Origin of the sequence: Amycolatopsis tolypomycina, assembly GCF_900105945.1 — a bacterium.
GTDB lineage: Bacteria > Actinomycetota > Actinomycetes > Mycobacteriales > Pseudonocardiaceae > Amycolatopsis > Amycolatopsis tolypomycina.
Map to the genome: position 1 here is coordinate 1701045 of NZ_FNSO01000004.1, position 54774 is coordinate 1755818.

At 72.2% G+C, this 54774-nt stretch carries 58 protein-coding genes and 1 pseudogene (2 of these 59 running past the window's edge); 24 read left to right on the forward strand and 35 right to left on the reverse strand.

All coding sequences use genetic code 11. The features are described from left to right. Nucleotides 1-32: the beginning of a hypothetical protein gene (locus tag BLW76_RS48545; protein WP_167384648.1), read on the reverse strand. The gene continues 601 nt to the left of window position 1, outside the view; 32 of the gene's 633 nt are visible here — the first part of the coding sequence; it begins with the start codon at nt 30-32; the stop codon falls past the left edge of the window. A gap of 66 nt (nt 33-98) precedes the next feature. Between BLW76_RS48545 and BLW76_RS48550 the strand changes: the two genes are divergently transcribed. Further along, the gene (locus BLW76_RS48550; RefSeq protein ID WP_167384649.1) at nt 99-794 is read left to right on the forward strand and encodes a GNAT family N-acetyltransferase; all 696 of its coding nucleotides are present in this window, start codon (nt 99-101) and stop codon (nt 792-794) included. On the opposite strand, the gene BLW76_RS18640 is transcribed toward BLW76_RS48550, so the two are convergent. Then, a complete protein-coding gene (locus BLW76_RS18640) occupies nt 791-1216 on the reverse strand; it encodes a hypothetical protein (RefSeq protein ID WP_091309038.1) in 426 nt (141 codons plus the stop codon). The two genes, BLW76_RS48550 and BLW76_RS18640, sit on opposite strands and share 4 nt — an antisense overlap. Before the next feature lie 138 nt (nt 1217-1354). On the opposite strand from BLW76_RS18640, the gene BLW76_RS18645 reads away from it, so the two are divergent. Then, complete coding sequence (locus BLW76_RS18645) at nt 1355-1711, forward strand: hypothetical protein (protein ID WP_091309041.1); 357 nt, start codon at nt 1355-1357, stop codon at nt 1709-1711. 74 nt (nt 1712-1785) lie between these two features. On the opposite strand, the gene BLW76_RS18650 is transcribed toward BLW76_RS18645, so the two are convergent. From BLW76_RS18650 to BLW76_RS18670, 5 genes are all read right to left on the reverse strand, one after another. After that, entirely contained in the window at nt 1786-3063 is a 1278-nt protein-coding gene (locus BLW76_RS18650) for a sensor histidine kinase (protein ID WP_091309042.1), read from the reverse strand. Nucleotides 3064-3202: 139 nt separating this feature from the next. Continuing rightward, nucleotides 3203-4633 carry a carboxylesterase/lipase family protein gene (locus BLW76_RS18655; protein ID WP_091309045.1) on the reverse strand — a complete coding sequence of 477 codons (1431 nt, stop codon included), beginning with the start codon at nt 4631-4633 and terminating at the stop codon, nt 3203-3205. 146 nt (nt 4634-4779) lie between these two features. Further along, nucleotides 4780-6963 carry a xanthine dehydrogenase family protein molybdopterin-binding subunit gene (locus BLW76_RS18660; RefSeq protein ID WP_091309048.1) on the reverse strand — a complete coding sequence of 728 codons (2184 nt, stop codon included), beginning with the start codon at nt 6961-6963 and terminating at the stop codon, nt 4780-4782. After that, nucleotides 6960-7922: an FAD binding domain-containing protein gene (locus BLW76_RS18665; RefSeq protein WP_091309049.1), complete on the reverse strand. Its 963-nt coding sequence runs from the start codon at nt 7920-7922 to the stop codon at nt 6960-6962. Before BLW76_RS18665 ends, BLW76_RS18660 begins: the two co-directional genes overlap by 4 nt. Continuing rightward, nucleotides 7909-8361, reverse strand: a complete 453-nt coding sequence (locus tag BLW76_RS18670; RefSeq protein WP_091309052.1) for a (2Fe-2S)-binding protein — start codon at nt 8359-8361, stop codon at nt 7909-7911. The genes BLW76_RS18665 and BLW76_RS18670 overlap by 14 nt, the downstream gene beginning before the upstream one ends. Before the next feature lie 194 nt (nt 8362-8555). Here BLW76_RS18670 and BLW76_RS18675 point away from each other — a divergent pair, with 194 nt between their 5' ends. Continuing rightward, complete coding sequence (locus BLW76_RS18675; RefSeq protein ID WP_091309054.1) at nt 8556-9131, forward strand: TetR/AcrR family transcriptional regulator; 576 nt, start codon at nt 8556-8558, stop codon at nt 9129-9131. On the opposite strand, the gene BLW76_RS18680 is transcribed toward BLW76_RS18675, so the two are convergent. Then, complete coding sequence (locus BLW76_RS18680; protein ID WP_091309057.1) at nt 9128-9487, reverse strand: hypothetical protein; 360 nt, start codon at nt 9485-9487, stop codon at nt 9128-9130. The genes BLW76_RS18675 and BLW76_RS18680 overlap by 4 nt on opposite strands. Nucleotides 9488-9729: 242 nt before the next feature. On the opposite strand from BLW76_RS18680, the gene BLW76_RS18685 reads away from it, so the two are divergent. Beyond that, on the forward strand, nt 9730-10929 hold the full coding sequence (locus BLW76_RS18685) for an IS110 family RNA-guided transposase (protein ID WP_425266053.1): 1200 nt from the start codon (nt 9730-9732) through the stop codon (nt 10927-10929). Between the two features lie 525 nt (nt 10930-11454). Here the strand turns inward: BLW76_RS18685 and BLW76_RS18690 are convergent. Further along, a complete protein-coding gene (locus BLW76_RS18690; RefSeq protein ID WP_091319564.1) occupies nt 11455-12939 on the reverse strand; it encodes a CoA-acylating methylmalonate-semialdehyde dehydrogenase in 1485 nt (494 codons plus the stop codon). 32 nt (nt 12940-12971) lie between these two features. Beyond that, nucleotides 12972-13841 carry a Cgl0159 family (beta/alpha)8-fold protein gene (locus BLW76_RS18695; protein ID WP_091309060.1) on the reverse strand — a complete coding sequence of 290 codons (870 nt, stop codon included), beginning with the start codon at nt 13839-13841 and terminating at the stop codon, nt 12972-12974. 110 nt (nt 13842-13951) lie between these two features. On the opposite strand from BLW76_RS18695, the gene BLW76_RS18700 reads away from it, so the two are divergent. Then, nucleotides 13952-14728 (forward strand): GntR family transcriptional regulator, encoded by a 777-nt coding sequence (locus BLW76_RS18700; RefSeq protein WP_091309062.1) that lies wholly within the window; start codon nt 13952-13954, stop codon nt 14726-14728. A gap of 16 nt (nt 14729-14744) precedes the next feature. Here BLW76_RS18700 and BLW76_RS18705 read toward each other — a convergent pair whose 3' ends face one another. From BLW76_RS18705 to BLW76_RS18755, 11 genes and pseudogenes are all read right to left on the reverse strand, one after another. Then, nucleotides 14745-15128: a hypothetical protein gene (locus BLW76_RS18705; protein WP_091309065.1), complete on the reverse strand. Its 384-nt coding sequence runs from the start codon at nt 15126-15128 to the stop codon at nt 14745-14747. 67 nt (nt 15129-15195) lie between these two features. After that, nucleotides 15196-16344 (reverse strand): annotated as a pseudogene (locus BLW76_RS18710) (cytochrome b family protein). Nucleotides 16345-16428: 84 nt separating this feature from the next. After that, entirely contained in the window at nt 16429-16992 is a 564-nt protein-coding gene (locus BLW76_RS18715; RefSeq protein ID WP_091309066.1) for a hypothetical protein, read from the reverse strand. A gap of 13 nt (nt 16993-17005) precedes the next feature. Beyond that, nucleotides 17006-18136, reverse strand: a complete 1131-nt coding sequence (locus tag BLW76_RS18720) for a zinc-dependent alcohol dehydrogenase (protein WP_244170660.1) — start codon at nt 18134-18136, stop codon at nt 17006-17008. Nucleotides 18137-18191: 55 nt separating this feature from the next. After that, a complete protein-coding gene (locus BLW76_RS18725; RefSeq protein WP_091309070.1) occupies nt 18192-18650 on the reverse strand; it encodes an alpha/beta fold hydrolase in 459 nt (152 codons plus the stop codon). Nucleotides 18651-18733: 83 nt separating this feature from the next. Then, a complete protein-coding gene (locus BLW76_RS18730) occupies nt 18734-19930 on the reverse strand; it encodes a PP2C family protein-serine/threonine phosphatase (RefSeq protein WP_091309073.1) in 1197 nt (398 codons plus the stop codon). Next, nucleotides 19930-20922, reverse strand: a complete 993-nt coding sequence (locus tag BLW76_RS18735) for a SpoIIE family protein phosphatase (protein ID WP_091309075.1) — start codon at nt 20920-20922, stop codon at nt 19930-19932. Before BLW76_RS18735 ends, BLW76_RS18730 begins: the two co-directional genes overlap by 1 nt. Next, a complete protein-coding gene (locus BLW76_RS18740; RefSeq protein WP_091309077.1) occupies nt 20919-21341 on the reverse strand; it encodes an anti-sigma regulatory factor in 423 nt (140 codons plus the stop codon). The genes BLW76_RS18735 and BLW76_RS18740 overlap by 4 nt, the downstream gene beginning before the upstream one ends. Beyond that, nucleotides 21331-21723, reverse strand: a complete 393-nt coding sequence (locus BLW76_RS18745; RefSeq protein WP_091309080.1) for an STAS domain-containing protein — start codon at nt 21721-21723, stop codon at nt 21331-21333. Before BLW76_RS18745 ends, BLW76_RS18740 begins: the two co-directional genes overlap by 11 nt. After that, nucleotides 21720-22583 (reverse strand): STAS domain-containing protein, encoded by an 864-nt coding sequence (locus BLW76_RS18750; protein ID WP_091309081.1) that lies wholly within the window; start codon nt 22581-22583, stop codon nt 21720-21722. Before BLW76_RS18750 ends, BLW76_RS18745 begins: the two co-directional genes overlap by 4 nt. 74 nt (nt 22584-22657) lie before the next feature. Then, a complete protein-coding gene (locus tag BLW76_RS18755) occupies nt 22658-23083 on the reverse strand; it encodes a MarR family transcriptional regulator (RefSeq protein WP_091319566.1) in 426 nt (141 codons plus the stop codon). Nucleotides 23084-23258: 175 nt separating this feature from the next. Here BLW76_RS18755 and BLW76_RS18760 point away from each other — a divergent pair, with 175 nt between their 5' ends. Continuing rightward, nucleotides 23259-24470 carry a PP2C family protein-serine/threonine phosphatase gene (locus BLW76_RS18760; RefSeq protein WP_091309084.1) on the forward strand — a complete coding sequence of 404 codons (1212 nt, stop codon included), beginning with the start codon at nt 23259-23261 and terminating at the stop codon, nt 24468-24470. A gap of 86 nt (nt 24471-24556) precedes the next feature. Here the strand turns inward: BLW76_RS18760 and BLW76_RS48555 are convergent, their stop codons facing one another. The 3 genes from BLW76_RS48555 to BLW76_RS18770 form a co-directional block, all read right to left on the reverse strand. Next, complete coding sequence (locus tag BLW76_RS48555; RefSeq protein WP_167384650.1) at nt 24557-24730, reverse strand: hypothetical protein; 174 nt, start codon at nt 24728-24730, stop codon at nt 24557-24559. Nucleotides 24731-24813: 83 nt separating this feature from the next. Further along, nucleotides 24814-25107, reverse strand: coding sequence for a hypothetical protein (locus tag BLW76_RS18765; protein WP_091309086.1), 294 nt, complete (start codon nt 25105-25107; stop codon nt 24814-24816). Continuing rightward, on the reverse strand, nt 25104-25541 hold the full coding sequence (locus tag BLW76_RS18770) for an Hsp20/alpha crystallin family protein (protein ID WP_091309088.1): 438 nt from the start codon (nt 25539-25541) through the stop codon (nt 25104-25106). Before BLW76_RS18770 ends, BLW76_RS18765 begins: the two co-directional genes overlap by 4 nt. A gap of 173 nt (nt 25542-25714) precedes the next feature. On the opposite strand from BLW76_RS18770, the gene BLW76_RS18775 reads away from it, so the two are divergent. Beyond that, nucleotides 25715-26557 carry an SDR family oxidoreductase gene (locus BLW76_RS18775; protein WP_091309091.1) on the forward strand — a complete coding sequence of 281 codons (843 nt, stop codon included), beginning with the start codon at nt 25715-25717 and terminating at the stop codon, nt 26555-26557. Between the two features lie 7 nt (nt 26558-26564). On the opposite strand, the gene BLW76_RS47805 is transcribed toward BLW76_RS18775, so the two are convergent. The 3 genes from BLW76_RS47805 to BLW76_RS47810 are packed head-to-tail and all read right to left on the reverse strand — an operon-like array spanning nt 26565 to nt 28856. Continuing rightward, nucleotides 26565-26804 (reverse strand): hypothetical protein, encoded by a 240-nt coding sequence (locus BLW76_RS47805; protein ID WP_143060640.1) that lies wholly within the window; start codon nt 26802-26804, stop codon nt 26565-26567. Continuing rightward, nucleotides 26782-28554 carry an aa3-type cytochrome oxidase subunit I gene (ctaD, locus tag BLW76_RS18780; RefSeq protein WP_091309094.1) on the reverse strand — a complete coding sequence of 591 codons (1773 nt, stop codon included), beginning with the start codon at nt 28552-28554 and terminating at the stop codon, nt 26782-26784. Before ctaD ends, BLW76_RS47805 begins: the two co-directional genes overlap by 23 nt. After that, complete coding sequence (locus BLW76_RS47810) at nt 28551-28856, reverse strand: hypothetical protein (RefSeq protein WP_143060641.1); 306 nt, start codon at nt 28854-28856, stop codon at nt 28551-28553. Before BLW76_RS47810 ends, ctaD begins: the two co-directional genes overlap by 4 nt. Nucleotides 28857-29048: 192 nt before the next feature. Between BLW76_RS47810 and BLW76_RS18785 the strand changes: the two genes are divergently transcribed. After that, nucleotides 29049-29528 (forward strand): DUF4383 domain-containing protein, encoded by a 480-nt coding sequence (locus BLW76_RS18785; protein ID WP_091309095.1) that lies wholly within the window; start codon nt 29049-29051, stop codon nt 29526-29528. Between the two features lie 174 nt (nt 29529-29702). Here the strand turns inward: BLW76_RS18785 and glgX are convergent, their stop codons facing one another. Both glgX and BLW76_RS18795 read right to left on the reverse strand, forming a co-directional pair. Next, nucleotides 29703-31886, reverse strand: a complete 2184-nt coding sequence (glgX, locus tag BLW76_RS18790; protein WP_091309098.1) for a glycogen debranching protein GlgX — start codon at nt 31884-31886, stop codon at nt 29703-29705. A 145-nt stretch (nt 31887-32031) separates the two neighbouring features. Further along, nucleotides 32032-32898: a manganese catalase gene (locus BLW76_RS18795; RefSeq protein ID WP_091309100.1), complete on the reverse strand. Its 867-nt coding sequence runs from the start codon at nt 32896-32898 to the stop codon at nt 32032-32034. Nucleotides 32899-33043: 145 nt separating this feature from the next. Between BLW76_RS18795 and BLW76_RS18800 the strand changes: the two genes are divergently transcribed. Further along, nucleotides 33044-33265 (forward strand): hypothetical protein, encoded by a 222-nt coding sequence (locus BLW76_RS18800; RefSeq protein ID WP_208613331.1) that lies wholly within the window; start codon nt 33044-33046, stop codon nt 33263-33265. Nucleotides 33266-33349: 84 nt separating this feature from the next. Here BLW76_RS18800 and BLW76_RS18805 read toward each other — a convergent pair whose 3' ends face one another. Further along, complete coding sequence (locus tag BLW76_RS18805) at nt 33350-34207, reverse strand: SDR family oxidoreductase (RefSeq protein ID WP_091309102.1); 858 nt, start codon at nt 34205-34207, stop codon at nt 33350-33352. A 120-nt stretch (nt 34208-34327) separates the two neighbouring features. Here BLW76_RS18805 and BLW76_RS18810 point away from each other — a divergent pair, with 120 nt between their 5' ends. The 3 genes from BLW76_RS18810 to BLW76_RS18820 all read left to right on the forward strand — a co-directional run bounded on the left by BLW76_RS18810 (nt 34328) and on the right by BLW76_RS18820 (nt 37867). Next, nucleotides 34328-34729 carry a winged helix-turn-helix transcriptional regulator gene (locus BLW76_RS18810; protein WP_091309105.1) on the forward strand — a complete coding sequence of 134 codons (402 nt, stop codon included), beginning with the start codon at nt 34328-34330 and terminating at the stop codon, nt 34727-34729. A gap of 236 nt (nt 34730-34965) precedes the next feature. After that, entirely contained in the window at nt 34966-36522 is a 1557-nt protein-coding gene (locus BLW76_RS18815) for an alpha-L-arabinofuranosidase B (protein WP_091309106.1), read from the forward strand. A gap of 106 nt (nt 36523-36628) precedes the next feature. Continuing rightward, on the forward strand, nt 36629-37867 hold the full coding sequence (locus BLW76_RS18820) for a GDSL-type esterase/lipase family protein (protein WP_091309109.1): 1239 nt from the start codon (nt 36629-36631) through the stop codon (nt 37865-37867). Nucleotides 37868-37877: 10 nt separating this feature from the next. Here the strand turns inward: BLW76_RS18820 and BLW76_RS48560 are convergent, their stop codons facing one another. Together BLW76_RS48560 and BLW76_RS18825 are read right to left on the reverse strand one after the other, a co-directional pair. Continuing rightward, nucleotides 37878-38024, reverse strand: coding sequence for a hypothetical protein (locus BLW76_RS48560; protein ID WP_167384651.1), 147 nt, complete (start codon nt 38022-38024; stop codon nt 37878-37880). Nucleotides 38025-38156: 132 nt separating this feature from the next. Next, on the reverse strand, nt 38157-39170 hold the full coding sequence (locus BLW76_RS18825; RefSeq protein ID WP_091309111.1) for a LacI family DNA-binding transcriptional regulator: 1014 nt from the start codon (nt 39168-39170) through the stop codon (nt 38157-38159). 159 nt (nt 39171-39329) lie between these two features. On the opposite strand from BLW76_RS18825, the gene BLW76_RS18830 reads away from it, so the two are divergent. The 7 genes from BLW76_RS18830 to BLW76_RS18860 all read left to right on the forward strand — a co-directional run bounded on the left by BLW76_RS18830 (nt 39330) and on the right by BLW76_RS18860 (nt 46740). After that, a complete protein-coding gene (locus tag BLW76_RS18830; protein ID WP_091309113.1) occupies nt 39330-40559 on the forward strand; it encodes a sugar ABC transporter substrate-binding protein in 1230 nt (409 codons plus the stop codon). Between the two features lie 9 nt (nt 40560-40568). Next, on the forward strand, nt 40569-41516 hold the full coding sequence (locus BLW76_RS18835; RefSeq protein ID WP_091309115.1) for a carbohydrate ABC transporter permease: 948 nt from the start codon (nt 40569-40571) through the stop codon (nt 41514-41516). 14 nt (nt 41517-41530) lie between these two features. Further along, on the forward strand, nt 41531-42340 hold the full coding sequence (locus tag BLW76_RS18840) for a carbohydrate ABC transporter permease (protein ID WP_091319571.1): 810 nt from the start codon (nt 41531-41533) through the stop codon (nt 42338-42340). 26 nt (nt 42341-42366) lie between these two features. Then, complete coding sequence (locus BLW76_RS18845) at nt 42367-44067, forward strand: amylo-alpha-1,6-glucosidase (protein WP_091309118.1); 1701 nt, start codon at nt 42367-42369, stop codon at nt 44065-44067. A gap of 293 nt (nt 44068-44360) precedes the next feature. Next, nucleotides 44361-45056, forward strand: coding sequence for a glycoside hydrolase family 12 protein (locus tag BLW76_RS18850; protein ID WP_091309121.1), 696 nt, complete (start codon nt 44361-44363; stop codon nt 45054-45056). Nucleotides 45057-45288: 232 nt separating this feature from the next. After that, complete coding sequence (locus BLW76_RS18855; RefSeq protein WP_143060642.1) at nt 45289-46230, forward strand: PucR family transcriptional regulator; 942 nt, start codon at nt 45289-45291, stop codon at nt 46228-46230. A gap of 123 nt (nt 46231-46353) precedes the next feature. Continuing rightward, the gene (locus BLW76_RS18860; RefSeq protein WP_091309125.1) at nt 46354-46740 is read left to right on the forward strand and encodes a hypothetical protein; all 387 of its coding nucleotides are present in this window, start codon (nt 46354-46356) and stop codon (nt 46738-46740) included. Between the two features lie 7 nt (nt 46741-46747). Here BLW76_RS18860 and BLW76_RS18865 read toward each other — a convergent pair whose 3' ends face one another. Beyond that, entirely contained in the window at nt 46748-47344 is a 597-nt protein-coding gene (locus tag BLW76_RS18865; protein ID WP_091309128.1) for a TetR/AcrR family transcriptional regulator, read from the reverse strand. A 95-nt stretch (nt 47345-47439) separates the two neighbouring features. Between BLW76_RS18865 and BLW76_RS18870 the strand changes: the two genes are divergently transcribed. Both BLW76_RS18870 and BLW76_RS18875 read left to right on the forward strand, forming a co-directional pair. Then, nucleotides 47440-48333, forward strand: a complete 894-nt coding sequence (locus BLW76_RS18870; RefSeq protein WP_091309131.1) for an aldo/keto reductase — start codon at nt 47440-47442, stop codon at nt 48331-48333. 59 nt (nt 48334-48392) lie between these two features. Then, on the forward strand, nt 48393-49340 hold the full coding sequence (locus BLW76_RS18875) for a GlxA family transcriptional regulator (RefSeq protein ID WP_091309134.1): 948 nt from the start codon (nt 48393-48395) through the stop codon (nt 49338-49340). Here the strand turns inward: BLW76_RS18875 and BLW76_RS18880 are convergent. Then, the gene (locus BLW76_RS18880; protein ID WP_091309136.1) at nt 49294-49770 is read right to left on the reverse strand and encodes a VOC family protein; all 477 of its coding nucleotides are present in this window, start codon (nt 49768-49770) and stop codon (nt 49294-49296) included. The genes BLW76_RS18875 and BLW76_RS18880 overlap by 47 nt on opposite strands. Before the next feature lie 92 nt (nt 49771-49862). Between BLW76_RS18880 and BLW76_RS18885 the strand changes: the two genes are divergently transcribed. Next, a complete protein-coding gene (locus BLW76_RS18885) occupies nt 49863-50891 on the forward strand; it encodes a helix-turn-helix transcriptional regulator (RefSeq protein WP_091309138.1) in 1029 nt (342 codons plus the stop codon). A 180-nt stretch (nt 50892-51071) separates the two neighbouring features. Here the strand turns inward: BLW76_RS18885 and BLW76_RS18890 are convergent, their stop codons facing one another. Further along, nucleotides 51072-51725, reverse strand: a complete 654-nt coding sequence (locus BLW76_RS18890) for a TetR/AcrR family transcriptional regulator (RefSeq protein WP_091309140.1) — start codon at nt 51723-51725, stop codon at nt 51072-51074. A gap of 110 nt (nt 51726-51835) precedes the next feature. Here BLW76_RS18890 and BLW76_RS18895 point away from each other — a divergent pair, with 110 nt between their 5' ends. Beyond that, a complete protein-coding gene (locus BLW76_RS18895) occupies nt 51836-54535 on the forward strand; it encodes an MMPL family transporter (RefSeq protein ID WP_091309142.1) in 2700 nt (899 codons plus the stop codon). Next, nucleotides 54535-54774 carry the 5' end (the start) of a YhgE/Pip family protein gene (locus BLW76_RS18900; RefSeq protein WP_091309144.1) on the forward strand. It continues 1785 nt past the right edge of the window, so the window shows 240 of its 2025 coding nt (coding positions 1-240); its start codon is at nt 54535-54537; its stop codon lies beyond the right edge, outside the window. Before BLW76_RS18895 ends, BLW76_RS18900 begins: the two co-directional genes overlap by 1 nt.

Below are 54774 nucleotides of genomic sequence, written 5' to 3' on the forward strand. Positions count from 1 at the left end.
ATCGGAATCCACACCGGAACCTGGGAACCCACGAGCGCACCCTACCCAGGATGTGGGAGTGGCGGCGGTCACGCGCCCGGTGTCCGCATGCTGGAGGCATGGCTTCCCCGCTGGACAACCCCACCTGGGCGTCGCTGACCGGCCCGCACGCCCACTTCGCGGAACGGCAGGGGCGCGTCGTGCGCTACCCGGAGGACGTCGCGCCGTTCCTCGCGCTGCCCGACGACCCGGGCGAGCAGGACTGGCGGGACGTCGCCGAGCTGGCCGGCCCCGGGGCGACCGTCGTGCTCGCCGCCACCGGCGCGCGGCCGCCGTCGGGCTGGGAGGTGCTCGACGAGGTCCCCGGCGTGCAGTTGGTCGACGAAGGGGTCGCGGCCGCACCGGATCCGGAAGCCGTGCGGCTCGGGCCCGCGGACGTGCCGGAGATGCTGGACCTCGTCGAGCGGACGCGGCCGGGGCCGTTCCGGAAGCGGACCGTCGAGCTCGGCACGTACCTCGGCGTCCGCCGGGGCGGCGCGCTGGTCGCGATGGCCGGCGAGCGGCTGCACCCGCCGGGCTACACGGAGATCAGCGCGGTCTGCACGGACCCGGCGTACCGCGGGCAGGGCCTGGCGACGCGGCTGGTGCTCGCGGTGGCGGCAGGCATCCGCGAGCGCGGCGAGATCCCGATGATGCACGCGGCGGCGGGCAACACCTCGGCGATCCGCCTGTACCTCTCATTGGGCTTCGCCCTGCGGCACCGGCCGGACTTCGTGGCGGTCCGCGTCCCGCTCGCGGTCCGGGCACCGGCCTAGGCGCCGGTCGAGGAGCCGGGGCGGACGATCATCAGCACCGTCACGGCGGCCCACAACAGGTTGAACACGCCGGTCAGCATGGCCAGCCTGCCGAGAACGTCCGAAGTGGACTCCGCGGTCAGCAGCCGCCTCTGGCGCGGCAGGATCAGCAGGGCGAGCACCGCGGCCGCGACCGCCGTCAGGCCGATCGACACGAGCAGCCACGGGTCGCCCATGACGTGCATCGTGCCCGCGACGCCGAAGCCGAACACGGGAACCGCGATGGCCGCGTAGGCGTACACGCGGCAGATCCGGTGCAGCAGGGTCGCGGCCTTGACGTCGCCCCGGCGCACGGCGGCGGGGAACATGCTGGCCGCGACCGCGACCGGGCCCACGGCGAGGATCGCCGCCAGGACGTGGATCGAGAGCAGGATTTTCGACACGTGCCGAAGCTAGCGATCTTCCCTCGGCCGGGGGAGTGGCTGGATTGCCAGGAACCGCCGGGATCCGGCCATCCGCGGGGTGGGCGTCGAAACCGGGGCTGCGCGTTCGACGCACCTGTGACGGGAAGGGAGCGCACGATGACCGCCACGACCAGCACCCCGAACCGGGTCCGGAGCCTGCCGGTCCTGCTCGCCACCGAGGACGACGCCGAGGACATGGGCCTGCTCGCCCCCGACGACCGGCTGACCTGCCACGTGCACGGCCGGTGGATCCACCAGTGCGTCGCCTCGCCGGCGCACGTCAGCCCGGTCACCCGCCACCGCTGGTGCCGCGGCTGCCGCACCGAGCTGGCCGTCGCGGTCGACGAGCTGTCACTGGCCGTGGCGATGTCCTGCCCACGCTGCGGCCACGGCGGTAGCGCGGCGACCACCCGCCTGACCGTGGCGTGCCGCGCGAGCCTCGCGGCCGAGCGCGCCGCCCGCCGCGCGGCTTGAGCGGGTGTCGCCGGGCGAGACCGTGCCGGCCGCCGCGCGGCTTGATCAGCGGCGAGCCATCCCGTGACGTCCGCTCAGCCCGGTACCCACATCGTCACCCGCGTGCCGCGGCCGGGCTGGGAGTCCACCGTGCCGTGGCCGCCCACCTCGGCCAGCCGGGCCATGATGGACTGGCTGATGCCGAAGCCCGGTGGCCGGTCGCGGACGTCGAAGCCCTGGCCCTGGTCGCGGGCCACCACCGCGATCCCGCCGTCGCGTTCCTCGACGCGCAGCACCACCTGCTTCGTCCCCGAATGCTTCACCGTGTTGCGCAACGCTTCCCGGACCGCTTCGCACAACGCCGTGCGCCGGTCCTGCGAGACCTTGTGGTCGTCGGCGAAGTCGGCCGCGACGAGCTGGGTGCGGAGGCCGTCGCGGGCCAGTTCCGTGGCGACGTCGGCCAACTCGACCGCGAAGCTCCGCGTTGGCCCGGTCGGCACCGGCTCGGTGATCCGGCGGCGCAGCTCGGCCGCCTCCGCCTTGGCGACCGACCGCAGCTCCGAGAGCCGGGTGGCGGCTTGGGCGTCGTCGCCCGGGGCGGAAATGGCCAGTGCTTCGAGGGTCTGCAGCACGCTGTCGTGCATGATGCGCCGGGTCCGGCGGCGCTCGGCCTCGCGCCCGCGCCGCAGCCCGATGTCGACCGCGAAACGCGTGCCGACGCCGAGCAGGATGAGGATCGCCACGGCGAGCACGATCGCCACCGCCAGCGCCACCAGGCAGCCGATCGACCGCGTCATGGCGAGCTGGTCGCCCAGCGGGAGGCCGCCGGCCAGGGTCAGCAGCGCCCGGAACGGCACGGCCGCCGCGAACAGCCACAACGCGGCGGGCAGGCCGGACGTGCCCGCCCACATCGCGACCGAGCCGACCAGCCAGGTCCACGACACGTCGACGGCGAACGGCTGGATCCCGTCCGGGGCCGTCACCGCGACCAGGAGGTTGAGCACCACGCCGACGGCCAGGTCGAGGCCGAGGGCGCGGCCGGTGACGCGGGCCCGCAGGCCGCCCGAGCGCAGCACCCAGACCACGGCGGCGATGTTGGCGACGACGGCGAACACGGTCGCGGCCAGCACGGGCCCGAGCCCGAACACGCCGTTCGCGGCGGTGAACCCGATGAAGACCTTGACGAACGCCGCGGCCCGGTAGGCGAGCGGCACGGCCACCCAGTAGCGCGAGGCGCGCGCGAGGGTCGCGTCCCCGACGGCGGTGAGGTCGCCGTTGTCGGGCACGGGCTCGGCGGGCTCCGCGGGCGTGCCGCTGCGCAGCAGCGTGCGGACGAACGCGCGTGGCGGTGCGGCAGAGCCCGCCTCGGGCATCGGTGGTCCCCATTCGTCCGGCCGTCCGGGCGGCCTGAGCCTGGCAGCGGGGAAGGGGGCTAGTCAACCGTCCGGGCCGGGAGCCAGCCCGCTGGAGCAAGCGGGTGAACCGGTTCGTGATCCGCGGCCCCGGCAGGCGTCAGTACGCGTGGAACATCGTGTCCTCGCCCGTGTACTCCGCCCAGCCCGGCGAGCCCGTCGTGGCGAAGCGGTGCCAGGCGCCGTTCAGCTCCTCGGCCAGCTCCCGCGGCGGGTTCTCGCCGAGCAGGCCGCGGGGCCCCGAGAGCGCGTCCAGCGCGCCGAACACGAACGGCAGCTCGAGCCCGTGGCACGCGCCCAGCCTGCCGTCGAGCAGCGGCGAGCCCCACTCGAACTCGTAGCGGAACGTCCGGCCCTGGTGGCCGGCGGCCAGGTCGCGCACGCCGTCGCGGAAGACCAGGTCCGTCAGGGCCTCGACCAGGACCTCGCCCGCCGTGCGGTCCGAGCCGAGCCCGTAGGCGTACAGCACGCCCGCCGGGTCGGGGTGCGACACCGCCAGCGAGGCCACCGCCTGGTCGTCGGTCACCGCCTCGAGCGCGCCCGTCGGGACCAGGTACAGCCGCATCTCTTCGCTGCAGCTGCCCACCAGCAGGTCGACGTCGCGGCCGGCGCCCGCCTTGATCGCCTTGGCCGGGTGCTGCGGCAGGACGTCGTCGCCCACCACCGGGAGGAAGGGGCTCAGCCCGTAGCCGCGGTCGTAGCCCAGCGCGTCGCGCAGGTCCGGCGCGCCACCCGGGCGCAACACCGCGTCCTGGGCGTCGAGCAGCTGCTCGGTCGAGACCTTGCGGAACGCCTCCGCCGTCGGTTCGGTCTTCAGCTCGTCGGCGACCACCTTCGCCAGCCGCCGGGCCTGGACGCCGTCGCGGACCATGTCCGGGTGTCCGCTTTGGACGATGGCGCGGTGGAAGAGCCCCGCGGAGAGCGGCGAGCCGAGCAGGCAGGCGACGCTGACGGCGCCGGACGCTGCGCCGAACAGAGTCACGTTGGCCGGGTCGCCGCCGAACGCGGCGATGTTCTCCCGGACCCAGTGCAGGGCCGCGAGCTGGTCGCGCAGGCCGAGGTTGGTCGCCCCGCCGTCCAGCGGGAGGAAACCGTCGATGCCGAGCCGGTACTGCACGGTCACCAGCACCGCGCCGGCGCGGGCGAACGCCGTGCCGTCGTGGACCGCGGCGGACGCGGCGCCGCCGATGAACGCGCCGCCGTGCACGAACACCAGCACCGGCAGCGAAGCGGCGCCCGGCTGCGGGGTCCAGACGTCCACCGTCAGGTACTCCGGCCCTGGCCGCCAGCCGGTGCCGGTGAGCGGGGCCAGGTCGAGCCCGGGCACGTCGTGACGGCGTTGCGGCGCCGTCGGCCCGGGTCTCCGCGCGTCGCGGACGCCCTCCCACGGTGGCGCCGGGGCGGGCTCGGCGAAGCGCAGCTCGCCGTCGGGCGCGGCGGCGTAGGGAATGCCGCGGAAGCGCGCCACGCCGGCGGGGGTGACCTGACCGCGGACCGCGCCGGACGTGGTGGTGACGACGGGGTCGGTCATGCGGGGGTCCCTTCGTGGACTGTCGGGGGAAGCGCCCGTCAGCCTAGGACCGTGGACGGGCCGCCGTCATGGGCGTTCCGTCTCTCCCGGTGTCGCGGATGGATAACGGCGCGGGCAGGGCGGCCGAGGCGCCCTGCCCGCGCTCGTCAGTTCCCGAGGCCTTCGAGGAGGTCCTCGATGGTGATCGGGATGTGCCGGACCCGGATACCGGTGGCGTTGTACACGGCGTTGGCGACCGCCGCGGCCATGCCGACCGTGCCGATCTCGCCGAGGCCCTTGGCACCGACCGCGTTGTGCAGCGTGTCGGGGTACTCGACGAAGTGGACGTCGACCTCCGGGATGTCGGCGTTGACCGGCAGCAGGTAGCTCGCGAAGTCGCCGTTGGCGAGCCGGCCGTTCGCCTCGATCTCCAGGCCCTCGTGCAGCGCGGCCGAGACACCCCAGATCATCCCGCCCATGAGCTGGCTGCGGGCCGCCTTGTCGTTGATGATCCGGCCCGCGTCGAACACCCCGAGCATCCGGGACACCCGCGCTTCACGGGTCCACTTGTGCACCCGGACTTCGCAGAACTGGGCGCCCCACGAAGCGAAGGAGTGCTTCGTCATTTCCTCACCGGGTGCCGAGGTCCCCGTCACCTCGAGCGTTTCGCGCCCCACCGCACGCAGCAGCTCACCGAACGTCATCGACTCGCCGTCGGCGAAGACGCGGCCGTCGGCGTAGGTGACCTGGCGCCCGGCGAACGGTGCGCCGGGATCGGCGGCGAGGGTGACCAGTTCGTCGATCGCCTTGGTGGCCGCGAGCATGATCGCCGTGCCCGCGCTCGCCGTCGCCGTGGAGCCACCGGACATGCCGCCGGGCGGGAGGGCCGAGTCACCGAGCCGCGGTTCGATCCGGTCCGCGGGGATGTCCAGCGATTCGGCGCCCACGAGGGAGAGCACGGTCAGCAGGCCGGTGCCGGGGTCCGCGCCGCTCGTCGCGACGACGGCTGTCTCGTCGGCCCGCAGCGTGATGCCGACCGTGGCCGGGAACCGCAGGGCGGGGAACACCGCGGTCGCGACGCCCATGCCGACGAGCCAGTCGCCGTCGGTGCGGGAGCCCGCCGGGCGGTGCGCCCAGCCGAAGCGGTCCGCGCCGATGCGGAAGCACTCGTCGAGGTGCTTGCTCGACCACTGCAGGTCGTGCCCGGGCGGGGCGGTCGAGTTGTTGCGGACGCGCAGCTCGATCGGGTCCATGCCCAGCTTCTCGGCGAGCTCGTCGATCGCGCTCTCCAGCGCGAACGAGCCGGGTGCCTCGCCGGGGGCGCGCATGAACGTCGTCGGCGGGACGTTCAGCGGCACCATCCGCTGCGTGATCGACAGGTTCTTCGTCGCGTACCACTCGCGCGAGGTGCCGTGCGACGTCGGTTCGACGAACGACCGCGCGATGTCGGTGTGGCACCACGAGTCGTGGCGCAAGGCCACCAGGGTGCCGTCGGGCTCGGCGCCGAGCGCGAGCTTCTGGATCGTCGAGGCCCGGCCGGCGGTGGCGGTGAAGACCTGCTCGCGGGTGAGCGCGGCCTTCACCGGCCGGCCGAGCGCCCGGGCCGTCGCCGCGGCCAGGAACGCCGGCGTGGACGTCCGGCCCTTGCCGCCGAACGCGCCGCCGACGAACGGGTTGACCGCGCGGACGGCTTCCCGTGCCAGGCCGAGGGCGATGGACAGCTCCGCCGCCTGCATGTCGGAGGCCTGGTTGCCGCTGTAGACGGTCAGTTCGCCGTCGTCCCACACCGCGACCGCGGAGTGCGGCTCCATCGCGGCGTGGTTCTGCGTCGCGGTCGTGTAGGTCGCCTCGAAGACCACTGGGCTCGCGGCCAGTGCGGCGTCGAAGGATTCGACGCCGTCTTCGAGCACCTCGATTTCCGGGGGAGCGCCGTTGAAGGTCGGCGGCGCCATTTCCGCCGTGTCGAGGAACTCGGTGAGCGAGGTCCGCGCGGGCCGCTCGCGGTAGGTCACCTCGATGAGCGCCGCGGCGTCCCTGGCCTGCTCGAAGGTCTCCGCGACGACGAAGCCGATCGGCTGGCCGTAGTAGGTGACTTCCTTGTCCTGCAACGGAACCCACGTCTCGCCGAAGACCGGGAGGCTCGGCGTGTGCAGCGTCAGCGAGTCGAACGGCGTGTACACCGCGAGAACTCCGGGCGAGTCCTTCGCCGCGGAGACGTCCATCGACTCGATCTCGCCGTGGGCGATCGTGCTGAGGACGATGTAGCCGTAGGCCATGCCGGGGAAGATGTGGTCGGCGCCGTACTTGGCCGCGCCGGTGACCTTCAGCGGCGCGTCCAGCCGGGTGATCATCGGGAGCTCCCCTCGGTCAGTTCGAGCAGCGCTCGGACGATGGTCCGCTGCAGCAGCGGCACCTTGAACCCGTTTTCGGCCAACGGCCGGGCGCCGTCGGCGGCCACCACCGCGGCCGCTTCGAAGGCGGCCTCGGTCGCCGGGCCGCCGCGCAGGGCCGCTTCGACGGCCGGCAGCCGCCACGGCACCGTCCCGACGCCACCGGCCGCGACCCGCGCGTCGGCGACGACGCCGTCCCGGACGTCCAGCGCGACCGCGGCGGAGCACAGCGCGAACTCGTAGGACTGCCGGTCGCGAACCTTGACGTAGGTGGAGTTCGCGGCCCAGTCCAGCCGCGGCACGACCACCTCGGTGATCAGTTCACCGGGGCGCAGGTCGTTTTCGACGTCGGGGGTGTCACCGGGCAGCCGGTAGAAGTCGCCGAGCGCGACTTCGCGGGTGCCGGTCGCGTCCGCCAGCCGCAGCCGGGCGTCGAGGGCGACCAGGGCGACGGCGACGTCACTGGCGTGTGTCGCCGCGCACGAGTCGCTCGTGCCGAGGATCGCGTGCATCCGGTTGGCGCCGGTGAGCGCCGGGCAGCCGCTGCCGGGCACGCGCTTGTTGCAGGGCATGGCGACGTCGCGGAAGTACGAGCAGCGTGTGCGCTGCAGCAGGTTCCCGCCGATGCTGGCCATGTTCCGCAGCTGCTGGGACGCGCTCAGCAGCAGGGCGCGCGAGATGGCGGGGTAGACGCCCGGGTGCGCGGCGATGGCGCCCATCCGCTCGAGCGCGCCGAAGCGCAGCCCGTCGGTGGTGTCGATGCCGCGCAGCGGTACGTCGTTGATGTCCAGCACGTGCTGCGGCGTCAGGACGTCGAGCTTCATGAGGTCGACCAGGGTCGTGCCGCCGGCCAGGTACGTGCCGGGCGCGGCGACCGCCGCTTCGACGGTGGTGGGTGCGGTCAGCTCAAAGGGACGCATCGGCCCGCCTCGCCTGCTCGACGGCCTTGACGATGTTCGGGTAGGCCGCGCACCGGCAGAGGTTGCCGGACATGAACTCCCGCACGTCCTCGACGTCCTGCTCGACGGCGGCCACCGCCGACATGATCTGCCCGGCGGTGCAGAACCCGCACTGCAGGGCGTCCTGGTCGACGAAGGCCTGCTGCACCGGGTGCAGCCCGTCCTCTGTGGACAGTCCTTCGACGGTCGTCACGGGCTGCTTGACGGTGGCGGCCAGGGTGAGGCACGACAGCACGGGCTTGCCGCCGACGTGCACGGTGCAGGCGCCGCACTGCCCGCGGTCGCAGCCCTTCTTCGGGCCGGTGACGGCGAGGCGCTCGCGCAGTGCGTCCAGGAGGGTGACGCCGGGATCGACGTCCAGGTGTTCGGTGGTGCCGTTGACTTCGAGTGAGATGTCCACTGGTCTCTTTCCGCGGAGCCGGGCGAGCTGCCCGACGGTGTGGTGGGGCGGTGAAGGCGGGAGCGGATAGTCATCCGCTTCACTCGGTCGCGAGGCTAGCGGATTACAATCCGCTTGGCAACGAACCGTGCGGGCTGGAGCAGCTCCAGCGCTCGGCTAGATTCAGCGGGACGGCACGACCACCGGGAGGAACCATGACGACCGGATCGGTCAGCCCCCGCCGCGCGGACACGCGGCGCAACCACGAGCGCATCCTCGTCGCGGCGGCGGCGTCGCTGGCCGACACGGGCGAGGTCTCGTTCAACGCGATCGCCAAGCAGGCCGAGGTCGGCGTCGGCACGGTCTACCGGCACTTCCCGACGCCGGAGGCGCTGATCCTGGCGGTCTACCGGCGCGAGGTCCGGCACATCGTGGAGATCGTGCCGGTGCTGCTGGAGAAGCACGCCCCGGACGAAGCGCTCCGGCTGTGGGTGACCGACCACGTCGCCCACTACATGATGACGAAGAAGGGCCTGGCCGACGCGCTGCGCACCGCGACGGCCGCCCGCGGCGAGCTGCCGGGCGACGCCTACGAGGACATGCTCGGCGCGGTTTCGGCGATGCTCGAAGCCAACGTGGCGGCCGGGACGGTCCGCCCGGGCCTGACGCCGGTACTGGTGATGCGCGGCCTGGGCGGCCTGCTGTGGCTCGACCCGAACGGCGACTGGCAGCGCGACGCGGCCGAGCTCGCCGACCTGCTCTGGCACGGGATGGCCGCGCAGCCCGGCTAGGACTTGCCGTCGAGGTGGACGGTCACGGTGACCCGGCCCTTGCTGTCGCGGCGTGCCACCGCCTGACCGGTGCGGCCGGTGCCGTCGAGGTCCAGGGTGAGCGGTGCGCCGTCGCCGGTGAAGTTGCGCCACCACGACTTCGCGTCGGGCATCATCACGCGGATCGTGACGACGTCGCCCGTGCGCCGGTAGCCGACCGGGGTGCTGATCGTGCGCCCCGACCGGCGGCCCTGGTAGGTGACCTGGGTGAGGTGGCGGCGGACCAGCCGTCCCCAGCGCGGTGACGTGCGGAGCGCGCCCACGCAGGTGTTGACGCGGTGGACGGCGTTCTTCGGGAGCGGACCCCGGTAGCCCATGGCGGCCTCCATAAGATTGTTGGTGTTCAGGACGGGATGTTCTGGATGCCCAGGGCGATGGGGTGTGGCTGATGACGGCTTGCCTCGTGTGGTGGCTTCGAAGGAGTGGCCGCCCCGTCGTTCTGGACGCCCTGGCCGCTGATTGAAATCTGCGCTCGGTCGCTGTTTATGGAGCTGTCGGCGGGTCGTCCACCGGGCTGAGCTGCGAAGACGGGAGGACAGGCTGCGTGGCAGTGCACAAGATGTGGGTCGGGATCGACGTCGGCAAAGGCTTCCACCACGCCTGCGCGGTGGACGAGACCGGCAAGATCGTGTTCTCCCGGAAGGTCGCCAACAGCCAAGCCGCGATCGAGCAGCTGATCACCCGCACCACCGCGAAAGCCGCGGAGGTGGTGTGGGCGGTCGACATGACCTCCGGTGCGGCGAGCCTGCTGATCACGCTGCTGCTGGCCACCGGCCAGCCGGTGGTGTCGGTGCCGGGCCGGTTGGTCAACCGGATGGCCGGCGCGTTCGCCGGTGAAGGCAAAACCGACGCGCGTGACGCCCGCACCATCGCCGAAACCGCCCGCCTGCGTAGCGATCTCGCCCCGATCACCAGCCCCGACGCGGTCGTCACCGATCTGCAGGTGCTCACCGCGCGCCGCGAGGACCTGATGGCCGACTGGGTGCGCGGGGTCAACCGGATCCGGGAACTGCTGGCCTCGATTTTTCCCGCGCTGGAACGGGCGTTCGACTACTCCACCCGCTCGGCGCTGGTGCTGCTCACCGGGTTCCAGACCCCGGCCGGCATCCGCGCGGCCGAAGCGACTGGCCTGTCGGCCTATCTGGCCGAGCATGGTGCGTGGACCAAGGGCATTCCGGCCATGGTGGACAAGGCCCTCGCCGCGGCAGCGGAGCAAACCGTGGCCCTGCCGGGAGAATCGGTGACCGCACCGTTGATCGCCCGGCTGGCCCGGCAGCTGCTGGAACTGGACCGGGAAATCAAAGACCTGGACAAGCAGCTCGGTGCACGGTTCGCCGAGCACCCCGACGCCGGGCCCATCACCAGCCTCGACGGATTCGGCCCCATCCTGGGGGCCCAGCTGCTCGCCGGGACCGGCGGCGACCTGCAGGCCGCGTTCCGCAGTTCCGCGCATCTGGCCGCCTACGCGGGTCTCGCGCCGGTGCCCCGCGATTCCGGGCGGATACGGGGCAACCTGCACCGGGCGAAGCGCTACCACCGCGGCCTGCGCCGGGTGTTCTACCTGGCCGCCCTGTCGGCCATCAAACGCCCCGACGGTCCCTCTCGGGCTTTCTACCTGCGCAAACGCGGCGAAGGGAAACGGCACACCCAAGCCCTGATCGCCTTGGCCCGCCGCCTGGTCGACGTCATCTGGGCGTTGCTGCGCGACGGCCGCGAGTTCCATCCCTCACCACCGCTCACGGCCACAGCCGCCGCTTGACACGATCATTGAAACTCCTTCGGTGGGTGGCCGCCACGGTACCGGAAAACGGAGAGAGATGCTCCGGATGTGGTGGGCGCGGGGCCGCTGCCGAACCGGGCGGGTTGGTGGTGCGGGACCTCCGCGCTCAGGTGCCCAGGTCGGCATCGCGGAGACCGCGGCCGGACTTCGCTCCACAGCCGCGCCCCTTCCGGCCGGGCGGCAACGGCCCGGCGACCCGCGTGCGGACGGCCACCGACGGCGCCGCCGAGTCCGGCGGTACTACCGCCGCCACGACGGCCGGGGACGAAGGGTGTTCGAGGTCGGGTCGAGACGACGACCTCGACACTCCTCTCGCCGCACTCCACCTCGAGGTCGACGACCAAGGGGGCGCCGGCTGCGCCTGGTCCGCACTCCGCCGGGCTGCCGATCGCATGGGCGCCGGCCGGTGCGAGAACCGACGAGCGGCAGGCGCTCATGCGATCGGCGACCACGGGCGTGCGGCCGGCCGCTGTCCCCGGATACCGGCGGCGGTAGGGCCGAGGCTCAGCTGGACGTCGGGAAGTTGAAGGCTGCTTCGGTGTGCGGCCAGCGCGTGGTGACGACCTTGGCGCGGGTGTAGAACCGGACGCCGGCGGGCCCGTGGATCGGGCTGTCGCCGATGAGGGAGTCCTTCCAGCCGCCGAAGGAGTAGTACGACATCGGGACCGGGATCGGCACGTTGACGCCGATCATGCCGACCTTCACCTCGCGCTGGAACTTGCGCGCCGCTTCGCCGCTCGCCGTGAAGACCGCGGTGCCGTTGCCGTAGGGGTTGGCGTTGATGACCGCGATCGCCTCGTCGAGCGTCTCGGCGCGGACGATCGCCAGCACCGGGCCGAAGATCTCGTCGCGGTAGGCGTCCATCTCCGGTGTGACGCCGTCGAGCAGGGACGGGCCGACGAAGAAGCCCTCCTCGTGGCCTTCGACCCGCAGGCCCCGGCCGTCGACGACGACCTTCGCGCCCTGTTCCGCGCCGCGGGCCACGGAGTGCTCCACGCGCTCGCGGGCGGCTTCGGTGACGACCGGGCCCATGTCGCTGGCCGGGTCGGTGCCGGGGCCGACCTTCACCTCGCGGGCCTTGCGTTCGAGGATCTCCACCAGCTCGTCGCCGGCCGCGCCGACCGCGACGCCGACCGAGATCGCCATGCAGCGCTGGCCCGCCGAGCCGAACGCGGCGGCGGTGAGGTGGTCGGCGGCGAACTCGAGGTCGGCGTCGGGCAGCACGACCGCGTGGTTCTTCGCGCCGCCGAGGGCCTGCACGCGCTTGCCGGCGGCGGTGCCGCGCTCGTGCACGTACTTGGCGATCGGGGTGGAGCCGACGAACGACACCGCCGCGATGTCCGGGTGGTCGAGGATCGCGTCGACGGCGGTCTTGTCGCCGTGGACGACGTTGAAGACGCCGTCGGGCAGGCCGGCTTCGGCGTAGAGCCGGGCGACGAAGTTGGAGGCCGACGGGTCGCGCTCGCTGGGCTTGAGGACGAACGTGTTGCCCGTGGCGATGGCGATCGGGTGCATCCACAGCGGCACCATGATCGGGAAGTTGAACGGCGTGATGCCGGCGACCACGCCCAGTGGCTGGCGGAAGTCGTGCACGTCGACGTCGCGGGAGACCTGGTCGGAGAAGCTGCCCTTGAGCGCGTCGGCGATGCCGCAGGCGTACTCGACGACTTCGCGGCCGCGGACGATCTCGCCGCGGGCGTCTTCGATCACCTTGCCGTGCTCGGCGGAGATGATCCGGGCGAGCTCGTCTTCGTGGCGCACGAGCAGCTCGCGAAAGGCGAACATCACCTTGGTGCGCTGGGACAGCGAGGAGTTGCCCCACGACTCGAAGGCCTTGGCCGCGGCGGCGACCGCGGTGTCCACATCGGACGCTTCGGCGAGCAGGACCTGTGCCTGCTCCCGTCCGGTGGCCGGGTCGTGGACCGGTGCGGTGCGGGTGGAGCCCGCCGCGGTGGCGGTGCCGTTGATCCAGTGTTCGATGGTGCTCACGGTGTCCTCCGAGTAGGGGCGCCGCTGCGGGTTCACAGCAGCCCGACCGCGGTGTCCACGGCCTTGGCGACGTCGCCGTCGTGCGGGTAGAGCAGTGACCGGCCGACCACCAGGCCCTGCACGGTCGGCTGGGCCAGTGCCTTCTGCCAGGCGGCGAAGGCGGCGTCCGGATCCTTGACCTCGCCGCCGAGCAGGACGGCGGGCAGGGTCGAGGAGGCGAGCACGCGCTCCATGTCGTCCACCACGGGCAGCTTGAGCCAGGTGTAGGCCGATGAACGGCCGAGCCCGGCGGCGATGGTGATCGACTTGATGACGGCGTCGGGGGAGAGGTCGTTGGCGAGGCGCCCGCTCTGCCACGTCGAGAGGAACGGCTCGACCAGCGCGATCAGCTTGCGGTCGGCGAGCTCGTTGACCGCCTTCGCGGTGTTCTCCAGGACGCTCGGCGTGGCCGGGTCGGTCAGGCAGATCCGGGTCAGGGTCTTGCCGCCGTCGAACCGCATCCGCTCGATCGCTTCCGCGTCGTAGCCGGCGAACCGGTCGTCGATCTCGAAGCTCGACCCGGCCAGGCCGGTGCGGTTCATCGACCCGATCACCGTCTTGCCGTCGAGCACTCCGAGCAGCAGCAGGTCGTCGATGACGTCCGCGGTCGCCAGCACGCCGGTGACGCCCGGGCGTTCGAGGGCGAGGCAGAGCCGCTCCAGCAGCTCGCCGCGGTCGGCCATCGCCGACGGGTTGCCGCCCACCGCGTTCGCGCCCCGGGCGGGGTGGTCGGCGGCGATGATCATCGTGCGGCCCGAGTGGTTGAAGGGCGACTCGGCCCGCACCCGGTGCGCGGCCGCCTCGGCGATCGCTTCCGGTTCGTGCACTCGTTTGGCGACGAGGCGCCGCACCAAGTCGTTCACAGTTCCGCTCCCAGCTCGGTCGTCACTTCCGTCGACGATTCCAGGAGGCGGGGACTTTGTCAAGACATATGGACAACACGTCATCACTACGGTGGGTGTAAGCTCCGGGGATGAGCAAGACGGACGTCACCTTCGCGGGCTGGGACGCGGGCCGCGACATCGTCCTGGACCCGGGGAGCCCGGAGCCGCTGTACTTCCAGGTGTCCCGGCAGCTGCAGGCCGCGATCGCGGACGGCAGGCTGCCGGCGGGGGCGCGGCTGGGCAACGAGGTCGACCTCGCGGCGAGCCTGCGGCTGTCCCGGCCGACGATCCGCCAGGCGATCCAGACGCTGGTCAACCAGGGCCTGCTCGTGCGGCGGCGCGGAGTCGGCACGCAGGTGGTCCGCACGAGGGTCGCCCGGCCGCTGCGGCTGAGCAGCCTGTTCGACGACCTCGCCGGGCTGGGCGGCAAGCCGGAGTCGGCGGTGCTGGTCAACCAGGTCGAAGAGGCAGGCGCCGAGGTGGGTGAGCTGCTGGAGGCACCCGGGCTGACGCACGTGCGCCGGCTGAAGCGGCTGCGCTCGGCCGACGGCGAGCCGCTCGCGCTGATGAACAACTACCTGCCCGACGGCGTGCTCGACCCGGCCGACGACGAGCTGCGCGAGCGCGGGCTCTACCAGCTCCTGCGGTCGGCGGGCGTGCGCCTGCACGCGGCGGAGCAGCACATCGGCGCGCGGCTCGCGACGGAGGAAGACGCGGAACTGCTCGACGAGCAGCCGGGGGCGGCGCTGCTCACGACGCAGCGGACCACCTACGACGACACGGGGCGGGTGGTCGAGTACGGGTGGCACGTGTACCGGGCGTCGCGGTACACGTTCAACCTTTCGCTGACCAACGGGCCGCAGTAGGGGAGCGCCGCTCCGGTCAAGGGGCCGCCGGCGGGATCGTGCCCGTCAGGCAGCCCTGGCGTTGCGCCGGCAGCACCAGCCTGCTCACGTCGTCGATGATCAGGGCGTCTCCGGCCGGATGGAAACTCGGGGGCAGCAGCACGAACAGCACCTGCCGCTGGCGGTGCGCCGCTGCCAGCCAGGGCTGGGGTGGCTCGGTGAACCGGAAGCCCACCGTCAGGCCGTGCTCGCCGACGCGCACCGTGACGGCCGGCGACTCCAGCCTGACCTGGCAGCCGGCCGCCAGTGGCCGGAAGCCGTGCTCCCACTCCCACGTCGTCGGGGTGGCCAGGCCCGCGCGTGCCAGCAGGCCGAGCAGCCGCCGGTGGTCGTCGCGGTGGGCCGGTTGCAGGAGCAGCACCGGGTACGAGAACTGCTCCTCGTAGACCAGGATGTCGATCTGCCAGCGGACGGCATCGCCGCGCCGGTCACGGCCGGGCCTGCCCGTCCTGCGGTTCGCCGCCGAGGCCGTGGCGCATCTCGCCCTGCCGGGCCGCCGCTTCCAGGGCCGCCGTCTCCTCCGGTGGGTCGGGGCGCAGCAGGCTGCCCGGGACCGCGTGCCCGGCGGCGCCGAGCTTGTTCGGCTTCTTCGGCACGGATGCTCCTTGGTAGGTCAGGGCCTTGCCGTCGAGTGGCTGGTGGACCTCGAGGTAGGTGCCGGCCGGGGACCGGGTGATGATCCCGGTTTCGATGCCGTGTTCGAGCACTTCGCGGTCCGACCGCTGCAGGGCCAGGCAGACGCGGTAGGTGATCAGGTACGCGACCGGCGGGGCGAGGAGCAGCCCGATCCGCCCCGCCCAGGTGGTGGCGTTGAGCGAGATGTCGAACTCCAGCGCGATGATGTCGTTGAACGACGGCAGTGTCAGCACGCCGTACAACGCCAGCGCCATCCCGCCGATGCTCGTGCGCGCCGGGACGTCGCGAGGGCGCTGGACGAGGTTTGTGGTGGGCCCGGTCGCCGGACAGCCGCCGCTCGATCCACGGGTAGGAGATCAGCGGCACGAAAGCACCGTCATACCGATGACGCCGGCGAAGAACGGCTGCGGAATGGTGTAGTCGCCCAGGAACAGCTCCCACGGCGGGTAGACGCGCAGGAGGCCGTCGGCGAACCCATGTACCAGTCGGGCTGGGAGCCGGCGGACACACGGGGACGGCGGAAGGCTCCGGTGAAGAAGATCCGGAGCATGTGCACCATCCTGGCGGCGACGAAGATCAGCGCCGCCCAGTGGCGCAGCTGCCGCATGAACAGCCCGCCGCGGACCTCGAACGACAGGTCGAGGGTGGTGGCGAAGGCGCGGGACATCGGCACGCCGCGAAGGTTGGGTAGGCGCCTTGGTAGACGACCTCCTGCATGGAGGGGGCGAAGAACACAGTCAGACCCCGCTCAACAGCAGGACGAGGAAGCTGTAGAGCGCCACTTCGCCGAGCAGGAACGACCAGTGCGTGGGGAAGACCTTGTTGAACTGGTGCCGCAGGCCGGCGGCCGCGTGCAGCCGGCGGTCGGCCGCGTCGGCCGCCGAGGCGGCCGCCCGGGTGGCGCGGCCCGGCCCGCGGGTGGCGGCGGGAACGTGGCTCATGGGCTTCTCCCCGTGGAGTCGGCGACCGTCAGCCGTGCGTACCCGGGCCTGCCCGCGACAACCCCGGTTCTTCCCGGACGCCGATCAGCGGCGCCGCAGCACCTTCCGGACCACCGAAAACGCCAGCCCAGCCGCCAGGACCCACGGGCCCGCGACGATGATCGGGTCCACCAGGTGGTGCTTGACGTCCGCGCGCTTCTTGCCCACCCGCGACGAGAAACCGTGCCGGGTGAACTCGCTCAGCACGCCGGTCTCGGTGATCGGGTTGTCCGGGCGCAGCGTGGCGAACGAGCGCAGGTGGCTCTCCCAGGCGTCCACCCGGTCGGCCGCCAGCAGGAGCAGCCAGTGCGCGGCCCGCCCTTCGCTGTACTTCCGGTAGGAAAACCGGCGCAGGGCACCGGAAAGGCCCTTCGGCGGGCACGACGTCCCGAAGACCGGGGTCAGGAACTCGTGCTCGATCGAGCGTTCCCGCGGCCACTTCTCCGGCTGCCGCTCGGGGAAGTCCCAGCCGGGCCGGTCGTCCTGCCACTGCAGCTTCGGCACCGACGGCCGGTTCTTCGGGTCGAGGTCCGCGCCCCAGCCCGGGATCCGCGCGCGCAGGCTGTCGCTCGGCTCGGCGATCGGCGGCCGCTCCGACGTGTACGTCATGGTCGTTCCTTCCTCAGACGACGATCAGCGGTTTGATGCAGCCGTCCAGCTTGGCGGAGAAGATGTGGTAGCCCTCCGCGATGTGTTCCAGCGGGATGCGGTGGGTGACGATGTCGCTCGGCTTGAGGTAGCCGTTGCGGATGTGCTCGAACAGCCGCGGCCACTGCCGCTTCACCGGGCACTGGTTCATCCGCAGCGTCAGGCCCTTGTTGAGCGCGTCGCCGAACTTGACGGCGCTGAACATCGGGCCGTAGGCACCCATCACCGAGATGGTGCCGCCCTTGCGGACGCCGTCGATGCACCAGTTGAGGGCCACCGGCGAGCCGCCCTGCAGCTTGAGCTTGGCCGAGGTGACGTGCTGGGTGAGGTTGCCGTCGGCCTCCGCGCCCACCGCGTCGATGGCGACGTCCGCGCCGAGGTGGCCGGTGATCTTCTTCAGGTGCACGACGATGTCGTCGTACTCGGTGAAGTTGTACGTCTCGGCGTGGGCGAAGGTGCGGGCCTTCTCCAGGCGGTTCTCCAGGTGGTCGATGACGATCACCCGGCCCGCGCCCATCAGCCACGCCGACTTCGCCGCGAACAGGCCGACGGGACCGGCGCCGAAGACCACGACGACGTCGCCCTCGGCGATGTCGCCGAGCTGGGCGCCGAAGTAGCCGGTGGCGAGCGCGTCGGTGAGCAGGACGGCGTCTTCGTCGTCGAGCCAGTCCGGGATCGCCGCGGGCCCGACGTCGGCGAACGGCACGCGGACGAACTCGGCCTGGCCGCCGTCGTAGCCGCCGCAGGTGTGGGAGTAGCCGTAGATGCCGCCGACGGCGGTGGCGTTCGGGTTGACGTTGTGGCAGTTGGAGTACAGCCCCCGCGCGCAGAACCAGCAGGTGCCGCAGTAGACGTTGAAGGGGACCATGACACGGTCGCCGCGCTTGAGGTTCCGCACGCCGGAGCCGACTTCCTCGACCACGCCGATGAACTCGTGGCCGAAGGTCATGCCGACCCGGGTGTCCGGCATCATCCCGTGGTACAGGTGCAGGTCCGAACCGCAGATCGCGGCCAGGGTGACCCGGACGATCGCGTCACCGGGGTGTTCGATCGCGGGGACGTCCTTCTCTTCGACACGGATCTTGTAGGGCCCGCGGTACACCATCGCACGCACAGCGCCTCCTTCCGACGGGTCGTCGGCATACCCGGGCGCACCGCCGCTAACCGCCGGCGAACTCCGAGATCGACGCCGAGGTCGCGCCGCCGGAACGGGCGGGGAACGTGGGCGCGCCCGGGACCGTGACGAACTCGCCGCCCGCCGCGGCGGCGAGGGACCGCGCCCAGGGTTCGGGGCTCAACGTGTCCCGGCGGCCGCGCATGACGAGGACGGGGCAGGTCGGCAGCGGCATCGCTCGTTCCGGGGTGTCGCGCTGGGCCGAGCGGATCATCCGCAGCAGCCGTCGCGGGCCGGCGCGGACGTAGTGCGGAACGGTGCCGGGCACCGCGGACGGCGATTCGTGCACCACATCGGCCAGGAACGCCGCGGCGCAGCCGTGCAGCGTGTCGGCGAGGTAGCCGGGCGCGCCGAGGCCCGGCAGGAGGACGACCGGGGGACGGCCCGGGCGTTCGGTGCCGGCGGACAGGGCCCGGATGCGGCCGGATGTGGTGGAGGGGGGCATCGGGGGCGGGATACCCGGGAGTGGCGGGTGTACACGGTGGTGGGCCGGGTTGTTGCGGGGCCGCGCCGGCCATGGCCCCGCGGTTACGGCCTCGGCGTGCGGCGCACCGCCAGCACCACCGTGTCGTCGGCGTGCAGGACCACGTCGTGCATGCGGGTCACCAGCTCGCGGGGCAGGCCCGCCATCGGCCTCGTGCGCTCGGCCGCCGCCAGGGCCAACAGCCGGTGCTGGCCCTCGTCGATGTCCTTGCGGCTCTCCACCAGGCCGTCCGTGTAGAGCAGCACCGTGTCTCCCTCGGCCAGTTCCACCTCGACCAGCTCGCTGCTGCCCGGGTCCGGGAAGCCGACCCCGCGGCCCGGTACCGGGGGTGGCAGCAGCCGCGCCGGGTCCGTCGCCGTGACCAGGACCGGCTCCGGGTGGCCTCCGTTGGCGAAGCGGGTGTGGCCGGTTGCCGGGTCGGTGCGGGCGAGGAGGACCGTGGCCATCAGGCCCGGCTCGATCGCGGCCAGGGTGCGGGAGGCGTGCGCGATCAGGTCCGGGAACGGGTGTCCCTCCAGGGCCAGGGTGCGGATCGCGTGGGTCACCGTCAGGGCGTGCCGGGTCGAGGTTACGCCGTGGCCGACCGCGTCGACCAGGGTCACGTGGAGCTGCCCGTCGGGCAGGACGAACCAGTCGTAGAGGTCGCCGCCGGTCGGGGAGTCCTGGTCGGTCGGCGAATAGTGGACCGCCAGCTCCAGGCCCGGCACCGCGGGCGGGCGCGGGCGCAGCGCGTCCTCCAGCTCGCGGAAGATGGCCGCGTGCGCGCGGCGGAGCTGCTCGTCCCGCTGCTCCAGCTCGACGTACATCGCCAGCACGCCGCTGTTGGTCTCCGCGAGCTCGTGCTTGAGGTCCCGCTGCTCGTGGGCCAGGGTGTCGGCGCGGGCCACCAGCGCGAGCATCTCTTCGCGCGTCGCCCGGTCGTCGTCGGGTTCGGGGTCGGCGGGGGCCCCGGTCCGGCCGCCGGTGAGGTGCCAGGTCAGCGTGTCGCCGTCGCCGCGTTCGGGCAGCAGCGGCAGGGCGTCGCGGCTGCCCTGGCTCACCGCGTGCGCCAGCCGCACGGTCACGGCGAGCCGCCGGTCCGATGCCGCCGTGGCGACGTCCACCGTCTCGCCCGCGGTCAGGGCGGGCTCGGCGAGCAGGGTGACGGCGAGCACGAGCCGCCCGCGGTCGTCGGCGGACACGCCGGCGCGGGTGCAGGCGGTGCGCAGCCGACGGCGGATCCTCGCCAGGTCGGGGCGCATCAGGCGGACCGGTCCGCGGACAGGGCGAGCATCGCGGCGTCGTCGCGGGCGTTCCGGTGCCGGTGGGCCAGGTCCGCGGCGAACAGCAGCAGGTCGGGGGCCCGGCCGGGGACGCGCCAGCCGGTGCCGACGCCGTCGGTGTGCAGCACGACGACGTCGTCTTCGGCCAGCTCCAGGTGCCGGACCGGCGCCGACGGCAGCGTGAACCCGACGATGCCGGGGGTGGACAGCAGCAGCCGGGACGGACCGCCGCCGAGGCTGGCGCCGCTGACGTTGCCGACGCCGCAGAACTCCAGCCGCCGCGGCGCGATCCGCACGAGCGCGACCGCCGCGCCGCGGGTCGTGCGCAACGCGCGGTGCATGGTCGTGAGCTGGTGGGGCAGCGGGCGGTCCGGGTTCTCGGCGAACACGCGCAGCGCGGCGTCCGCGGCCTCGGCGGCGTCCGGGCCGTGGCCGAGCCCGTCGGCGACGACGGCGGTCCGGCTGCCGGCGACGTCGGCCAGCGCGAGGGCGTCACCGCAGTACTCCTCGCCGTCGCGGGCCAGGCGGAAGTGCCCGATCGCGCGGCGGGCCGTCGGCGTGGCCGGGTCGAGCAGGCGGGCGGCGGCGAGGGTGCCTGCCGCGGGCGAGGACGTGATCCGGAACTCGGTCGCCATCCGCCGCACCGCGCCGAGGCCGGTGCCGAGGGTGGCGGTGGTCGTGTTGCCGTCGAGCAGCCAGTGGTCGAGGTCGGCCATGCCGGGCCCGTCGTCGGCGGCCAGCACGTCGACCGCGCGCCCGATGAGCGACTGCTGGACGAACACCGACCCGCCGACGGCGTGCTTGGCGATGTTGCCGGCGAGCTCGGCCGCCACCACCGCGGCGCGGTCGGCGAGTTCCCCGGCGAGCCCGGCCTCGAGCGCGGTTTCGCGCGCGACGCGGGCGGCGGCGTACCCCGCGCTGGGGTGGTCGACGCGGATCCGGCGCGTCAGGCCGGCGACGGTCGCGGTCATGGCTTCCAGCGCACGACCGTGACGGTGGTGCCGCGGCCGGGTGCGGTGTCGAGGTCGAACTCGTCGACCAGCCGCCGGGTGCCGCCGAGGCCGTGCCCCAGCCCCGCGCCGGTGCTGAACCCGTCGGCCATCGCCTGGTCGACGTCGGCGATCCCGGGCCCCTCGTCGCGCACCCGCAGCCGGAGCCCGAGCCGCCCGGCCGGGTCCCGTACGGCCTCGACGGTCATGGTGCCGCCCCCGCCGTGGATGTAGGCGTTGCGGACCAGCTCGCTGGCCGCGGTGACGATCTTCGTCTGGTCGACGATCGAGAACCCGGCGGCGACCGCGGCCGCGCGCACGGCGTGCCGGGCCACGAGGAGGTCTTCCTCCACCCGGACCGGGTGCTCGCCGGAGGGGACGGTCCGTTCGTCAGGACGCATGAGGCGCCTCTTCGGCGGCCTCGGCGGGACGGCGCCAGCCCAGCTGCTCCATCGCCTGCTCCGCGTTGAGGGCGGTCCGGACGCCGGGGAGCTGCAGCCCGAGCTCGGTCAGGGTCAGTGCGACGGCCGGGCGCATGCCCGCCACGATCATCCGCGCGCCGAGCAGCCGCCCGGTCTCGGCCAGCTGCATGAGCACGCGGGCGACGAACGAGTCGACGATCTCCAGCCGGGAGATGTCGACGATGACACCGCGGATGCCCTCGTCGGCGATCCGGGTGGTCAGCTCCTCGGTGAACGCGAGGGCCGTCTTGTCGTCCAGGTCGCTCAGCAGCCCGCCGAGCAGGACGTCCCCGAGCCGCAGGATCGGCAGGCCGGCGCTCACCCGTGCACCGCGCCCGGGCGGGCGCTGTCGCCGAGCAGCTGCATGGCCGTCGCCAGCGCGTCGGCCAGCGAGCCGCGGGTGACGATGTGCGAGAGGTCGATGCCCAGCTGGGTGATGGTCTGGGCGATCGACGGCCGGATGCCGCTGATCACGCACTCGGCGCCCATCAGCCGGACCGCGCTGACGGTCTGCAGCAGGTGCTGCGCCACCGCGGTGTCGACGGTCGGGACGCCGGTGATGTCGATGATCGCCACCCGCGCCTCGTTCGCCTGGATGGATTCCAGCAGGCTGTTCATCACGACCTGGGTGCGGGCGCTGTCGAGGGTGCCGATCAGGGGCACCGCGAGGACGTGCCGCCACAGCCGCACGACGGGGGTGGACAGCTCGAGCACCTGGCTGTGCTGCTCGCGGATGATCTGCTCGCGGCCGGCGCAGTAGACCTCGAACGTCAGCACGCCCGCGCTGTCGAGCAGCTCGTTGACCAGCAGCGCGGCCCGGTAGCGCAGGGCGGAGTCGTCGGTGTGCCGCTCGATCGCGCTGAGCATGGTGCGCTTGAGCGCGAGGATCGCCATGGCGGTGGCCGACGGCTGGGCGCCCGCGCGGGCCCGGCGCTCCGACAACGACGTCAGCGCGTCCCGCACCGCGGGATCCTGGTCGACGATCCGCGACACCGGCAGCGTGCCGGCCAGCGCTTCGCGGAGGGCCGCCAGCAGCTCCACGGCCTCGCGGCGCAGCTCCTGCCCGTTCCGGTCGGCGTCGCCCGGCTCCTGCCCGGCCCAGTCGCGGGCCAGTGCGGTGCGGTCCTCGTCCAGCATGCGCGCCAAGACCGTGCGGACCTGGCTGTCGTCCGTGCCCAGCACCGACTCCTCCTCCGGTGTCAGGGGCGCGCTCTGCTGTACGCCGGCTTGATTATTGCCATATAACAACAGTTGTATCAGGGATGCAACCGTGGGGGGTCGCCGGCCGCCTCGGCGAGGGCCTGGTACTCCTGCAGCCCGGCCGCCAGCGCGAGCCGCCCCGCCGGGCTCATCTTCGCCAGCAGCGCCTCGACGCGGTCCCGGCGGCGCGCCCGCAGGTCCTGCAGGTAGGCGCGGCCGCGGTCGGACAGCCGCAGGGTCAGCTCCCGGCGGCTGCGCGCGCTGGGCAGGCGTTCCAGGAACCCGACCGCCTCCAGCCGGTCGCAGAGCCTGCTGACCAGCGGCGGCGTCGAGCCCAGCTGCTCGGCGAGCTGCCGGAGGTTGACCCCGTCGTGGCGGTCCAGCGCGACGACCGCGCGCAGCTGCGAAGCCGACAGCGGCCGCGGCGACACGTCCCGCTCGCCCTCGACCACCGCCGCCAGCAGCCGGGCGAGCTCCGGCACGGCAGCCGTCCCGTCCGGGGCCGGCTGCTCGCGGGATCGATCCACGGCGTCCACTCTGGCATCCCTATGCTGAACCGGCAGCACAGCTCACGCGACTCGCCGTGGACCGGCGCGCCGGAGCGGCGCAGACTCGACACAACCGACCCGGCGTGGGCGCGTGAGCAGGAGGCAGGCGTTGGACAGATCCCTGGCGGTGGAGCGTCTCCTCCGTGACGTACCACCGCACGACCTGCCCGGTGCCCTGCGCACGGGACTCGGCGAGCACTTCGGCGCCGAGGCGGTCGAGCTGCTGATGGCCGACTACGCCCTCACGGAGCTGTGCCGGGTGGGCGAGCAGCCGTACACGACGGAGCCGATCCCGGTCGAGGGCACGACCCCGGGCGCGGCGTTCCTCGCCCAGGCGGCGACGTTCACCCGCGACGGCGACCAGGTCACCGGCTACCTGCCGGTCAGCGTCCGCGGCGACCGGCTCGGCGTCCTGGCCGTCACCCTGCCCGCCGAACCGGACCCGCCGGTGTGGGCCGAGCTCGAGCGGTTCGCCGAGGCGGTGGCGCACGAGCTGTTCGTCGCCGACCGCGACACCGATCTGTACATCCAGGCGCGGCGTTCGTCGCGGCTGACGCTGGCCGCGGAGATGCAGTGGCAGCTGCTGCCCGGGCGCGCCTGCACCCGGGCCGAGTTCGCGCTGGGCGGGCAGCTCGAGCCGGCCTACGCCATCTACGGCGACTGCTTCGACTGGTCGGCGTCCGCGCGGAAGCTCGCCGTCACGCTGATCAACGGCATGGGGGAGGGCAGCGACGCGGCGCTGCTGACGAACCTGGCCGTGAACGCGCTGCGCAACGCCCGGCGCGCCGGGATCCCGCTCGACGCGCAGGCCGAACTCGCCGACCAGGCGCTCTACGCGCACTACCGCGGCGCCGAGCACGTGGCCGCGCTGCTGCTGGAGTTCGACCTCGGCACCGGCGCGGTGCAGGTGGTCGACGCGGGCTCGCCGCGGCTGTGGCGGCTGCGGGACGGCAAGGCCGAGCGGATCCTCTTCGACGAGCAGCTCCCGCTCGGCACGTTCGACGACACGATCTACACCCTCGAGGGCTTCCAGGCGGCCGACGGCGACCGCTTCGTCTTCGTCAGCGACGGCGTGTACAACGCGCTCGGCCCGCACGGCGAGTTGTACGGAGACCGCGAACTCGCCGAAGCGGTGACGGCGACGGCCGAGCTGCCGGCGGCGCACGTCCCCGGCGCCGTGCTGCGGGAGCTGTCCACGCGTCGCCACGGCGGTCAGGCCGAGGACGACGCGATGGTGGTGTGCCTGGACTGGTTCGGTCCCGCGCCGGTGCCGGGGAACGGGCCGGCGATGACCGTGCGGCCGGCCGACGAGGAGCGGTAGCGCGGGCAGGGCAGCGGTCGAAGCCGGGGCGGTAAAAGCGGTCCCGCCGCCGGTGGCAGCGGGACCGCTCGAACTGCTCGGCCTCGTCACTGCTGGCCGGTCTCGACCGTCCAGCCGTACTGGCCGATCTCCTTCTTCGCGAGAACCACGCCGTTGCCGTCGAGGATCAGCTGGACGTCGCCGTTGGCGGCGATCTTCTTCACCACCGGGTCGGTTTCCACTGTCCAGCCGTACTGGCCGACCTCCTTCTTCGCCAGCACCACGCCGGTGCTGTCGAGGATCAGCTGCGTGCCGTCGGAGCCGACCGCGATCTTGCCGGGCAGGCCTTTCGCGCCGTCCGGAATCAGGCGGCCGCCGCCGGCGTCCGCTCACGAGCCGCCGCCCGCCCCGCCTCCAGGACCGCGGCGAGCACCTCATCCGGATCCACGCCCGGCTCCCACAGTTCACAACCGACGACGTGCGCCAGCTTGCGTCGCCGGTGCTGCGGCGTATCCGTCAACGCCACCTCGGTCGGGCGGCCCTTCTTGACCGCGTGGACCGCCCGGGTCACGAGGATCGCTTCCTGGCGGGTGGTGCCCAGTTCCGCCGCCGCGGCGAAGATGCGCTCCGCCGCGGCGCGGGCCTGGTCGGTCGTCACGCCTGGATTTCCTTGCGGTCGGACTGCGCGCCGCTGATCTCGATGCGCCGCGGCTTGGCCTTCTCGGCGACCGGGATGCGCAGCGTCAGCACGCCCGCCTCGTAGTCCGCCGCGATGCGGTCGGTGTCCAGGCTTTCGCCGAGGAACAGCTGGCGCGAGAAGACGCCCAGCGGCCGCTCGGAAACCTGCATCTCGACGTTGTCCCCGCCGGGCAGCGGACGGCGCTCGGCCTTGACCGTCAGCACGTTGCGCTCGATGTCGAGCTCGATGGCGTCGGGGGCGACGCCGGGCAGGTCGAAGCAGACCACGAACTCGTCGCCGGCGCGGTAGGCGTCCATCGGCATCGCGGCCGGCTTCGACCAGGTTCCGGCGGTGCCGAGGACCTGCTGGGCGAAGCGGTCCAGCTCACGGAACGGGTCGGTGCGCATCAACATCGGTGTCCCTCCTTCTGGGCTTCGACGGTTCGTGTCAACACGCACCACCTTTCTACCATGTCATCCAAACGATGACAAGTAGGAAGTCGTCCACAAGATGACAAAGTGTGAGCCGGTGTCCGGCGGGAACACGGCAGGCGAGATCGAAAACCCCCGTCTTCGGAGGAGCCACCGTGCCCGAACAGCCCGCCCAGCAGCAGACCCCACCCGGGACGACCGCCGCGATGACCCCGCGGCCCGACCACGGCGAGCAGAGCTACCGCGGCTCCGGCAAGCTGACCGGCAAGGCGGCGCTCATCACCGGGGCGGACAGCGGGATCGGCCGCGCGGTGGCGATCGCGTACGCGCGCGAAGGCGCCGACGTGCTGATCTCCTACCTCGACGAACACGAGGACGCCGAAGAAACCCGGCGCTGGGTCGAGGAAGCCGGCCGCAAGGCCGTCGTCGTGCCCGGGGACGTCGCCGATCCGGCGCACTGCCGGGCCCTCGTCGACCGGGCGGTCGAGGAGTTCGGCCGGCTCGACGTCCTGGTCAGCAACGCCGCCTTCCAGATGAGCCACGAAACCCTGGAAGAGATCCCGGACGAGGAGTGGGACCGCACCCTCGCCATCAACCTGAGCGCCTTCTTCCACCTCGCCAAGGCCGCCGTGCCGCACCTGAAGCCCGGGGCGTCGATCATCGGCAGTTCGTCGGTGAACTCCGACAACCCGACCCCGCAGCTGCTGCCCTACGACGTGACGAAAGCGGGCATCGCCAACATGTGCGCCGCGCTGGCCCAGCTGCTGGGCCCGAAGGGGATCCGGGTCAACAGCGTCGCGCCGGGACCGATCTGGACGCCGCTGATCCCGTCCACCATGCCGGAGGAGGCGGTGCAGACCTTCGGCGAGCAGGTGCCGCTGGGCCGCGCCGGCCAGCCGGCCGAGCTGGCGCCGGTGTACGTGCTGCTGGCGTCCGACGACGGCAGCTACGTGTCCGGCGCGCGCGTCGCGGTGACGGGCGGCGCGCCGATCCTCTGACCGGCGCTCACCGCCGCCCGAGGTGGAGGCAGACGGCGAGGTTGCCGGCGACGCACGCCGCGAACAGCCAGGGCAGTGCCCAGAAGATCCCCGCCGCCAGCAGCACCAGCGTGAGAGCGTCCAGGCTCAGGCAGGCCGCCAGCCGAGCTCGGGCACCCGCTCGCAGGCCTCGCTCGATGGCGCGCAGCCGTCGTCGTTCCCACGCTGCCAGTGGCCGGCCCGGGTCAGCGGCCGCGGGGGTCGTCACTTCCGCCCTGCTCGTCGGGCTGGGTGGCGCCCGCGGCGACCTCGAACGGCGACGGTGCGTTGCCGGGGTGGCCGCGGGTGATGTGGCCTTCCGCGCGCATCCGCTCGACCATGTGCGGGTAGTGCAGCTCGAACGCGGGCCGCTCGGAGCGGATCCTCGGCAGCTCCGTGAAGTTGTGCCGGGGCGGTGGGCTGGTCGTCGCCCACTCGAGGGAATTGCCGTAGCCCCAGGGATCGTCGACGCCGACGGGCTCGCCGTAGCGGTAGCTCTTGAAGACGTTCCAGATGAACGGCAGCACCGACAGGCCCAGCACGAACGCGCCGATCGTGGACACCGTGTGCATGATCGTGAACTGGTCGCTGGAGAGATAGTCGGCGTAGCGGCGCGGCATGCCCGCGTCGCCGAGCCAGTGCTGGATGAGGAACGTGATGTGGAACCCGGAGAACGTCGTCCAGAAGTGCCACTTCGCCAGTCCCTCGTCGAGCATCCGGCCGGTGATCTTGGGGAACCAGAAGTAGATGCCGGCGAACGTCGCGAACACGATCGTGCCGAAGAGCACGTAGTGGAAGTGGGCGACGACGAAGTAGCTGTCGTGGACGTGGAAGTCCAGCGGCGGTGACGCGAGGATGATCCCGGTCAGGCCGCCGAGCAGGAACGTCACGAGGAAGCCGACCGACCACAGCATCGGCGACTCGAACGTCAGCTGCCCCTTCCACATCGTGCCGATCCAGTTGAAGAACTTGATCCCGGTCGGCACCGCGATCAGGAACGTCATGAACGAGAAGAACGGCAGCAGCACCGCGCCGGTGGCGAACATGTGGTGCGCCCACACCGCCACCGACAGCGCGGTGATGCCGAGCGTCGCGAACACCATCGTCTTGTAGCCGAACAAGGGTTTTCGGCTGAACACGGGGATGATCTCGGTGACGATCCCGAAGTACGGCAACGCGACCACGTAGACCTCGGGATGGCCGAAGAACCAGAACAGGTGCTGCCACAGGATCGCGCCGCCGTTCTCCGGGTCGAACACGTGCGCGCCGAGGTGCCGGTCCGCCAGCAGGCCGAACAGCGCCGCGGTGAGGATCGGGAACGCGAGCAGGATCAGCACCGAGGTGAACAGGATGTTCCAGGTGAAGATCGGCATCCGCCACATGAGCATCCCGGGACAGCGCAGGCACACCACGGTCGTGACCATGTTGACCGCGCCGAGGATCGTGCCGAGACCGGTGACGATCAGCCCCGCGATCCACAGGTCGCCGCCGACGCCGGGGGAGTGGATGGCGTTGGACAGCGGCGTGTAGGCGGTCCAGCCGAAGTCGGGCGGGCCGCCGGGGGTGATGTAGCCCGACAGCACGATCAGCCCGCCGAAGAGGTAGAGCCAGTAGGAGAACGCGTTGAGCCGGGGGAACGCCACGTCCGGCGAGCCGATCTGCAGCGGCAGCACGAAGTTGGCGAACCCGAACAGGTTCGGCGTGGCGTAGAGCAGCAGCATGATCGTGCCGTGCATGGTGAACAGCTGGTTGTACTGCTCCGGCGACAGGAATTGCAGGCCGGGCCGGGCCAGCTCGCCCCGCATCAGCAACGCCGTCAGGCCGCCGATCAGGAAGAACCCGAACGACGTCGTCAGGTACAGCACGCCGATCGTCTTGTGGTCGGTGGTGCGGAGCGTCTTGAGGATCGTCGCGCCGCGCGGTCCCCGCCACACCGGGCGGTGGGGGATCGGGGCCGGGCGCGTCACCGTGTCGGTCATCGGACTCCCACCTGCTGCCGGAAAACGAGCTGGTCCCGCGCGCGTACCCGCACCGGGCGCGGATACACGCGCGGGACGGGAATCAGCCACCCGGGTGCAGGACGGCGCGCAGGCAGTCGTCCTTCTTGTGCTCCGGCCGCCAGTTCCGTGCCGCGGCCGCCGGGCGCGGGCCGCACCTGCGGGTCGCGCCCGACCTCGTCCCGGGGCAGGTTGACGGCCACGCCGAGCCGGCGGTCCGGCGGCGGGGACTTCCGCCGCGCCGCGGCGGTGCCCGCCACCGCGAGTGCTGTCGGCCGCTTCATGCCGGGTCGAGAGGCCCGGCTTCCCGGATTGCGGCCGGACACACCGCCACGACCGGCCGGTGTTCGCAACCGGAGTGAGACCCGGTCCGGTGATTGACACCGGTCCCGCCGGGTATGCCGTCCGGCGTAGCGCCGATCACCGACCGGGCCACCTGGCTGCCGGCCGCGGCGCGATCGCCGAAAGGAACCGCCATGTCCACCGCTTCCCCCACCCGCACCAGGACCCCGGTTCAGGTCGCCGCCGCGGTCGTAGCGGTCGTTTTCCTGCTGGTCGGCGTGCTCGGCTTCGTCCCGGGCATCACGACGGACTACGACCAGCTGAGCTTCGCCGGCCACGACTCGATGGCCATGCTGCTCGGCGTGTTCATGGTCTCGGTGCTGCACAACATCGTCCACCTGCTGTTCGGTGTCGTGGGCCTCGCCTCGGCCCGCACCCCGCGCGGCGCCCGGCTGTTCCTCATCGCCGGGGGAGCCGTGTACCTCGTGCTCTGGCTCTACGGGCTGCTGATCGACCACGGCAGCGACGCGAACTTCGTGCCCGTGAACACCGCGGACAACTGGCTGCACCTGGGCCTGGGCGTCGGCATGATCGCCCTCGGCCTGCTCACCGGCCGCGCGGACCGCACCGCCGGTCCGGGGCCGCACGCCACCCGGGGCCCCGGCCTCGGCTGACCACCACGCACGGCGTGGTCACCGGGTCCATGGCCCGCCGACGTCGGGAGCGGCCTCGGCGACCGTGGTCCAGGCGTGCCGGTGCGGCGGCGAGTCCTCGGTGATCCGCGCCTCTCGTTCACGCGGGAGCCGGGTCGCTTGCCGCCGCGACCCGGCTACCCCGCGTGTCCGCCGTTACCCCTCCTGCTCCTTGGTGCGCAGCAACACGGTCAGCGACCGGCCGCCGACCACGAGCGTTCCCTGGCCCGGCACCGTGCGCGGCGTCGCCAGCTGGTCGCCCGCCACGCCGCCGACCAGGACGCCGCCGACCGACCGGTGGAACACCTCGCCCGTCGCGGTGTCGAGCACGATCGCCCACTCCTCGCCGTAGCCGCCGTCGGGGACCGTCATCTCGATGTCGTCGTCGTGGGCGTTGAAGCACAGCAGGAACGAGTCGTCCACCACGCGCTCGCCGCGGGCGTCCAGGTCCGGGATCGCCGTGCCGTTCAGGAAGACCATGATGCTGCGGCCGAAGCCGGCCTCCCAGTCCTGGTCGGTCATCTCGTCGCCCGCCGGGGTGAACCAGGCGATGTCGCGCAGCTCGTCGCCGCGGCGGATGGGGCGGCCGGCGAAGAACCGGCGGCGGCGGAACACCGGGTGCTGGTGGCGCAGGTCCACCACCGCCGCGGTGAACTCGAACAGCTCCCTGTTGTGCTCCAGCTGTGACCAGTCCACCCAGGACAGCTCGTTGTCCTGGCAGTAGGCGTTGTTGTTGCCCTGCTGGGTGCGGCCGAGCTCGTCGCCGTGCAGGAGCATCGGGACGCCCTGGGACAGCAGCAGCGTCGCGATCATGTTGCGGCGCTGGCGGGCCCGGAGGTCGAGGACCTTCTCGTCCTCGGTCGGGCCCTCCGCGCCGCAGTTCCACGAGCGGTTGTCGTCGGCGCCGTCGCGGCCGTCCTCGCCGTTGGCCTCGTTGTGCTTTTCGTTGTAGGACACCAGGTCGTTCAGCGTGAAGCCGTCGTGCGCGGTGACGAAGTTGATCGACGCGAACGGGCGGCGGCCGTCGTTCTGGTAGAGGTCCGACGAGCCGGTGATCCGGCTCGCGAACTCGCCCAGCGTCGACGGCTCGCCGCGCCAGAAGTCGCGGACGGTGTCCCGGTAGGCGCCGTTCCACTCGGTCCACAGCGGCGGGAAGTTGCCGACCTGGTAGCCGCCGGGGCCGACGTCCCACGGCTCGGCGATCAGCTTCACCTGGCTCACCACCGGGTCCTGCTGCACGAGGTCGAAGAACGTGGCCAGCCGGTCGACGTCGTAGAACTCGCGGGCGAGCGTGGCGGCGAGGTCGAACCGGAAGCCGTCGACGTGCATCTCCGTCACCCAGTACCGCAGTGAGTCCATGATCAGCTGCAGCGTGTGCGGCTGGCGCACGTTGAGCGAGTTGCCGGTGCCGGTGTAGTCCATGTAGTACTGCGGGTCGTTCTCGACCAGCCGGTAGTAGGCCTGGTTGTCGATGCCGCGCATGGACAGTGTCGGCCCGAGGTGGTTGCCCTCGGCCGTGTGGTTGTAGACGACGTCGAGGATGACCTCGATGCCCGCCTCGTGCAGCGTCCGCACCATCGCCTTGAACTCGTGCACCTCGCTGCCCGGTGTCGCGGGCAGGATCGACGCCGCGTATCCGTTGTGCGGCGCGAAGAAGGCGATCGTGTTGTAGCCCCAGTAGTTGGCCAGGCCGCGCTCGGTGAGGGCGTGGTCGTGCAGGAACTGGTGGACCGGCATCAGTTCGACGGCGGTCACGCCGAGCGTCTTGAGGTACTCGACCATCACCGGGTGCGCCAGGCCGGAGTACGTCCCCCGCAGCTCCTCCGGGATGTCCGGGTGCAGCTTGGTCAGCCCGCGGACGTGGGCCTCGTAGATGACGCTCTCGTTGTACGGCACGTTCGGCGGCCGGTCGTTGGCCCAGTCGAAGTACGGGTTGACGACGACCGCGCGGACGGTGTGCGCCGCGGAGTCGTCGTCGTTGCGCTCGCCGGGACGGCCGAACCGGTAGCCGAACACGGATTCGTCCCAGTCCACCCGGCCGGTGACGGCCTTGGCGTACGGGTCGAGCAGCAGCTTGGCGGGGTTGCACCGCAAGCCGCGGGCGGGGTCGTGCGGCCCGTGGACGCGGAAGCCGTACTCCTGGCCGGGACCGATGCCGGTCAGGTAGCCGTGGTGGACGAAGCCGTCGACCTCCGGCAGCCGGATCCGGGTCTCGGTTCCGTCCGGGGCGAACAGGCACAGGTCGACGCGGTCGGCGACCTCGGAGAAGAGCGCGAAGTTGGTGCCGACACCGTCGTAATCGGCTCCGAGCGGGTAGGGGGAACCGGGCCAGGGCTGCACTGGGCCTCCAGAGGTGCGAGGGATCTCCGGCCGGGATACCCAGCCGGGCGACCCCGGACACCGTGACGTCGCCCTCCTCACCCGGACGCACCACCGGCGCGTGACCGCTGTGTGTTCAACGGTCGCGCGCCGATCGCCGGTGGGGTCAGGTCAGCTTGTTCTTGACGTCCTTGGCTTTGCCCTTGGCCGTGCCCTTCGCGTCCTGCAGCGGCGCGTAGGTCCCGTACAGCGCGGGGTCGGGCTTCGGCGCTGTGCCGGGGCCGCCGAGGGGTTCGGGGTCCATGAGGTATTCGATGCCGGCGTCGGTGGTCCAGCTGGTGCCTTTGGCGCCGTCGGGGCCGTCGGAGAGGTGCCAGATGGTGTGGTTGTGGGTCTGGTCTTCTTCGTCGAGCAGGGCGTTGGGGGCGATGTCGTCCTCGAGGCCGTCGGCCTTGAGCTCTTCGATCGCGGCCAGCCACTGCTTCTGGTGGACGGTGTCGCGGGCGAGGTTGAACTGGAGCATGGCCTTGACTCCGGGGTCGTCGGTCATGTTGTACAGCCGTGCGGTCTGCAGCCGGCCCTGTGCTTCGGCGGCGGCGTTGGCGCGGAAGTCGGCGAGCAGGTTGCCGGAGGCGACGATGTACTTGCCGTTCCACGGGGTGCCGTTGCTGTCGGCGGGCAGGGCGCCGCCGCCGGCGACGATCGCCTGCTGGACGTCCATCCCGCCGATCACCGCGGCCATCACCGGGTCCTTGACGGACTCGGCGGTGGCGGTCGCGGGTGCCCCTTCGAGCAGGCGCGCGACCATGGTGGCGAGCATTTCGACGTGCCCGATCTCTTCGGTCGCGGTGTCCATGATCAGGTCTTTGTACTTGCCTTCGATGCGGCAGTTCCAGCCCTGGAACAGGTACTGCATCGTGACGGTCATTTCGCCGAACGCGCCGCCGATGAGCTCCTGGAGCTTGTGGGCGTAGACGGGGTCGGGCTTTTCGGGCTTGGCTTCGAACTGCAGCAGCTTCGTGTGACGGAACACGGGATTCCCTCCGTCGTCCGGGATGGGGTCGGAGGGGGCTTTCCCGGTTAGCGGAGGGTTAACCACGGCGGAGCGGAGGATCGACAACGCCACCGTCGCTGTGGTAGTTGAACGCGGAACGTTCGATGGCGAGTGGAGCGAATACGTGAGCGATCACCGGGAGCGGGTGCCGACCTGCCGGCGGTACCAGTGCGACGAGCCGGCCCTCTGGCGGAGGATGTGCGCGGCGCACTGGGCTCGCTGGCAGAACGGGACCGACCCGCTCGACCAGCCGGGCGACGACGGCGAATCCCCGGGCCCCCGGGTGTGGCAGCCGCCGTTGCGGGAGAACAGCGTTTCGCAGCGGAAGCCCGGCCGTCCGCTGTGACACCGATGCACTGAAAGGGTCGTTCATGACGTCGGGCGTCATGAACGACCCTTTCATGACGTTCGAACCTCGCCGGGTGGTGGTTCAGAGCGTGCCGGCGACCTCGGCCACGGTGACGCCGATCGGCGTGCTCGGCCGGCCGATGAGGGCGCGGAGGTCGCCCGTGGTCTCGGCGAGCAGGCCGTCCTTGATGCCGGCGTCGATCCCCACGAGCATGCCGACGACCGGCTCCGGCAGACCGGCCTGGGTGAGCACCTTGGCGTGCTCGTCGGCCGGCAGGTCGGCGTAGGTGGTCTCGCGGCCGGTGGCCTTGCCGATCTCGGCGGCGAGCTCCGCGTTCGACCACGCGACGTCCCCGGCGAGTTCGTAGATCTTGCCTTCGTGGCCTTCGCCGGTCAGCACGGCGACCGCGGCCGCGGCGTAGTCGGCGCGGGTGGCGCTGGCGACCCGGCCCTCACCGGCGCTGCCGGCGAAGCTGCCGGTGGCGACGGCCTGCTTGATCGTCTCGAGGTAGTTCTCGTTGTACCAGTTGTTGCGCAGGATCGTGGCGGTCAGGCCGGATGCCTGGATCAGCTCCTCGGTCGCCTTGTGCTCCGGGGCCAGCACGAGCGCCGACGTCGTCGCCTGCGGGGCGCTCGTGTAGACGAGGTGGCCGACACCGGCCTGCTTGGCCGCGTCGACGACCGCCTGGTGCTGGGCGACGCGCTGGCCGACTTCGCTGCTGGAGACCAGCAGCACCTTGTCGGCCCCCTTGAACGCGGCGACCAGGCTCTCGGGGTCGGCGTAGTCCGCGCGGCGGACGTCGACCCCGCGTTCGGCCAGGCCGGCCGCCTTCTCTGGCGTGCGCACCGCGGCGACGACCTGGTCGGCGGGCAGTTTCTCGAGCAGGCCTTCGACGACGAGCTTGCCGAGGTGGCCGGTGGCGCCGGTGACGACGATCATGACGACTCCTTGAATGTTCAAGTACCTGGTCCCTGAAGGATGTACTAACTTTTAGAAAGTACCAACTCATTGTTAGTGCTGTCACATCCATCGTGCGAACTCTCAGGTAGTATCCGGGTTGTGGATGGACAAGCTGACGCCGAGCACGAGGCCCTGGTCGCCGACGTGTTCAGTGCCGCGTGCGCGTCCCGTGCCGTGCTGGAGCACGTGACCGGCCGCTGGGGAGTGCTGGCGCTCGTCGCGCTCAACGACGGCGTGTTCCGGTTCAACGCGCTGCGCCGCCGGGTGCAGGGCGTCAGCGAGAAGATGCTCGCCCAGACGCTGCAGGCGCTCGAGCGCGACGGCTTCGTGCACCGCGAAGCGCGGCCGACGATCCCGCCGCACGTCGAATACAGCCTCACGCCGGCCGGGCAGCGGGTGGCACAACGGCTGATGGGGTTGATCGAGGTTCTCGAGGCTGCCGTGCCCGACGTCGTGGCGGCCCAGGCGCGCTACGACGCCGCCAAAGCCGCGGGCGCGTGAGAACCGTTCCGCTGTTCGGCTGAAACCCTTGCGGTGCAAGGCGATCTCGAAAGCGTCGAAAAAATCGGACACCGGAACCGGCCGTTGCGCCGGGCTGACCCGGGAGTTATGTTAGCGCTCACAATCACTCCGCTTGTGCCGTTCCGGTGGGTCGGTGATCGAGGAGGAGGTTGGCACCGTCGCCGGCCCGCGCCCCTGTCGATTCGACGATTTCCGTACCCCAGCGGGAGATCACCATGGCACGACAGCCGAGAACCCTCCGTCCCCGCGCCCTCGCGGCGAGCCTGATCGCCACCGGCGCGCTCGTCACCGGCCTCGTCGCCGGCGGCGGGACGTCCCAGGCGGCCACCCAGGGGCCGTGCGACATCTACGCGGCAGGCGGCACCCCGTGCGTCGCCGCGCATTCCACGACCCGCGCCCTGTACGGTGCCTACACCGGTCCGCTGTACCAGGTCCGGCGCGCGTCCGACAACACCACCCGCGACATCGCGCCCCTGGCCGCGGGTGGTGTGGCCAACGCCGCGACGCAGGATACGTTCTGCGCGGGCACCACCTGCCTCATCACGGTCATCTACGACCAGTCCGGCCGGAACAACCGCCTCACCCAGGCTCCGCCGGGCGGGTTTCAGGGGCCGGCCGCGGGCGGGTACGACAACCTCGCCAACGCGACCGCGGCCCCGATCACCGTCGGCGGCCACAAGGCCTACGGCGTCTACGTGGCACCCGGAACCGGTTACCGCAACAACAACGCCACCGGGACCGCGACCGGCGACCAGCCGGAAGGCATGTACGCCATCCTCGACGGCACGCACTACAACGGCGGCTGCTGCTTCGACTACGGCAACGCCGAGCGCAACAGCCGGGACAACGGCAACGGCACGATGGAAGCCATCTACTTCGGCAACAGCAAGACGTGGGGCTACGGCGCGGGCAACGGCCCGTGGATCATGGCCGACCTCGAGAACGGCCTCTTCTCCGGCGTGAACCAGCGCTACAACGCCAACGACCCCAGCATCAGCCACCGCTTCCTGACCGCCATCGTCAAGGGCGGCCCCAACCGGTGGGCCATCCGCGGCGGCAACGCCCAGTCCGGTGGCGTGTCGACCTTCTACGACGGCGTGCGCCCGAACGTCGCGGGCTACAACCCGATGAAGAAGGAAGGCGCCATCATCCTGGGCATCGGCGGTGACAACAGCATCGGCGCCCGCGGCACCTTCTACGAAGGCGTGATGACGTCCGGGTACCCGTCGGACGCCACGGAGAACGCCGTGCAGGCCAACATCACCGCGGCCGGTTACGCGACGAGCTCCGCGGGCACCGGCCTGACGCCGGGCACGTCCGTCTCGCTGCGCGCCACCACCCCCGGCTACACCGATCGCTACGTCCACCACACCGGATCCACTGTGGACAGCGTGGTCGTCGGGAGCGGGAGTTCCGCCACGGAGAAGGGCAACGCGTCCTGGACCGTCCGAACCGGACTCGGCAGCGGCTCGTGCGTGTCGTTCGAGTCGAAGAACGTCCCCGGGCAGTACCTGCGGCACCAGAACTACCGCATGTACCTGCAGGCCAACGACGGGAGCGCGCTGTTCGCCCAGGACGCGACGTTCTGCCCGGAGGCCGGCCGCAACGGCCAGGGTGTCTCGCTCAGGTCGCTCAACTTCGCCGACCGGTACGTCCGCCACTACGACAACGTCGTCTACATCGCCGCCAACGGCGGGTCGAACACGTTCGACAACGCCAATGCCTACAGCGACGACGTGAGCTGGCTCGTCAGTTCACCGTGGGCTTCCTGATCGGAACAGCTGTCACGCGCCCGGCGCCCGGCGCGTGACAGCGCTTTCCCGGCCGCCCGGGCGGCCGTAGCCTTGGCTACCGGTCCCTCGTCGAAAGGACACCCGGATGCGTTTCCGCCGAACCGCTGTGGTCCTGGCCGTTTCCGCGTCGCTGCTGAGCCCGGCGCTGGCGGAAGCCTCGCCGTCGGGCGGGGCGCCACCGGGCACGGTCACCCTGACCGAGTCGGCGCTGCAGGGCGTGCACGGCACTTCCCCCGACGTCACCGTCCGCAACGTGCTCACCGTGACGGCGACCGGGACGGCGCTGCGGGTCCGGCTGAGCAACCCCTTCGGCAGCACCGCGATGACCGTGCGGTCGGTGTGGGTCGGCAAGCAGCCGTCGACGAATTCGCCCGCCCTGGTGCCGGGGTCGAACCGGCGGGCCACCTTCGGCTTCCGGCACGCCGTGACGATCCCGCCCGGCGCGAGTGCGTGGACCGACCCGCTGCCGCTGTCGGTCCGCCGCGGCGACCACGTCGCGGTGAGCGTCTACGCGCCGGGGGCGCCGGTCAACGACCACACCTTCCCGCCGCCGGAGCAGTACACGCCGGGGTCGTTCACCTCGGCCGGGCCCGGTGACGCCGGCGCGAACGAGTCGGGGAGCGCGTTCGGGCCCTTCGCGCCCGGGGTCCTGTGGTGGGCGGACGCGATCAGCGCCGTGTCGTCCGCGCGCGGCACGATCGTCGCCCTCGGTGACTCGATCACCGACGGCTACAACGCCTTCGGCGGCGGCCCGCGCTGGACCGACGTGCTCGCCGAACGCATCGGGCAGCTCCCGCCGTCACGGCGGCTGTCGGTGGCGAACGCCGGGATCAGCGGCAACACCGTCAGCGTCCAGCCGAACCCGTACGACCCCACCGGCCAGTGCTGCGGCCCGCCCGCGCCGCTGCGGCTCGACCGGGACGTGCTCTCGCTGCCCGGCGTGCGGTACGTCCTGCTGCTGGAGGGCACGAACGACCTGGGCGGCGGCGACAACGCGGCCCCCGCGCCGGCCACGCAGGTCATCGACGCCATGCGCACCATCGCCAGGCGGGTGCACGCGTCGGGCCGCCGGATCGTCGGCGCGACGGTCCTGCCGATGTGCAACGCGGCCGGCGGCCCCAAGGAACAGGCGCGGCTCGCGGTGAACGAGTGGATCCGCACGTCGGGGACGTTCGACTCGGTGCTCGACTTCGACGCCGTGCTGCGCGACCCGGCCGACCCGACGGTGATCCGCGCGGACTGGCGCTCCGACTGCTACCACCCGAACGCGGCAGGCGACCGCGTCCTGGGCGATTCGATCGACCTGAAGGTGTTCGCCCGCTGAACGCCGGCCGTCAGGCGGTGCCGGACTGCACGGGACGCGGCTCGGCCGGCGGCTGCGGCTGCCGCCGGCCATCCGGCGCCGGGGCGGGCCGTGTGTCGCGGGCCCGCGCCCGGCGGCGGCCGATGACGGTGACGATCAGGTGGTCGATGGGTGACATCGAGGCCTCCACGAGTTCGGTGGGCTCCCCGCGTTCCGGATTTCCCGCGCCGCCGAAATCCGAAACCGGCGGGGGCCCAGGTCAGCGGGCCGGGCCGTTGGTCGAACCGGTTCGACCAACGGCCGGCCCCGGTCACCCCTGGCGCCGGGCGCCCGTGCTCGACCGCAGGGAGATCGGCGGCTCCAGCAACGCGTTCCGCGGCTCCGCACCCGCGTCCGCGATCTGCGCCAGCAGCAGGTCCACTGCCAGCCTCCCCAGCTCCACCGCCGGGACGTCCGCCGCCGTCAGCGGGGGGTGGAAGTCCTCCGCCAGGCGCTCGGCGATCACGCCCGTCAGCGAAAAGTCGCGCGGCACCTCCAGGCCTGCCCGGTGCAGGGCGCGCTGCACGCCCGGCAACGCCGCCTCGTTGATCGTCACCGCCGCCGTCACCGAAGGCCACTGCGTCCGGATCTGCTCGAAGCACGCCAGGCCCGCCGCCGCGTCGTCCGCGCAGCACACCGTCCGGGCCGTCAGGCCGCGGGCCTCCGTGGCGTCGAGGAAGCCGGTGGCCGACCGGAGGGCCGGGCCGTAGCCCGCCGCCACCAGCTCGGCCGAACGGTTGATCAGCACCACCTCTTCGTGGCCGAGGTCCGCCAGGTGGTGGACGCAGCGCGTGATCAACGCCCCGTAGTCGACGTCGACCCACCAGGACGCGCCCGGGTGCTCCACGTGGCCGATCGTCACGAACGGGAGGCTCGCCTGGCTCAGCCGCTCGACGCGGGGGTCCTCGAGCAGGATCTCCATCAGGATCACCCCGTCCACCCGCCGCCCGGTCACGATGCGCTCGAACGACCGGTCGTGGTCGCCGCCGCTGGGAGACAGCAGGACGTCGAGGTCGTGGGCCGCCGCCGCGTCGACCACGCTGCCGACGAAGCCCAGCTGGACGTCCGTCAGGCGGCGGCTGGCCGGCGGGACGACCAGGCCCAGCGTGCGCGTGCGGCCCTCGGCGAGGGCTCGGGCACTGGCGTTGGGCCGGTAGCCGAGCTCGCTGATCACGTCGTTGATGCGCTGCACGGTGGCCGCCGACACCGGGCGCTTGCCGCTCAGCGCGTACGACACCGTGCTGCGCGAAACCCCGGCGCGGCGCGCGATCTCCCCGATGTTCATGCCACTCCTGACCCCGGTGCTTGAGAACCGGTTCGATCGTAGTACACGCAGTATTGCGCAGGAGTGCCTTCGCGGTTTACGGTGACGCCGCTCGCCCGCATCGAACCGGTTCGATGATCTCGGGCCCGTCGTCGCCGATGCCGACCGGAAGGACCTCCCATGAAGCGTCACCCCCTCGTCCGGCTGCTGGCGGTGGCCGTCGCCGCGACGACGCTGGCCGCCTGCTCCTCCGGGACGGCGCCCGGCGCGGCCGGCGGCACCTTCACCGTCTGGGACCCGTACCCGCAGTTCGACGCGAGCTCCGCGTGGGCGAAGGTCGTCGACAAGTGCGGTGCCGACGCCGGGGTCAAGATCGCGCGGCAGGCGTTCGACACGACCGACCTCACGAACAAGGTGCTGCTCGCCGCCCAGCAGAACACCGCGCCGAACGTCCTCGTCGTCGACAACCCCGTCGTCTCCACCCTCGCCGAGGGCGGGGTGCTGAAGTCCAATGCGGACACCGGGCTCGACGCCACGCAGGTCGCGCCCAACCTGCTCGCCGCCGGCGACGTCAAGGGCCAGGCCTACGGCGTGCCGATCGGGGCGAACACGCTCGCCCTCTACTACAACAAGGCCGTGCTGACCGCGGCCGGCGTCGACCCGGCATCGGTGAAGGACTGGGCGACTCTCGACGCGGCGCTGGCCAAGGTGCACGCCGCGGGCAAGAAGGGCATCACGTTCTCCGCCATCGGCACCGAGGAAGGCAGCTTCCAGTTCCTGCCGTGGTTCTGGGGCTCGGGCGCGAACCTGACCGACCTGGCCTCGGCCGACGCCGTCGCCGCGCTCGCGCAGTGGAAGTCGTGGCTGGACAAGGGCTACGCCCCCAACTCGGTGATCGGCAACACGCAGACCACCAGCTGGCAGGAGTTCGCGACGGGCGAGTACGCCTTCGCCGAGAACGGCACCTGGCAGCTCCAGAAGGCGAAGACGGCCGGCTTCGACTACGGCGTGCTGGCGATCCCGGCGCGCACCGGGGGACCGGCCCCGGCGCCGACCGGTGGCGAGTTCGTCACGGTGCCCGCCCAGAGCAGCCCGGACGCCGAGAAGACCGCGGGCCGGATCGCCTCCTGCCTGACCAGCCCGGCGAACGTGCTCGACTCCGACACCGCACTGACCTACGTCTCCGCCGTGCCGTCCGTGCAGGAGAAGCAGGTTGCCGCGCAGCCGGACCTGAAGGTGTGGGTCGACGCGGTCAAGGTCGCGAAGGGCCGCACCGGCGACAACCTCGGCACCCGGTACCCGCGGATCTCCGAACCGCTCTGGGGCGCCGTGCAGGCCGCGCTCACCGGAGCGAAGGCGCCGGACGCCGCGCTCGCGGCCGCGCAGGCGACCGCCGCGTCGGCGAAGTAGGCACCGCTCGTGCTGGACACCCGTCAGCCGGTCACCGCCCGTCCGGCCGCGCGAGCGCCCGGGCGGGCCGGGCGGCGCCGCCGTCAGCAGCTCCTCGCGTGGGCGTTCCTCGCGCCGCTCGTCGCCTACCTCCTGCTGTGCTACGGCTATCCGCTGCTCACGAACATCGACCTCAGCCTGCGCAACTACACCGTCCGCACCTTCGTGCACGGCGGGGCGCCGCTCGTCTGGTTCGACAACTACGCAGCCGTCTTCACCGATCCGACGTTCCGCACGGCGCTGCTCAACACGGTCGTCTTCACCGCCGCGTCGCTGCTCTTCCAGTACGGCATCGGCCTGGCGATGGCGGTGTTCTTCGCCCGGCACTTCCGCCTGGGCCCGACGCTGCGGGCGCTGTTCCTCGTGCCCTGGCTGCTGCCGCTGATCGTCTCGGGGTCGACGTGGGCGTGGCTGCTCAACAGCGAATCCGGCGTGGTCAACGCCGTGCTGGGCTGGTTCGGCGCCGGCCGGATCGACTGGCTGACGTCGCCGTCGTGGTCCCTGGTCTCGGTGATCGTCGCCAACATCTGGATCGGCGTGCCGTTCAACCTCGTCGTGCTGCACAGCGGCCTGCAGAACATCCCGGCCGAGGTCTACGAGGCGGCCTCGCTCGACGGCGCCGGCGCGTGGCAGCGCTTCCGCCACGTCACCTTCCCGCTGCTGCGGCCGGTTTCGGCGATCACCCTGCTGCTGGGGCTGGTCTACACGCTGAAGGTGTTCGACGTCATCTGGATCATGACCAAGGGCGGGCCCGGCGGGTCGTCGAGCACCCTGGCCACCTGGTCCTACCAGCTCGGGTTCGGCAGCCTGCTGCCGCGGTTCGGGCCCAGCGCGGCCGTCGGCAACGTGCTCATCCTGCTGGCACTGGTCGCCGGGCTGCTCTACATCCGCGCGCAGCGCAGGCAGGAGGCAGGGTGATCGGGCGCAGTGTGATCCGCCGCCGCTGGCGCACCGCGGTGGGGCTGGTCCTCACCGCCGTGATGCTGTTCCCCGTCTACTGGATGGTCAACGTGTCGCTGACGCCGGCCGGGCGGATGCGCAAGTCGCCGCCCGACTGGTTCCCGGCCGCGCCGACGTTCGAGGGCTACGAGCGGGTGCTGCGCGAACAGCTCCCGTACTTCGCCACCAGCATGTTCGTCGCGCTCGGCACGGTGGCCCTGACGCTGGCACTGGCCGCGCCGTCGGCGTACGCGCTGGCCAAGCTGCGCCCGCGCGGCGGCCGGGCGCTGGGGTTCGTGCTGCTGGTCGCCCAGATGATCCCCGGCATCATCATGGCGCTGGGCTTCTACGGCATCTACGTCTCGCTCGGCATCACCAACACCGCATGGGGACTGGTCCTCGCCGACTCGACGATCGCGGTGCCGTTCGCCGTGCTCATCCTCACCTCGTTCATGGCTTCGGTGCCGGACGAACTCCTCCAGGCGGCCACGATCGACGGCGCGGGCGCGATCCGCGCGTTCTGGTCGGTGGTGCTGCCCGCCAGCCGCAACGGTGTCGTGACCGCGGGCCTGTTCTCGTTCCTGTGGGCCTGGTCGGACTTCGTCTTCGCGGCGACGCTCGACGGCGGCGGCTCGATGCGGCCGCTGACCCTGGGCATCTACCGCTACATCGGCAACAACAACCAGGAGTGGAACTCCATCATGGCGACGGCCGTGGTCGCCTCGGTGCCCGCCGCCGTGCTCCTGGTGCTGGCGCAGCGCTTCGTCGCCGCCGGCGTGACCGCGGGCGCCGTCAAGGACTGAGCCCCCCTTCGGAAAGGACGACCTCTGTGCCCACGGGCGAATTCTCGCTGCGGGAAATCCCGTTCAGCCACCCGGGATCCTGGTTCGACGTCTCCCCGGTGGTGGCCGAAGCCACCTACGCCGACGACCTCCACCTGGTGTCCCACCGCCACGGCATGCACGCTGTCCTGGCCCTGGTTCCGGAAAGCGGCGGAGAGCGCGCGGCGGTGGTGTCCGGCGCCACGCCGTCGGAACTGACCTGGGGCACCGGCGCCCGGCGGATCACCGCGGCGTACGCGGCACCGGAGACGCTCAGGATCGCCGGCCAGGGTCTCGACCTGCGGATCCGCGCGGCGGAGCCGACGCTGACCCCGTTCACCGGCACGTACTTCTTCACCGACCCGATCGACGGTTCGGCCGTCTTCACCTCCTACGAAACCGGCTGCCGCTACCGGGTGACCGTCCTTTCCGGACACTCGCGGCACGTCGGCGCCGAAGCACTCGGTACGGCCGAGCGCGCCGTCGTCGTCGGCGGGGACGCCTGGGAGGTGGCGATCGAGGAGCTCCCCGGAACCCGCGAGCCGTACGCGGCGGCGTCGGCCTTCGACGACGTGGTCGCCGCGGCCCGGACCGAGTTCGCCGCGTTCGCCGACGCCGTGGCGCCGTGGCGCAGCGAGCGCACGCCGGCCGCCGAGCTCGCCTGTTACGTCCTCTGGTCGGCCATCGTGGCGCCCGCCGGGTTCGTCGGCCGTCCGGCCGTGCTGATGTCGAAGCACTGGATGGACAAGGTGTGGAGCTGGGACCACTGCTTCACCGCGCTCGCGCTCGCCGGCGGACGGCCCGAGCTGGCCTGGCACCAGTTCCAGGTCGTCTTCGACCACCAGGACGACCGCGGCGCGCTGCCCGACTCGATCACCCACGCCGAGGTGCTGCGCAACTTCGTCAAGCCGCCCGTCCACGGCTGGGCGCTGAGCAGGCTGCGCGGCCGCCTGCCCGGCGGCCTGCCCGAACCCGGGCTCGCCTACCGGCAGCTGACGGCGTGGACGACGTACTGGCTCGAGCACCGCCGGGTGCCCGGCAGCCCGTTCGCCCACTACGAACACGGCAACGACAGCGGCTGGGACAACGCGACGCCGTTCGCGCAGCGGCGGCTCGTCCAGACTCCCGACCTGGCCGCCTTCCTGGTGCTGCAGCTGAAGGAACTCGCCGTGCTGGCCGGCGGGCAGGGCGACGCCGGCGCCGCCGCGCGGTGGGCGGCCGAAGCGGACAGCATGCAGGCGGCCCTGCTGGACGAGCTGTGGGACGGCACGAAGTTCGTCAGCCGCTCGGCCACGACCGGGGCCGTGCAGTCCGGCGCGAGCCTGCTCGAGCTGATGCCGATCGTGCTCGGCGAACACCTGCCGGCGGACGTCCGGGACAAGGTCGTCGCCGGGCTCGAGACGCACCTGACGGACATCGGGTTGGCAACCGAGCGGCCGGAGTCGGCGTTCTACGAAGCCGACGGCTACTGGCGCGGGCCGGTGTGGGCGCCGGTCACCGTGCTGGTCGAAGACGGCCTTCGCCGGGCCGGCGCGACGGACCTCGCCGACCGCGTCAGCGCCCGGTTCCGTGCGGTGTGCGAAAAGTCCGGTTTCGCCGAGAACTTCGACGCGTTGACCGGCGACGGCCTGCGCGACCGCGCCTACACGTGGACGGCTGCCGCGTACCTCCTGCTCGCCGCGGAGGCCGAAGCGCGCTCGGAGCCGTGAGCCCGGAACTGTCGAAACGCATCGACAATGCCGCATTGCGCGGGCTCGCCCGGTGGTGTGCGAAAACGCTTCCCGATTCGACGAAATCGAAACCGTCGGCCAGATCGAATTCATCGAAGTATTGTGGTTCGCGCTCCGATCGATGCTGGTCGAATGCGGGTAAATCACACACCGTATCTTGACCGGTGCGGAATCATCCTGCGATAGTCGTCCCACTCCCGTTTCTGCCGCACCGGCGGCGAATAACCCGTCGAAACGATTCGACACCGAGTCAACCGGGAAAGGACGAACCCATGCACAACGTTGTGCGTTCCCTGCTCGTCTCGCTGACCGCGGCCGCCGTGGTGGCGGCCGGCTTCGGCCAGGTGGCCGAAGCTGCCACCTGGTCGTCGTCGGACAAATGGGGGACCTGGTCCAACGGCGGGTACACCGTCCGCAACGACGTCTGGGGCAGCGGCGCCGGCCCGCAGTCGATCTGGGCGAACTCCTACAGCAACTGGGGCGTGTGGGCGGACCACCCGAACACCGGCGGGATCAAGTCGTACCCGCACTCGGCGAAGAACGTCGGCCGCACGCTCAGTTCGCTGCGGCAGGTGTCCAGCAGCTTCAACGTGAGCCGCCCGGGCAGCGGCGCCTACGAGACGGCCTATGACATCTGGGCGAACAACAACGCCTACGAAATCATGTTGTGGGTCAACAAGCAGGGCGCGGTCGGCCCGCTGGGCACCAAGCAGACGACGGCGAGCGTCGGCGGGCACACCTGGGACGTCTACAAGGGATCGAACGGTTCGAACGCGGTGTTCTCCTTCCTGCGCACCTCGAACACCAACGCCGGCACGGTCGACATCCTCGCGGTCATGAACTGGATCAAGGCCCGCGGCTGGTTCGGCGACGTGACCCTCGGCGAGGTGCAGTTCGGCTTCGAAATCACGTCGTCTTCGGGCGGGCTGAACTTCACGTCCAACAGTTACTCCGTCACCTCGTCCTGATCGGCGCCGCACCCGGCCTCCCCCGCTCCTCGTCCCAGCCGACCGCGGCGAGGAGCGGGGGACACCACCCGGATTTTCCGGATTCGCCCGCCACGACCGATTTCTTTCCCGTGTTCGTGGGGAAAATCCCTGAGTGCGGGTTCCGCGCCCGGTCACGGCTCCCTGGTGGCCGGGTGACGATGCCACGATCACCCCCCGGCGGGCGAGGGCCGAGCCCGGGTGAGGAGTGGCGATGAGTGTCATGGACGTGGACACGCCGGGGGAGACCCGAGCCGATGAGCCGCTGCGCGCGCTGCTCCGGGAGGTCGCGAACGGGCCGGCCGCGGGCCGCGAGCGGCGGATCCGCGAGGCGGCGAGGCGGGCCGCGAAGGCCGGTGTCCCCGAAGGTGTGCTGACGTCCGCGGCCGGCCGCCTGGCCGAGGCGACCGGCGGCCCGCGGGCGTCGGCGAACCTGGTGCGCCTGGTGCTCGCCGGCTACCGGGCCGCGGTGCCGACGCGGCTGGAGCTGCTGCTCGACGGCCCGCCCGAACACCTGACCGCCCAGATCTACACCGTCGTCGTGGTCCGGGTCGTGCGCACGGACCGCACCGCGGCCCTGATCGCCGGCCTCGACGGCCGCCCGGCGGCCGGCCACGAGCTGGTCGCCGGCCGGCTGCGCGACGACGCCGTGTTCCTGCTCCCCGGCAGCGGGGGAGCGCAGGCCGCGGCCCGGTTCGTCGCGGACGTCGAGCTCCGGCTGGGCCGGCCGGTGCACGCCGCGTTCGCCGGTGCCGGCCGGGAAGCCCTCCGGGCAGGCCACCGCGAGGCGGCGGACGTGCTCGACCTGGCGCTCGCCACGGGATGTCCTCCCGGCCTGCGCCGCGTGGACGACTTCCTCGTGGAGTACGCGGCCATGCGCGACCCGCTGGTGGCCGCGAAGCTGGTGGCGGTCGTGCGCCCGCTCCTGGGCAGCGACCGGCTGTTCGAGACGCTGCGGGCGTTCGTGCGCTGCGGCCACAACCGCGGGCGCACCGCCCGCGAACTGGGCGTGCACCGGACCACTGTGGACTACCGGATCCGCCGCATCGAGGAGATCACCGGCCACGACCCGGTGCACGGCCGGGGCAGCCAGGTGCTGGGCGTCGCCGCGACGCTGTTCGTGCTGCAGGAGGCCCGGCGCGGGGTAAGCGGGTGATGCCGGTTCCGCTTTGTGCGGAACGCGGCCGGGCCCGGCCGGACCCTATGCTGTGCGGTGATCGTCGGTTCGCACCTTGCGAAGCGAGTCGAGCCGGTGCGTGACCGAGGAGAAGGCGGATCGATGGAACCGGGTGACGTGGCGCGGAAAGCACTGGCTTGCGTGCGGATCTTCAACGGCGCGGTCGGGTTGCTCGCGCCCGCCCGGATGGCGGCGAGCCTGGGGAGCGCGCCGGGGGAGGACCGGCGGTTCGGCTACCCCGCGCGCATGTTCGGCATTCGCACCCTGGTCCTCGGCGCGGATCTGCTGCTGCTGAAGGCGGACGACCCGGGGGCCCGGCGAATCCTGCGGCAGGCGGTGCTGATCCACGCGACGGACACCGCGGCCGCCGCCTACGCCGGTGCGCGCGGAGAGCTGCCGGGCAAGGCGGCGAAGCTCACTGTCGCCATCTCCGCCGTCAACACCGTGCTGGCGGTGGTTTCGCTGGCGACCGCGAAGCCGCGCGGCTGACGCGGCTTCAGCCGCCGGCGCGCAGGGCGTCGACGATCAGGTCGAGCATCCGGCGGGGCCGCTCGGGGTCGCGCTCCTCCGAAGAGGGCACTGAGGGCACCGTGGACAGGAACACGCCGAGCAGGAGCAGCGTGACGTCCTCCGGGTCGGCGTCGGCGCGCAGGGTGCCCGCTTTCGCGCCCGCGTCGAGGATCGTCCCGATCGCGGCGACGATGCGCTGCCGGGTCGCCGGTGTCGCGATGCGGCCCGACGCGACGCTCGCGCGGAGGACGTCGGCCATCCCGCGCTTGGTCGCCACGAAGGCCGCGTAGCGGTCCATCCACGCGCGGAGGGCCTCTTCCGGCGCGAGGGTTTCGAGCAGGACCGGCGCGCTGGCGGTGACGTCGTCGAGTTCGGCGGCGTAGACGGCTTCGACGAGGGCCTCGCGGGTCGGGAAGTGCCGGTACAACGTCCCGATCCCGACGCCGGCCTCGCGGGCGACGGCTTCGAGCGCGACGGTGCCGTCATCGGCGGCGGCGAAGGCGGCGCGCGCGACTTCGACGAGTTTGTCCCGGTTGCGGCGCGCGTCGGAGCGCACCGGCCGGGCGGGGTCAGGAGAAGGCAAAGCGGAGGCACCTCCGGTTGTGCTACGGTCGAGGCGAAGCGGATGCTCCTCCGCTTCGTCATCACGGCCATCATCGCACGAGGACGGGGTCCCCCATGCCTTCTCCCGCCACCGGTCCGCTCGCCGGCCGCACCGTCTCCCGCATCGGCTACGGGGCGATGCAGCTCGAACGCCTGCACGACGACCCCGCGGCGGCCGTCGCCCTGCTGCGCCGCGCGGTCGAGCCCGGCGTCGGCCACGTCGACACGGCCCAGTTCTACGGCGACGGCTTCGTCAACGGCGTCATCCGCGAGGCCTTCGGATCCGCCGACGTCCTGATCGCCACCAAGGTCGGCGCCGTCCCCGACCCCGGCGGGCCGTTCCCGCTCCGCCTGGCGCAGCGACCGGAACAGCTGCGCGCCGGCGTCGAGGACAACCTCCGGGCGCTCGGGCTCGACCGGCTCCCGCTGGTGAACCTGCGCCGGGCGGACCGGCGGCCCGGCCTGCTCGCCGAGGGGGACCAGCGCGTCGACCTCGACGACCAGCTGGCGGTGCTCACGGCCCTGCGTGACGAGGGGAAGATCGGCGCGCTCGGGCTCAGCGCCGTCACGCTGGACGTCCTGCGCCGGGCGCTTCCGGCGGGGATCGCCTGCGTGCAGAACGCCTACAGCCTCGTCGGCCGCGACGACGAGGAGATGGTGGAGCTGTGTGTCGCGGAAGGCATCGCGTGGGTGCCGTTCTTCCCACTGGGCGGCGCGTTCCCCGGGCTGCCGAAGGTGACCGACGAGCCCGCCGTGCTGGCGGCCGCACGGGCGCTGGGCCGGACGCCGGCGCAGGTCGGGCTGGCCTGGCTGCTGCACCGGGCCCCGAACGTGCACCTCATCCCGGGGACCGCGAGCGTGGCGCACCTGGAGGCCAACCTGGCCGCGGCGGACATCGCGTTCGACGCCGCGACGCTGGCCGCGCTGGACGCGATTCCGGCTCGGCCGGTGGAGGGCATCCTGGGGTGACAACGTGGCCGGACGGTGGCCGACCGACTGGATCACGACACCCGGCGTACGTTGGCAGCATGTACACGGTTGCGGTGCTGGCCCTCGACGACGTCATCGCGTTCGACCTGGCCACCCCGGTCGAAACGCTCGGGCGGGCCCGGCTGCCGGACGGCCGCGGGGGCTACCGGATCGTCGTCGCGGGGCCCGATCCGGTGGTCGGAGCCGGTCCCGTGCGGCTGCAGGTCGACACCCGGCTCGACGAGGTGGCGCACGCCGACCTCGTGGTCGTCCCCGGGCGGAACGCCCCCCACCGGCCGGTCCCGGACGGCGTGGCGGAGTTCCTGCGGGCCGCGGTGGCGCGGGGGACGCGGGTCGCGTCGATCTGCGTCGGCGCGTTCACCCTCGCCGCGGCCGGGCTGCTCGACGGGCGGCGAGCCACCACGCACTGGCTCGCCACCGACGAGCTGGCCCGGCGGTTCCCGGCCGTCGAGGTCGACCCGGACGCGCTCTACGTCGACAATGGCCAGATCCTGACGTCCGCCGGCGCGTCGGCCGGGTTGGACATGTGCCTGCACATCGTGGAGCGCGACTACGGCGCCGCGGTCGCCGCCGATGCCGCGCGCCTGGCCGTGGCGCCGCTGCAGCGCACCGGTGGGCAGGGCCAGTACATCCTCCGCAACCGCCCGACGTACCAGACCGCGACGCTGGAGAAGGCGCTGCGGTGGATCGAGGAGAACGCCCACCGCCCGCTCACCCTGGCCGAAATCGCCGACGCGGCGGGCATGAGCCCCCGGACGCTGACGCGGCACTTCCACGCCGAGACCGGGCAGAGCCCGATCCAGTGGCTGACCGGGGTGCGCATCCGGCACGCCCAGGAGCTGCTGGAGCTGACCGACCACACGATCGACCGCATCGCCGGCCAGGTCGGCTTCCCGTCGCCCAGCAACTTCCGCGTGCAGTTCGCCCAGACCGTGCGGGTCAGCCCGAGTGCGTACCGGAAGACGTTCCGGCGGGAACGTCGATGATCCAGGTGACGCCGAAGCGGTCGGTCACCATCCCGAACGCCGGCGCCCACGGGACCGGGCCGAACTCCTCGATGACGGTCCCGCCGTCGGCGAGTCCTTTCCACACCGGGGAGACGTCCTCGACGGTCGTCCCGCGGACGGACAGGAAGAACCGCTCCTCGGTGATCGTCGTGCCGTTCTCGCGGCGGGTGGTGGGTGCGGCCGGCGCCGGCCCGGAGGTGCCCGGGACGTCGTAGGCCATGACGACGAAGCCGTTGTCCGCGGTGACCTGGCCGAACACCACCTTGCCCGCGTCCGGCAGCCCGGCGGGCATCCCGAAGTCGCCGTAGGTGACGATCGTGGCCCGGCCGCCGAAGACCGACGCGTAGAACTCGAGGGCCGCGCGGGCCTGTCCGGTGAAGTTGAGGTGGGCGGCAGCGGTGAGCGACATGCTTGGTCCTTTTCTCGGGGTGCTCCGACGAGAGCCAGCTTGTCCGCAGTAGCGGTCAGGGAACGTCCGCTTCTCGTGGCAGCATGCAAGTCATGCCGGTCGCTTCCTCGACGGCGACCTCGGGTCGCCTGCTCTCGCTGCTGTCCCTGCTGCAGGTGCGCCGGGACTGGCCGGGCGCGCTGCTGGCCGGCCGGCTCGGTGTCAGCGAGCGGACCGTGCGCCGCGACGTCGACCGGCTGCGTGAGCTCGGGTATTCCATCCAGGCGGTCAAAGGCCCCGAGGGCGGCTACCGGCTCGAACCCGGGATCAAGCTGCCGCCGCTGCTGTTCGACGAAGAGCAGGCGGTCGCGCTCGCCGTGGCGCTGCGGAGCGCCGCCGGGACCGGCGCGGGCATCGAAGAGGCCGCCGTGCGGGCGCTGGACACGGTGCGGCAGGTGCTGCCCACGCGGCTGCGGCAGCGCGTCGACGTGCTGGAGATCGCCGCGGCCGGTGGCACCCCCGTCCAGGTGGACCCGGAAATCCTGCTCGCGCTGAGCGCGGCGATCCGGGCCACCGAGGAGGTGCGGTTCGACTACGCGGCACCGTCGCGGCCGGCGGACGCCGAGCCGCGGCGCCTGCAGCCGCACCACCTCCTCGTCCGAAGTGGACGGTGGTACCTCGTCGGGTGGGAGGCCCGCCGGCCGGACTGGCGGACCTACCGCGTCGACCGGATGACGCTGCGGGTGCCGAACGGCCCGCGGTTCACCCCGCGCGAGGTGCCGGGTGGTGACGTGGCGGCGTTCCTTTCGGCGCGGTTCAAGGGTTCCGAGACCGACACCTGGCCGTGCCGGGGCGAGGTGATCCTCGGCTTACCGGTGACCGACGTGGCGCCGTTCGCCGGTGACGGCGTCGCCGAGGAAGCCACGCCCGGCAAGACCCGGCTGCGGACCGGATCCTGGTCGTGGGCGGCGCTCGCCGCCGGCCTGCTGCGGTTCGACTGCGAGATCGACGTCATGGGCCCACCGGAACTGCGGGCGGCCTTCGCCGAGCTGGCGGGGCGGGCCACCCGGGCGGCGGACGGCGGCGGTGCGCCGGCGGCGAAGAGCCGGCCGAAGATCCTCGACGCCGAGGCTGCTCGGTGAACGTCGGGATGCCGGGGACCTCCGGCGCTCGAACCCCCGGGTCGCCGAGGTGGCGGCCGTCGTTGTCGGCCGGCAGCACGATTCCGTGGGCCTGCAACGTGTCCAGCGCGTACTCGGCTTCCGCGAGCGCACCGTCCACATCGGGCAGGGTGCGCGGGGTGTCGACGCGGTGGGCGCGGCTCATGCCCGCTCCTCGACGGGGGCGGTCAATGCGGCGAACAACCGGGGGAGCACTTCGGTGAGGTACGGGCTGTCGGCGGTGTCCGTCAGTTCGTCGAGGATCGCCCGCTCCAGCATGGTTTCGTAGAGCGCGATGAGCGTGATGACGGCGTCGCGCGGCTCGACGGTCAGCCGCATCCGGAGCCGGTCCAGCAGGAGGGGCAGGATCGCGGCGAGCGCGTCGTGGAACTCGCGCTCGGCCGCCGCGGTCGAGGCCCGCAGTTCCGGCTGCCGCAACGCCTGCGCGCGGAACTCGGCGTTGAGCAGGTACCACGTCTCGTCCGCGGCCGGCGACTCGACGAACAGCGTGCCCGCTTGGCGCAGGACCTGCGTGACGGCTTCGGGATCGCCGGGATCGACCCCGGCGACGGCCGCCTCGACCGCGGCCCGCAGCCGGTCGGCGCGCTCGGCCATCTGCGTCCGGTAGACGGCCAGGAACAGCTCTTCCTTGCTGGCGAAGTTCGAGTAGAACGCCCCGCGGGTGAACCCCGCACGCTCGCAGATCAGCTCGACCGGCGCGTCGCGGATGCCCAGTTCGGCGAAGACGTCGTAGGCGGCCGCCACCACCCGGCGCTGCGTCTCGGCGCGCCGCCGCGTCACCGGTCTGCTGGTCATGCCGCCCCCTCGCCGTAGTTGAGATCACCCGTTCGGGGTCTTGATGCGCTGTGCATCGGATACACCGTGCATTACGATACACGATGTATCCAACGCGAGGGAGTCCCGCTGTGTCGTCGTTCCTCTACCGGCTCGGCCGGGCCGCCGCCCGGGCCCGGGTGCTGGTCCTGGCGCTGTGGGTGGTCGTGCTGGCCGCCGCCGGCGGCGCGGCCCTGCTGGCGAACCAGGGCACCGACGACACCTTCGCCATCCCCGGCTCGGAGTCCCAGGACGCCCTCGACCACCTCAAGCGGGTGTTCCCCGAAGTCAGCGGCACGTCGGCGCAGCTGGTGCTCGTCGTGCCGGAAGGCCACAAGGCCGACACGCCCGCGGTCCGGGCCGCCGTCGGCCAGGCGGTGACGCGGCTGGGCAAGCTCGACCAGGTCGCCACGGTGGTGAACCCCTTCGACGGCAACGTCCGGGGCGCGGTGTCCGCGGACGGCCGGGCCGCACTGGTCGCCGTGCCGCTGAAAGTGCAGCTGACCGCGGTCACCCCGGCCACCAAGGCGCAGCTGACGGCCATCGGGCACGACCTGCAGACCGCCGTGGGCGGCGGTGCGAGCGTCCACGCCGGCGGCGACGCGCTGTCGAACCGCGTGCCGAAGCTCAGCCCCACCGAAGGCATCGGCCTGGTGATCGCGCTGCTGGTGCTGGTGCTGATGTTCCGCTCGCTGATCGCCGCGGTGATGCCGCTGGTGACCGCGATCCTCGGCGTCGGCGTCTCGATGGGCCTGATCTACCTGGCCACGCTCGTCACGCCGATCTCCTCCACCGCGCCCATGCTCGCGGTGATGATCGGGCTCGCCGTCGGCATCGACTACGCCCTGTTCCTGTTGTCACGCCACCGCGACCAGCTCGCCGACGGCCTCGACGTCGAGGAGTCCGTCGCGCGGGCCACCGCGACCGCGGGCTCGGCGGTCATCTTCGCCGGGCTCACCGTCGTCATCGCGCTGCTCGGGCTGGCGGTCGCCGGGATCCCGTTCCTGACCACCATGGGGGTCGCGGCCGCACTCGGCGTCGCGCTGGCGGTCGGCGTCGCCGTCACGCTGGTCCCGGCGCTGCTGTCGTTCGCCGGCACCCGGCTGCGGCCGCGCGCCCCGCGCAAGCGGCGGCGGACCCCGCGGCGGGCCAAGCCGCCGGTCGCCCGCTGGTGGGTCCGCACGGCCACGAAGGCGCCGCTGGTCACCGTCATCGTGATCGTCGCCGGCCTCGCCGTCTGCGCGGTTCCGGCCCTCGGCTTGCGGCTCGCCCTGCCGGACAACGGCGCCGAGGAGCACGGCAGCCCCGCCCGCGACACCTACGACGTCGTCGCCGAGCACTTCGGCCCCGGCTACAACGGCCCGCTGATCGTCACCGCCGACATCATCACCAGCACCGACCCGGTCGGGCTGGTGAACAGGATCGCCGGCGAGCTCCGGCAGCTGCCCGGCGTCGCCTCGGTGCCGCTGGCCACGCCGAACCCCAAGGGCGACACCGGGATCATCCAGGTCGTCCCCACCACCGCGCCCGACTCGGCCGAGACCGGCGAGCTGGTGTCCCGGCTGCGCGGGCAGGAACAGCACTTCCTCGACGCCTACGGCACGCGGACCGCCGTCACCGGCATCACCGCGGTCGGCATCGACGTCTCGGCGCAGCTCGGCAGCGCCCTGCTGCCCTTCGGCGTCCTCGTCGTCGGGCTGTCGCTGGTGCTGCTGGCGATGGTGTTCCGCTCGATCTGGGTGCCGGTCAAGGCGACCGCCGGGTACCTGCTGTCGGTCGGCGCCGCCTTCGGGGCGACGTCGTTCGTGTTCGTGCAGGGACACGGGGCGGGCGCGCTGAACGTGACCCACACGGGCAGCGTGATCAGCTTCCTGCCGATCATCCTGATGGGTGTCCTCTTCGGACTCGCGATGGACTACGAAGTCTTCCTGGTGTCCCGCATCCGCGAGGACTACGTGCACGGCGGCGACCCGCACCACGCCATCGAATCGGGGTTCGTCTCGGCGTCCCGGGTCGTCGTGGCCGCCGCGGTGATCATGTTCGCCGTCTTCGCGGCGTTCGTGCCCGAGGGCAGCGCCACCATCAAGCCCATCGCGTTCAGCCTCGCCGTCGGCGTGTTCGTCGACGCGTTCGTCGTCCGGATGACGCTGGTCCCGGCGGTGCTCGCGCTGCTCGGCCGCCGTGCCTGGGGCCTGCCGCCGTGGCTGGACCGGCGGCTGCCGGTGTTCGACGCCGAAGGCGACGCGCTGGTGCACGAACTGCGGCTGGCGGACTGGCCCGGCACCGACGAGGCGATCAGCGCCCGCGACCTGCGCCTGGAAGACGACCGCGGCCGGCCGGTGTACGACGGCGTCGGCATCCACCTGCCCCGCGGCGGCACGCTGGTGCTGCACGGGGCCGGCGCCGGCGCGCTGCTGCACACCCTCGCCGGCCGCGTCACGAAGTTCACCGGCGACCTCAAGGTCCTCGGCCGGGTGCTGCCCCAGCACAGCCACGCCCTGCGCCGCGAAGTCGCCGTGATCCCGTGCCGCCGGGCGGCCGATCCGGGACGGCAGGTCGCCGAGGCCCTCGCCACGGACGCCGGGCTTATCGTGCTCGACGACGTCGACCTGGTGTTGCGCACCGACCTGCGCGACCACCTGCGCCGGCTGCTCGCCGAGCCGCGGAGCCGGTCCGGTGGTCCGGTGTCCTTTGTGGTCACCTGCCAGGATCCGGACCGCGTCGCCGACCTGGTCCCGGCCACCGCCGTGCACTTGCCCGTCCGCTCCGCCCAGTTCGCCGAGGTCCGCTGATGCTGAAGCCGTTCGCCGACTCCGCCCGTGCCCTGGCCACCGGGCCGCTCACCTGGCGCACCTGGGCCGGCCTGATCGCCGTCCCGCTCGTCATCTGCGGGCTGCTGACCTGGGCGTTCTGGAGCCCGGGGAGCGACCACGGGACCGCCACCGCCGCCGTGGTCAACCTCGACGAGCCGGTCACGGTGAACGGGCAGCTGCTCCCGCTCGGCCGCCAGCTGGCCGGCGACCTCACCCAC

Excerpts from the sequence above, each read along its gene's own strand:
- BLW76_RS18815 (WP_091309106.1), top strand. The coding sequence starts at position 34,966 with ATGGCACGACAGCCGAGAACCCTCCGTCCCCGCGCCCTCGCGGCGAGC.
- BLW76_RS48550 (WP_167384649.1), top strand. The coding sequence starts at position 99 with ATGGCTTCCCCGCTGGACAACCCCACCTGGGCGTCGCTGACCGGCCCG.
- BLW76_RS18825 (WP_091309111.1), bottom strand. The coding sequence starts at position 39,170 with ATGAACATCGGGGAGATCGCGCGCCGCGCCGGGGTTTCGCGCAGCACG.
- BLW76_RS18680 (WP_091309057.1), bottom strand. The coding sequence starts at position 9,487 with ATGGGCTACCGGGGTCCGCTCCCGAAGAACGCCGTCCACCGCGTCAAC.
- BLW76_RS18875 (WP_091309134.1), top strand. The coding sequence starts at position 48,393 with ATGTACACGGTTGCGGTGCTGGCCCTCGACGACGTCATCGCGTTCGAC.
- BLW76_RS18700 (WP_091309062.1), top strand. The coding sequence starts at position 13,952 with ATGAGCAAGACGGACGTCACCTTCGCGGGCTGGGACGCGGGCCGCGAC.
- BLW76_RS18785 (WP_091309095.1), top strand. The coding sequence starts at position 29,049 with ATGTCCACCGCTTCCCCCACCCGCACCAGGACCCCGGTTCAGGTCGCC.
- BLW76_RS47810 (WP_143060641.1), bottom strand. The coding sequence starts at position 28,856 with ATGAAGCGGCCGACAGCACTCGCGGTGGCGGGCACCGCCGCGGCGCGG.
- BLW76_RS18805 (WP_091309102.1), bottom strand. The coding sequence starts at position 34,207 with ATGATCGTCGTCACCGGCGCCACCGGCCACCTCGGCAAGCTCGTCGTC.
- BLW76_RS48560 (WP_167384651.1), bottom strand. The coding sequence starts at position 38,024 with ATGTCACCCATCGACCACCTGATCGTCACCGTCATCGGCCGCCGCCGG.
- BLW76_RS18650 (WP_091309042.1), bottom strand. The coding sequence starts at position 3,063 with ATGCCCGAGGCGGGCTCTGCCGCACCGCCACGCGCGTTCGTCCGCACG.
- BLW76_RS18725 (WP_091309070.1), bottom strand. The coding sequence starts at position 18,650 with ATGCCCCCCTCCACCACATCCGGCCGCATCCGGGCCCTGTCCGCCGGC.
- BLW76_RS18675 (WP_091309054.1), top strand. The coding sequence starts at position 8,556 with ATGACGACCGGATCGGTCAGCCCCCGCCGCGCGGACACGCGGCGCAAC.
- BLW76_RS18850 (WP_091309121.1), top strand. The coding sequence starts at position 44,361 with ATGCACAACGTTGTGCGTTCCCTGCTCGTCTCGCTGACCGCGGCCGCC.
- BLW76_RS18770 (WP_091309088.1), bottom strand. The coding sequence starts at position 25,541 with ATGTTGATGCGCACCGACCCGTTCCGTGAGCTGGACCGCTTCGCCCAG.
- BLW76_RS18715 (WP_091309066.1), bottom strand. The coding sequence starts at position 16,992 with ATGACGTACACGTCGGAGCGGCCGCCGATCGCCGAGCCGAGCGACAGC.
- BLW76_RS18890 (WP_091309140.1), bottom strand. The coding sequence starts at position 51,725 with ATGACCAGCAGACCGGTGACGCGGCGGCGCGCCGAGACGCAGCGCCGG.
- BLW76_RS18880 (WP_091309136.1), bottom strand. The coding sequence starts at position 49,770 with ATGTCGCTCACCGCTGCCGCCCACCTCAACTTCACCGGACAGGCCCGC.
- BLW76_RS18885 (WP_091309138.1), top strand. The coding sequence starts at position 49,863 with ATGCCGGTCGCTTCCTCGACGGCGACCTCGGGTCGCCTGCTCTCGCTG.
- BLW76_RS18830 (WP_091309113.1), top strand. The coding sequence starts at position 39,330 with ATGAAGCGTCACCCCCTCGTCCGGCTGCTGGCGGTGGCCGTCGCCGCG.
- BLW76_RS18730 (WP_091309073.1), bottom strand. The coding sequence starts at position 19,930 with ATGCGCCCCGACCTGGCGAGGATCCGCCGTCGGCTGCGCACCGCCTGC.
- BLW76_RS18855 (WP_143060642.1), top strand. The coding sequence starts at position 45,289 with ATGAGTGTCATGGACGTGGACACGCCGGGGGAGACCCGAGCCGATGAG.
- BLW76_RS18860 (WP_091309125.1), top strand. The coding sequence starts at position 46,354 with ATGGAACCGGGTGACGTGGCGCGGAAAGCACTGGCTTGCGTGCGGATC.
- BLW76_RS18820 (WP_091309109.1), top strand. The coding sequence starts at position 36,629 with ATGCGTTTCCGCCGAACCGCTGTGGTCCTGGCCGTTTCCGCGTCGCTG.
- BLW76_RS18645 (WP_091309041.1), top strand. The coding sequence starts at position 1,355 with ATGACCGCCACGACCAGCACCCCGAACCGGGTCCGGAGCCTGCCGGTC.
- BLW76_RS18655 (WP_091309045.1), bottom strand. The coding sequence starts at position 4,633 with ATGACCGACCCCGTCGTCACCACCACGTCCGGCGCGGTCCGCGGTCAG.
- BLW76_RS18740 (WP_091309077.1), bottom strand. The coding sequence starts at position 21,341 with ATGCGTCCTGACGAACGGACCGTCCCCTCCGGCGAGCACCCGGTCCGG.
- BLW76_RS18685 (WP_425266053.1), top strand. The coding sequence starts at position 9,730 with ATGTGGGTCGGGATCGACGTCGGCAAAGGCTTCCACCACGCCTGCGCG.
- BLW76_RS18870 (WP_091309131.1), top strand. The coding sequence starts at position 47,440 with ATGCCTTCTCCCGCCACCGGTCCGCTCGCCGGCCGCACCGTCTCCCGC.
- ctaD (WP_091309094.1), bottom strand. The coding sequence starts at position 28,554 with ATGACCGACACGGTGACGCGCCCGGCCCCGATCCCCCACCGCCCGGTG.
- BLW76_RS18735 (WP_091309075.1), bottom strand. The coding sequence starts at position 20,922 with ATGACCGCGACCGTCGCCGGCCTGACGCGCCGGATCCGCGTCGACCAC.
- BLW76_RS18720 (WP_244170660.1), bottom strand. The coding sequence starts at position 18,136 with ATGGTGTACCGCGGGCCCTACAAGATCCGTGTCGAAGAGAAGGACGTC.
- BLW76_RS18665 (WP_091309049.1), bottom strand. The coding sequence starts at position 7,922 with ATGCGTCCCTTTGAGCTGACCGCACCCACCACCGTCGAAGCGGCGGTC.
- BLW76_RS18660 (WP_091309048.1), bottom strand. The coding sequence starts at position 6,963 with ATGATCACCCGGCTGGACGCGCCGCTGAAGGTCACCGGCGCGGCCAAG.